This window comes from Gluconacetobacter entanii, from assembly GCF_013155425.1.
In the GTDB taxonomy this organism is placed as follows: Bacteria; Pseudomonadota; Alphaproteobacteria; order Acetobacterales; family Acetobacteraceae; genus Novacetimonas; species Novacetimonas entanii.
Map to the genome: position 1 here is coordinate 115343 of NZ_JABJWD010000011.1, position 57531 is coordinate 172873.

At 66.0% G+C, this 57531-nt stretch carries 48 protein-coding genes, 1 tRNA gene, 1 pseudogene and 1 riboswitch (2 of these 51 only partly in view); of the genes and pseudogenes, 20 read left to right on the forward strand and 30 right to left on the reverse strand.

Annotated features, from left to right (window positions below):
* Together gcvT and HNH97_RS03410 are read right to left on the reverse strand one after the other, a co-directional pair.
* Positions 1 to 32 carry the 5' portion of a glycine cleavage system aminomethyltransferase GcvT gene (gene gcvT / locus HNH97_RS03405; RefSeq protein ID WP_171789860.1) on the reverse strand. The gene continues 1102 nt to the left of window position 1, outside the view, so the window shows 32 of its 1134 coding nt (coding positions 1-32); it begins with the start codon at positions 30 to 32; its stop codon lies beyond the left edge, outside the window.
* Positions 29 to 214 carry a hypothetical protein gene (locus tag HNH97_RS03410; RefSeq protein ID WP_110912305.1) on the reverse strand — a complete coding sequence of 62 codons (186 nt, stop codon included), beginning with the start codon at positions 212 to 214 and terminating at the stop codon, positions 29 to 31. Before HNH97_RS03410 ends, gcvT begins: the two co-directional genes overlap by 4 nt.
* A gap of 116 nt (positions 215 to 330) precedes the next feature.
* Positions 331 to 418, reverse strand: a riboswitch (glycine riboswitch).
* A gap of 127 nt (positions 419 to 545) precedes the next feature.
* Here HNH97_RS03410 and HNH97_RS03415 point away from each other — a divergent pair.
* A complete protein-coding gene (locus tag HNH97_RS03415) occupies positions 546 to 854 on the forward strand; it encodes a putative quinol monooxygenase (RefSeq protein ID WP_171789861.1) in 309 nt (102 codons plus the stop codon).
* Between the two features lie 162 nt (positions 855 to 1016).
* Here HNH97_RS03415 and speE read toward each other — a convergent pair whose 3' ends face one another.
* From speE to uvrA, 3 genes are all read right to left on the reverse strand, one after another.
* Positions 1017 to 1892, reverse strand: coding sequence for a polyamine aminopropyltransferase (gene speE, locus HNH97_RS03420; protein WP_171789914.1), 876 nt, complete (start codon positions 1890 to 1892; stop codon positions 1017 to 1019).
* Between the two features lie 146 nt (positions 1893 to 2038).
* Positions 2039 to 2503 carry an adenosylmethionine decarboxylase gene (gene speD / locus HNH97_RS03425; RefSeq protein WP_110094539.1) on the reverse strand — a complete coding sequence of 155 codons (465 nt, stop codon included), beginning with the start codon at positions 2501 to 2503 and terminating at the stop codon, positions 2039 to 2041.
* A gap of 172 nt (positions 2504 to 2675) precedes the next feature.
* Positions 2676 to 5741: an excinuclease ABC subunit UvrA gene (gene uvrA, locus HNH97_RS03430; protein WP_171789862.1), complete on the reverse strand. Its 3066-nt coding sequence runs from the start codon at positions 5739 to 5741 to the stop codon at positions 2676 to 2678.
* A 321-nt stretch (positions 5742 to 6062) separates the two neighbouring features.
* On the opposite strand from uvrA, the gene ssb reads away from it, so the two are divergent.
* The 6 genes from ssb (at position 6063) to HNH97_RS03460 (ending at position 11880) form a co-directional block, all read left to right on the forward strand.
* Positions 6063 to 6602: a single-stranded DNA-binding protein gene (gene ssb, locus HNH97_RS03435; protein WP_110912304.1), complete on the forward strand. Its 540-nt coding sequence runs from the start codon at positions 6063 to 6065 to the stop codon at positions 6600 to 6602.
* A gap of 149 nt (positions 6603 to 6751) precedes the next feature.
* Positions 6752 to 7321, forward strand: coding sequence for an RNA 2'-phosphotransferase (locus HNH97_RS03440; RefSeq protein ID WP_171789863.1), 570 nt, complete (start codon positions 6752 to 6754; stop codon positions 7319 to 7321).
* A gap of 292 nt (positions 7322 to 7613) precedes the next feature.
* Positions 7614 to 10421 carry a DNA gyrase subunit A gene (gene gyrA / locus HNH97_RS03445; RefSeq protein WP_407716836.1) on the forward strand — a complete coding sequence of 936 codons (2808 nt, stop codon included), beginning with the start codon at positions 7614 to 7616 and terminating at the stop codon, positions 10419 to 10421.
* Complete coding sequence (gene coaD, locus HNH97_RS03450; RefSeq protein ID WP_171789865.1) at positions 10414 to 10926, forward strand: pantetheine-phosphate adenylyltransferase; 513 nt, start codon at positions 10414 to 10416, stop codon at positions 10924 to 10926. The genes gyrA and coaD overlap by 8 nt, the downstream gene beginning before the upstream one ends.
* 76 nt (positions 10927 to 11002) lie before the next feature.
* Positions 11003 to 11491, forward strand: a complete 489-nt coding sequence (locus HNH97_RS03455; protein ID WP_110094542.1) for a peptidylprolyl isomerase — start codon at positions 11003 to 11005, stop codon at positions 11489 to 11491.
* Between the two features lie 313 nt (positions 11492 to 11804).
* Positions 11805 to 11880, forward strand: a tRNA-Lys gene (locus HNH97_RS03460).
* A gap of 109 nt (positions 11881 to 11989) precedes the next feature.
* On the opposite strand, the gene HNH97_RS03465 is transcribed toward HNH97_RS03460, so the two are convergent.
* Complete coding sequence (locus HNH97_RS03465; protein ID WP_233045321.1) at positions 11990 to 12496, reverse strand: cupin domain-containing protein; 507 nt, start codon at positions 12494 to 12496, stop codon at positions 11990 to 11992.
* Positions 12497 to 12936: 440 nt separating this feature from the next.
* On the opposite strand from HNH97_RS03465, the gene edd reads away from it, so the two are divergent.
* Positions 12937 to 14778, forward strand: coding sequence for a phosphogluconate dehydratase (edd, locus tag HNH97_RS03470; RefSeq protein WP_171789866.1), 1842 nt, complete (start codon positions 12937 to 12939; stop codon positions 14776 to 14778).
* A 60-nt stretch (positions 14779 to 14838) separates the two neighbouring features.
* A complete protein-coding gene (gene eda / locus HNH97_RS03475) occupies positions 14839 to 15453 on the forward strand; it encodes a bifunctional 4-hydroxy-2-oxoglutarate aldolase/2-dehydro-3-deoxy-phosphogluconate aldolase (RefSeq protein WP_171789867.1) in 615 nt (204 codons plus the stop codon).
* 47 nt (positions 15454 to 15500) lie between these two features.
* Here the strand turns inward: eda and alkB are convergent, their stop codons facing one another.
* Positions 15501 to 16163 carry a DNA oxidative demethylase AlkB gene (gene alkB, locus HNH97_RS03480; RefSeq protein ID WP_171789868.1) on the reverse strand — a complete coding sequence of 221 codons (663 nt, stop codon included), beginning with the start codon at positions 16161 to 16163 and terminating at the stop codon, positions 15501 to 15503.
* A 223-nt stretch (positions 16164 to 16386) separates the two neighbouring features.
* Complete coding sequence (locus tag HNH97_RS03485; RefSeq protein ID WP_110912298.1) at positions 16387 to 17178, reverse strand: DUF2076 domain-containing protein; 792 nt, start codon at positions 17176 to 17178, stop codon at positions 16387 to 16389.
* 212 nt (positions 17179 to 17390) lie between these two features.
* Here HNH97_RS03485 and HNH97_RS03490 point away from each other — a divergent pair, with 212 nt between their 5' ends.
* Both HNH97_RS03490 and glyS read left to right on the forward strand, forming a co-directional pair.
* On the forward strand, positions 17391 to 18278 hold the full coding sequence (locus HNH97_RS03490) for a glycine--tRNA ligase subunit alpha (RefSeq protein WP_110912297.1): 888 nt from the start codon (positions 17391 to 17393) through the stop codon (positions 18276 to 18278).
* Positions 18279 to 18285: 7 nt separating this feature from the next.
* Positions 18286 to 20346, forward strand: a complete 2061-nt coding sequence (gene glyS, locus HNH97_RS03495; protein WP_171789869.1) for a glycine--tRNA ligase subunit beta — start codon at positions 18286 to 18288, stop codon at positions 20344 to 20346.
* 204 nt (positions 20347 to 20550) lie between these two features.
* Here glyS and HNH97_RS03500 read toward each other — a convergent pair whose 3' ends face one another.
* The 6 genes from HNH97_RS03500 to HNH97_RS03525 all read right to left on the reverse strand — a co-directional run bounded on the left by HNH97_RS03500 (position 20551) and on the right by HNH97_RS03525 (position 26806).
* Entirely contained in the window at positions 20551 to 20943 is a 393-nt protein-coding gene (locus HNH97_RS03500; RefSeq protein ID WP_171789870.1) for a DUF3293 domain-containing protein, read from the reverse strand.
* Positions 20940 to 22094, reverse strand: coding sequence for a rod shape-determining protein RodA (rodA, locus tag HNH97_RS03505; protein WP_171789871.1), 1155 nt, complete (start codon positions 22092 to 22094; stop codon positions 20940 to 20942). The genes HNH97_RS03500 and rodA overlap by 4 nt, the downstream gene beginning before the upstream one ends.
* A 78-nt stretch (positions 22095 to 22172) precedes the next feature.
* Positions 22173 to 24098: a penicillin-binding protein 2 gene (gene mrdA, locus HNH97_RS03510; RefSeq protein ID WP_171789872.1), complete on the reverse strand. Its 1926-nt coding sequence runs from the start codon at positions 24096 to 24098 to the stop codon at positions 22173 to 22175.
* Between the two features lie 46 nt (positions 24099 to 24144).
* Positions 24145 to 24711, reverse strand: coding sequence for a rod shape-determining protein (locus HNH97_RS03515; RefSeq protein WP_110912292.1), 567 nt, complete (start codon positions 24709 to 24711; stop codon positions 24145 to 24147).
* A gap of 12 nt (positions 24712 to 24723) precedes the next feature.
* Positions 24724 to 25629 carry a rod shape-determining protein MreC gene (gene mreC / locus HNH97_RS03520; RefSeq protein ID WP_390670883.1) on the reverse strand — a complete coding sequence of 302 codons (906 nt, stop codon included), beginning with the start codon at positions 25627 to 25629 and terminating at the stop codon, positions 24724 to 24726.
* A 130-nt stretch (positions 25630 to 25759) separates the two neighbouring features.
* Positions 25760 to 26806 carry a rod shape-determining protein gene (locus HNH97_RS03525; RefSeq protein ID WP_003617867.1) on the reverse strand — a complete coding sequence of 349 codons (1047 nt, stop codon included), beginning with the start codon at positions 26804 to 26806 and terminating at the stop codon, positions 25760 to 25762.
* Between the two features lie 302 nt (positions 26807 to 27108).
* Between HNH97_RS03525 and HNH97_RS03530 the strand changes: the two genes are divergently transcribed.
* Positions 27109 to 27660, forward strand: a complete 552-nt coding sequence (locus tag HNH97_RS03530) for a hypothetical protein (RefSeq protein WP_167400268.1) — start codon at positions 27109 to 27111, stop codon at positions 27658 to 27660.
* Between the two features lie 173 nt (positions 27661 to 27833).
* Here the strand turns inward: HNH97_RS03530 and HNH97_RS03535 are convergent, their stop codons facing one another.
* The 3 genes from HNH97_RS03535 to HNH97_RS03545 all read right to left on the reverse strand — a co-directional run bounded on the left by HNH97_RS03535 (position 27834) and on the right by HNH97_RS03545 (position 30994).
* Entirely contained in the window at positions 27834 to 29408 is a 1575-nt protein-coding gene (locus HNH97_RS03535) for a 2-isopropylmalate synthase (protein ID WP_171789873.1), read from the reverse strand.
* Between the two features lie 319 nt (positions 29409 to 29727).
* A complete protein-coding gene (locus tag HNH97_RS03540) occupies positions 29728 to 30561 on the reverse strand; it encodes an N-acetylmuramoyl-L-alanine amidase family protein (RefSeq protein WP_171789916.1) in 834 nt (277 codons plus the stop codon).
* A 223-nt stretch (positions 30562 to 30784) separates the two neighbouring features.
* Positions 30785 to 30994 (reverse strand): hypothetical protein, encoded by a 210-nt coding sequence (locus HNH97_RS03545; RefSeq protein WP_171789874.1) that lies wholly within the window; start codon positions 30992 to 30994, stop codon positions 30785 to 30787.
* A gap of 422 nt (positions 30995 to 31416) precedes the next feature.
* Between HNH97_RS03545 and HNH97_RS03550 the strand changes: the two genes are divergently transcribed.
* On the forward strand, positions 31417 to 34362 hold the full coding sequence (locus HNH97_RS03550) for an Rne/Rng family ribonuclease (RefSeq protein ID WP_171789875.1): 2946 nt from the start codon (positions 31417 to 31419) through the stop codon (positions 34360 to 34362).
* Between the two features lie 250 nt (positions 34363 to 34612).
* Positions 34613 to 35110 (forward strand): annotated as a pseudogene (locus HNH97_RS03555) (GNAT family N-acetyltransferase); the annotation flags it as partial.
* A 90-nt stretch (positions 35111 to 35200) separates the two neighbouring features.
* Here HNH97_RS03555 and bla read toward each other — a convergent pair.
* The 5 genes from bla to HNH97_RS03580 all read right to left on the reverse strand — a co-directional run bounded on the left by bla (position 35201) and on the right by HNH97_RS03580 (position 41155).
* Positions 35201 to 36043, reverse strand: a complete 843-nt coding sequence (gene bla, locus HNH97_RS03560) for a class A beta-lactamase (protein WP_244949270.1) — start codon at positions 36041 to 36043, stop codon at positions 35201 to 35203.
* Positions 36044 to 36234: 191 nt separating this feature from the next.
* Positions 36235 to 37734: an ATP-binding protein gene (locus HNH97_RS03565; RefSeq protein ID WP_110912287.1), complete on the reverse strand. Its 1500-nt coding sequence runs from the start codon at positions 37732 to 37734 to the stop codon at positions 36235 to 36237.
* Positions 37731 to 38999: a TIGR03862 family flavoprotein gene (locus tag HNH97_RS03570; RefSeq protein WP_171789877.1), complete on the reverse strand. Its 1269-nt coding sequence runs from the start codon at positions 38997 to 38999 to the stop codon at positions 37731 to 37733. The genes HNH97_RS03565 and HNH97_RS03570 overlap by 4 nt, the downstream gene beginning before the upstream one ends.
* Positions 38999 to 39835 (reverse strand): serine O-acetyltransferase, encoded by an 837-nt coding sequence (gene cysE / locus HNH97_RS03575; protein WP_227744588.1) that lies wholly within the window; start codon positions 39833 to 39835, stop codon positions 38999 to 39001. Before cysE ends, HNH97_RS03570 begins: the two co-directional genes overlap by 1 nt.
* Positions 39836 to 39919: 84 nt before the next feature.
* The gene (locus HNH97_RS03580; protein WP_171789879.1) at positions 39920 to 41155 is read right to left on the reverse strand and encodes a UbiH/UbiF/VisC/COQ6 family ubiquinone biosynthesis hydroxylase; all 1236 of its coding nucleotides are present in this window, start codon (positions 41153 to 41155) and stop codon (positions 39920 to 39922) included.
* Between the two features lie 251 nt (positions 41156 to 41406).
* Between HNH97_RS03580 and HNH97_RS03585 the strand changes: the two genes are divergently transcribed.
* Positions 41407 to 41745, forward strand: coding sequence for a P-II family nitrogen regulator (locus HNH97_RS03585; RefSeq protein WP_171789880.1), 339 nt, complete (start codon positions 41407 to 41409; stop codon positions 41743 to 41745).
* Positions 41746 to 41813: 68 nt separating this feature from the next.
* On the forward strand, positions 41814 to 42311 hold the full coding sequence (locus tag HNH97_RS03590) for a hypothetical protein (protein ID WP_171789881.1): 498 nt from the start codon (positions 41814 to 41816) through the stop codon (positions 42309 to 42311).
* 174 nt (positions 42312 to 42485) lie between these two features.
* Here the strand turns inward: HNH97_RS03590 and HNH97_RS03595 are convergent, their stop codons facing one another.
* The 3 genes from HNH97_RS03595 to HNH97_RS03605 are packed head-to-tail and all read right to left on the reverse strand — an operon-like array spanning position 42486 to position 45481.
* The gene (locus tag HNH97_RS03595) at positions 42486 to 43454 is read right to left on the reverse strand and encodes a retroviral-like aspartic protease family protein (protein WP_244949285.1); all 969 of its coding nucleotides are present in this window, start codon (positions 43452 to 43454) and stop codon (positions 42486 to 42488) included.
* Between the two features lie 56 nt (positions 43455 to 43510).
* Positions 43511 to 44470, reverse strand: coding sequence for a prolyl aminopeptidase (gene pip, locus HNH97_RS03600; RefSeq protein WP_171789882.1), 960 nt, complete (start codon positions 44468 to 44470; stop codon positions 43511 to 43513).
* 36 nt (positions 44471 to 44506) lie between these two features.
* Entirely contained in the window at positions 44507 to 45481 is a 975-nt protein-coding gene (locus HNH97_RS03605; protein WP_171789883.1) for a tyrosine recombinase XerC, read from the reverse strand.
* Between the two features lie 111 nt (positions 45482 to 45592).
* Between HNH97_RS03605 and HNH97_RS03610 the strand changes: the two genes are divergently transcribed.
* Positions 45593 to 47866, forward strand: a complete 2274-nt coding sequence (locus HNH97_RS03610) for a primosomal protein N' (protein WP_171789884.1) — start codon at positions 45593 to 45595, stop codon at positions 47864 to 47866.
* Between the two features lie 174 nt (positions 47867 to 48040).
* Here HNH97_RS03610 and HNH97_RS03615 read toward each other — a convergent pair whose 3' ends face one another.
* Complete coding sequence (locus HNH97_RS03615) at positions 48041 to 49726, reverse strand: NAD(P)/FAD-dependent oxidoreductase (RefSeq protein ID WP_171789885.1); 1686 nt, start codon at positions 49724 to 49726, stop codon at positions 48041 to 48043.
* Positions 49727 to 49977: 251 nt separating this feature from the next.
* Between HNH97_RS03615 and HNH97_RS03620 the strand changes: the two genes are divergently transcribed.
* From HNH97_RS03620 to HNH97_RS03630, 3 genes are all read left to right on the forward strand, one after another.
* On the forward strand, positions 49978 to 51030 hold the full coding sequence (locus tag HNH97_RS03620; protein ID WP_110912280.1) for a cation diffusion facilitator family transporter: 1053 nt from the start codon (positions 49978 to 49980) through the stop codon (positions 51028 to 51030).
* Positions 51031 to 51047: 17 nt separating this feature from the next.
* Positions 51048 to 51968 carry a cation diffusion facilitator family transporter gene (locus HNH97_RS03625; protein ID WP_110912379.1) on the forward strand — a complete coding sequence of 307 codons (921 nt, stop codon included), beginning with the start codon at positions 51048 to 51050 and terminating at the stop codon, positions 51966 to 51968.
* Positions 51969 to 52219: 251 nt separating this feature from the next.
* Positions 52220 to 53596, forward strand: coding sequence for a chloride channel protein (locus HNH97_RS03630; RefSeq protein WP_171789886.1), 1377 nt, complete (start codon positions 52220 to 52222; stop codon positions 53594 to 53596).
* A gap of 101 nt (positions 53597 to 53697) precedes the next feature.
* Here the strand turns inward: HNH97_RS03630 and HNH97_RS03635 are convergent, their stop codons facing one another.
* The 4 genes from HNH97_RS03635 to HNH97_RS03650 form a co-directional block, all read right to left on the reverse strand.
* Positions 53698 to 54741: a glycosyltransferase gene (locus HNH97_RS03635; RefSeq protein ID WP_171789917.1), complete on the reverse strand. Its 1044-nt coding sequence runs from the start codon at positions 54739 to 54741 to the stop codon at positions 53698 to 53700.
* Between the two features lie 44 nt (positions 54742 to 54785).
* Positions 54786 to 55859, reverse strand: a complete 1074-nt coding sequence (locus HNH97_RS03640; protein ID WP_171789887.1) for a WD40 repeat domain-containing protein — start codon at positions 55857 to 55859, stop codon at positions 54786 to 54788.
* Positions 55856 to 56848: a CobW family GTP-binding protein gene (locus HNH97_RS03645; protein WP_110912277.1), complete on the reverse strand. Its 993-nt coding sequence runs from the start codon at positions 56846 to 56848 to the stop codon at positions 55856 to 55858. Before HNH97_RS03645 ends, HNH97_RS03640 begins: the two co-directional genes overlap by 4 nt.
* A 99-nt stretch (positions 56849 to 56947) precedes the next feature.
* On the reverse strand, positions 56948 to 57531 hold the 3' portion of the coding sequence (locus tag HNH97_RS03650; protein WP_171789888.1) for a glycosyltransferase family 4 protein. 502 nt of this gene lie beyond the right edge of the window; only the last 584 of its 1086 coding nucleotides appear in the window; its start codon lies off the right edge, out of view — the gene reads right to left on this strand; its stop codon occupies positions 56948 to 56950.

Here is a 57531-nt window from a genome sequence, read left to right on the forward strand (position 1 = left end):
TGCAGCGGCGTGCGCAGAAGACCCTCGGTCATGCGAAGACTACCTCGTCATTGCGATATGTCCCCACGACGCGCGCGCCACGGCCCGCATCCCGCGACGCCAGCAGCGCATGCAGGAGGAAGATCGCGGCGTCGGGACACGCGCGGGGGGAACATGTGCGGGGGGATGCCAGAAATTGCGAAATCGTTACGATCTGTGCCGAAAGCATGGACATGAAAAGGGCTCCCGCGACTCCGTCATGGATATCACCTGCCCCTTCTGTCACCTGTGCCTGAGATCGCTATCCCGTCGGCGGGCGCCACGGAAGACCGCGCGCCTCTTTCCAGAAGTTATCACCGACCGGTCCTTTTGCCTGAGAGTTTCCGGGGCGGTTGCTCCTTCGGCGCCGGCATGGCCGGTCTCTCCCGTGTCGATATCCGACTGCTTGACATGACACGCGAACACAAGTCAATCCATGAAAACACCCGATGTCCCGCGTCCATGCGCCCGCGCCTGCACGCACCGGGGCGGGGCATCCATTCGCGCTGTCACAAAGGATGCCAGACATGACCGACACCCGCCTGATCATCATTGCGGAATTCGAAACCACGGCCGCCACGCGCAAGCCCTTCCTCGAGGCATGCCTTGAGGACAGCATCCGTTCGGTTGCGGACGAGGCGGGATGTTCGTGCTTTGACGTGCTGACCACGTCGGATGAACCCGACACCGTGATCCTGCACGAAGTCTATGACAGCCCGGCCGCGTTCGAGGCGCACCAGGCGACGCCGCATTTCAAGGCGTTCAGCGATGCGGTCAACACGCTGAAGGTGCGCACCGTGAGCGTGCGCAAGACGACGCGCAACGCGGCGGCATGATCCGTTACGGAATAAACCCTGAAAAGTCATGAAAGCTTCTGGGTGTCGCCTTTTGATTGAAAAAGGCGACGTCCTTTGAAGCTTTTTGAAAAAAGCTTCACCAAAAACTTTTATCATTTCAGGGCTGTGGGGCGGGGAATGACTTTCCCCGCCCACGACAGGTCAGGCTTCGGGGGTGTAGCCCGGCAGGTTGCGCGCGATATAGGGCGGCAGGACGAAGGACGCGACCTGCATTTCGGGCGTCCAGTACTGGCATGCCCCGATTCCCGCCTTGCGCGCGCGCTCGCGGATGGTTGCGACATCCTGCCTGCCCGGCGCCTCGCCCTTGGCCGCGATACCCAGCGTCATGAACCCGCCGACATAGGTCGGGACCGCCGCGACATAGGCCGAGACATGACGGAAGAACTGTGCCCGGCGCATGCTGGTGTCACGCAGTTCATCAGCCTGCATGAAGGGCACGCCGCACTGGTTCACGATCAGGCCGTTATCGGTCAGGACACGCGCACAGTGGCGATAGAACGAATCGGTAAACAGCACTTCCCCCACACCGATCGGATCGGTGCTGTCGACGATGATCACGTCAAAGGCGCCATCGGGTGCATTGGTGACATATTCGATGCCATCGCCCACGATCACTTCGGCACGCGGGTCGTTCCACGCATCGCCCGCGATGTCGGGCAGGAACTTCTTGGACAGGGAAATGACTTCGCCGTCGATTTCGACCATGACCGCGCGTTCGACCGTGCTGTGCTGCAGCACGCGGCGCAGCACGCCGCCATCACCCGCCCCGATGATCAGGACATTGCGCGCCGCCCCATGCGCCAGCAGCGGCACATGCGTCAGCATTTCCTGATACACGAACTCGTCACGCTCGGTAATCTGCACCACCCCGTCGAGCATCAGGACGCGGCCATAATCCTCGTTCTCGAATACCGCGATGTCCTGGAACGCGCTTTTGGTCTGGGCCAGCATCCTGTTGACGCGAAGCTGCTGGCGCCAGCCGCCATAAAGGGTTTCGCTGATCCAGACATCGGACATCATGGTACTCCTTGAAAATATCCATGCGAAAACGGGCCGGACATCTGGTCCGGCCTGTCATTCTTTCCCGTACGGGAGGTAATCGGGTGCGGGCGGGACGCCGAAAACCGGGACATGGGGCACGTGACGCACCCCATGCCGGCACGTTACAGCGCGACGCGACCGCGACGCTGTTCGTCCACCTCGATCCGGCCGGCCTGAAACAGGCGCTGCATGACCGGGATCGCCAGGTGCGGGTCACATGCGCCGCACATGAAGATGTCCACGGCGGCAAAATTGCGTTCCGGCCACGTATGGATGGAAATGTGGCTTTCCGCCAGCACGACCACGCCGGACACGCCGCCATTGGGCGTGAAATGGTGGAAGTGGCTGTGCAGGATTGTCGCCCCGGCCGTCACTGCGGCTTCGCACAGGGTGCGGTCGATCTTGTCCGGATCGTCAAGATTGTGCGCATCCCAAAGATCGACAAGAAGATGCGTTCCCGCAAACTTCATCCCGTCTTTTTCGACGAAATAATCTTTCCGGTCGTCGTCGGACGAAAACGGCGCTGAAGAGATCTGGTTATCGCTCGGGAGTTCCGAGACCATCCCCAGTTGAGCAAGTGCGTTCATCACGTACCCCCAAACCAGTAGACAGCCTGTTGGGCAGACATTGCCCCCTTGGGCCAAGAGCGCCGCTGATAGGGCTTCTGACGGGCAGGACGCAAGCATTTTCCGCATGATGGGGACAATATTTTTCGTATTTCCCCATCACGCCCGCAACTTCGCCCCGCCCTGCCGGTTTTTATTTGCCCTTCATCGGCTTTTTTCCGCCTTTTTTCGCCTTTGGCGCGGCCCTGGTCGCGGCGGCGCGCGATTTCGGCGCGGCGGGCGGTTTTTTGTCCCCCCTGCGGGCAGGAGCCTTCTTCGCGGGCTTCGCCGCGTCGGTGTGCGGGACCGCAACCAGCGGACGCTGCGCCAGGAGCGGGCGAAGGAATCGGCCGGTATGGCTTTCGGGATTGGCCGCGACCTCCTCCGGCGTGCCCTCGGCCACGATGCGGCCACCGCCGTCACCACCCTCCGGCCCCATGTCGATCACCCAGTCGGCGGTCTTGATGACCTCCAGGTTATGCTCGATCACCACCACCGTGTTGCCCTGCGCCACCAGCGCGTGCAGCACCTCGAGCAGCTTGCGCACGTCCTCGGTATGCAGCCCGGTCGTCGGCTCGTCGAGGATGTAGAGCGTCCGCCCCGTGGCGCGCCGGGCCAGTTCCTTCGACAGCTTCACGCGCTGCGCCTCGCCGCCTGAAAGGGTGGTCGCCTGCTGCCCCAGCGCGACATAGCCCAGCCCCACCTTCTGCAGGATCGCAAGCCGGTCGCGGATGCGCGGCACGGCGGAGAAGAAGGGCAGCGCCTCGTCCACCGACATCGCCAGCACGTCGGCAATCGACTTGCCCCGGAACTTCACCTCCAGCGTCTCGCGGTTGTAGCGCGCGCCCTTGCAGGTGTCGCAGGTGACGAACACGTCGGGCAGGAAGTGCATCTCGATCTTCAGCACGCCATCGCCCTGGCACGCCTCGCACCGCCCGCCCTTCACGTTGAAGGAGAAGCGCCCTGCCTTGTAGCCACGTGCCTTGCTTTCGGGCAGTTCGGAGAACCAGTCCCGAATCGGGGTGAACAGGTCGGTATAGGTCGCGGGGTTGGAGCGCGGGGTGCGCCCGATGGGCGACTGGTCGATGTCGATGATCTTGTCGAGCTGCTCGATCCCGTCGATCTCCCGGTACGGGGCCGGGTTCTGCCCCGATCCCATCAGGCGGCGCGACAGGGCCTTATACAGCGTGTCGATCACCAGCGTGGACTTGCCGCCGCCCGACACCCCGGTCACGCAGGTGAACGTGCCCAGCGGGAAGCGCGCGGTCACGTCCTTGAGGTTGTTGCCACTTGCCCCGCGCAGCACGAGTTCACGCGCCGGATCAACCGGACGGCGCCGGGCCGGGACCTCGATACGTTTGCGCCCCGACAGGTACGCGCCCGTCAGGCTGTCGGGATTCTGCGCGACCTGCAGCGGCGTGCCGCACGCAACAACATGCCCGCCATTGACGCCAGCCCCCGGCCCCATGTCGATCAGCCAGTCGGCGGCGCGGATCGCGTCCTCGTCATGTTCGACGACGATCAGCGTGTTGCCCAGCCGCTTGAGCCGTTCCAGCGTGCCGAGCAGGCGTTCATTGTCGCGCTGGTGCAGCCCGATGGAGGGTTCGTCGAGCACATAGAGCACCCCCGTCAGGCCCGACCCGATCTGGCTGGCAAGCCGGATGCGCTGGCTCTCCCCCCCCGACAGGGTGGCCGACCCGCGCGACAGCGTCAGGTAATCCAGCCCCACGTCATCAAGGAAGCGCAGCCGGTCAAGGATTTCACGCAGGATCCGCCGCGCGATTTCCGCGCGCTGCGGGTTCAGCGTCGCCTCCACGGTGGCGAACCATTCCAGCGCACGGCGGATGGGCATGTCCGACGCCTGCGCAATGTTCAGGCCCGCCACCTTCACCGAAAGCGCCTCCGGCCGCAGGCGCGCGCCATGGCAGACATGGCACGGCTTTTCGGACTGGTAGCGCGACAGTTCCTCACGCACCCAGACGCTGTCGGTTTCCGCCATGCGGCGGCGCAGGTTGGTGATGACCCCCTCGAACGGCTTGGTCAGGGTATAGCTGCGGCGGTCGTCGCTGTAGGTGAAGGCGATGGGGTCATGTCCGCCATCAAGGATGACATCGCGCACGCCTTCGGGCAGGTCGCGCCACGGCGTGTCCATGCTGACCCCGTAATGCGCGGCCACACCCGCCAGCGTCTGCTGGTAATACGGACTCTGGCTGTTGCGCCACGGCGCGATCGCCCCACCGGCAAGCGACAGCCCTTCGTCCGGCACCACGAGATGCGGGTCGAAGAACGTCTCCTGCCCGATGCCGTCACAGGCGGGACATGCCCCCTGCGGCGCGTTGAAGGAGAACAGCCGTGGCTCGATCTCCTCCAGCGTGAAGCCGCTGACGGGACAGGCGAAGCGGGAGGAGAAGACCGTGCGTTCGGCAGGCGTGTCGTCGGCCCCGTCCTTCCCGCGCGGCACTTCCTCGGCATAGACAAGGCCGTCGGACAGCGACAGCGCGGTCTCGAAACTGTCGGCAAGGCGGGATTCCAGCCCCTCGCGCACGACGATGCGGTCCACCACCGCCTCCACCGTATGGCGCAGGCGGCGGTTCAGGTCCGGCACGTCGGCGATTTCATACAGCGTGCCGTCCACCTTCACCCGGGTGAAGCCCTTGCGCTGCAGGTCGGCGAGTTCCTTGCGACATTCGCCCTTGCGGTCGCGGATGACCGGGGCCAGCAGCATCAGGCGCGTGCCGTCTGGCATGGCCATCACGCGATCAACCATCTGGCTGATGGTCTGCGCCTCGATCGGCAGGCCGGTCTCGGGCGAATAGGGAACACCCGCACGCGCCCACAAAAGGCGCATGTAGTCATAGATCTCGGTCACGGTGCCCACGGTGGAACGCGGGTTCTTCGACGTGGTCTTCTGCTCGATGGAGATGGCGGGCGACAGTCCCTCGATCGAATCCACGTCCGGCTTGCCCATCAGTTCAAGGAACTGCCGCGCATAGGCCGACAGGCTCTCGACATAGCGGCGCTGTCCCTCGGCATAGATGGTGTCGAACGCCAGCGACGACTTGCCCGACCCCGACAGGCCCGTCATGACCGTCAGCGCGTCGCGCGGGATATCGACGTCGATGTCCTTGAGGTTATGCGCACGCGCGCCCCGCACGCGAATCGCGGGGCCGGTCACCTGCTGCACACCGGCCCCCGCCCGTGCGGGAGAAGAATCGTCCATGTTATCCTCCTGCCCCACTGACGCCACGTGGGGACCGAATGTGATGTTGCCATGTTGTTCTGTCCCCATCCCGGCCGGAGGGCAAGGGGCCATGGCAAGGCGACCTGTTTTTTCCCGGCTGCTTTTCCGATGGGAATCCGCACCAAAAAACCCCGGGCAGGGCTTTGCCGTGCGCCCCCATTATGGTCTAGGATATGCGGCCTCACGACCGGCCGGTCCGCACCATGGCGGACATGGCGGTTCCCGACGGACCGGCCCCTGCCCCTGACACCGGGACGCAGGCAGGCCGCCCGCGAACCCGAACAGCAAGCAGGACATCAAATGGCGGGTAGCGTCAACAAGGTCATCCTTATTGGTAATCTGGGCAAGGACCCCGAGATCCGCAACAGCCAGAGCGGTGCAAAGATCGTCTCCCTGACGGTCGCGACCAGCGAATCATGGAACGACCGCGCCTCTGGCGAACGGCGCGAGCGCACGGAATGGCACCGCGTGGTCATCTTCAACGAACGCATCGGCGACGTGGCCGAACGCTTCCTGCGCAAGGGGCGCAAGGTCTATCTCGAAGGGACATTGCAGACCCGCAAGTGGACGGACCAGTCAGGGATGGAGCGCTACACCACCGAGGTGGTGATCGACCGCTTCCGCGGTGAACTCGTCCTGCTCGACAGCAACCGCGGCGGCGAAGGTGGCGAGGGCGGTGGTTACGGCGGCGGCAATGGTGGTGGCTATGGCGGCGGTGGTGGCGGCGGCGGTTCCTCCCGCCCGGCACAGCAGCCTCGCTCCGCCCCGCCCGCAGGCGGCGGTGGCGGATGGGATGCGCCGTCGGGTGGCAGCGACCTTGACGATGAAATCCCGTTCTGAGCACGGCGCCGACGCCGTCTGAAGGCATGTGACCGGCGAAGGGCGCAGGAAATGCGTCCTTTTCCACGGGCGGCGTCCGTGGGCGGGGTCCAATGGCAGGCATCGCCCCGGCATGATGCCGCCATGGTGCCAGGTGATGGTTGGACGACATGGATACACACGGCCCCCGCACGCAACGCCCCCTGACCGACAGGGAAATCGGCAGATTCCTCAGCCTTGTCCTGCGCCATGACCCCGGCCGGATCGACATCAGGCTCGACCCGCAGGGATGGGTGGACACCACCACCCTGATCCGCCAGGCCCGCAGGCATGGCAGGACGTTCGACCTGCCGACGCTGCGCCGCGTGGTGCGTGACAATGACAAGCAGCGTTTCACCCTGTCGCCCGATGGCGCGCGCATCCGCGCGGCACAGGGCCATTCCGTTGCCGTGGACCTCGCACTTACCCCTGCCATCCCGCCCGCGACCCTGTGGCATGGCACCGCGCGCGCCAGCCTGGATTCGATCTTTCGCGACGGACTGGTGCCCGGGCGCCGTCGGCACGTCCACCTCTCCACCGACGAGGCCACGGCCATGAAGGTCGGGACGCGCCATGGCCGGGCCGTGGTCCTGCGGGTCGCGGCGTGGCGGATGCAGGATGATGGCCTGATATTCTGGCGGGCGGATAACGGCGTATGGCTGAGCGGGCACGTGCCGCCACGCTATCTCTCCTTCGCCTGACATGGCCGTCCCGCGGGTCTGCCGCTGCGTCCTTTCCGTGACGGAAACAGGCGTATCCGCACCACGCCACGGGGCCGGACTTGCACGCCCGCGCACCCGCCCGTACGTTCCCATGCGCGACACGCTTCGCGCGTGGGCGCAATTCTGCTATTGAGAGGGCAACAAACCCGCACGCCACGCGCGATGCGAGTCCTGATGCCCGCCCCCGCCCGCTTCCCCCTGAATGCGTGCGAAAACCAGCCATGACGGAACTGCCTTGACCGAAATTCCCGAACAGACTCCGCCCTCCGACATGCTGCCGGTGACCATTGAGGAGGAGATGCGCTCCTCCTACCTGGCCTATGCAATGTCCGTCATCGTCAGCCGCGCGCTGCCTGATGTGCGCGACGGACTGAAACCGGTGCATCGCCGCATCCTGTATTCCATGCGCGAAAGCGGCTTCACCCATGACAAGCCGTACCGCAAGTCGGCCCGCGCGGTCGGTGACGTCATGGGTAAGTACCATCCGCATGGCGACTCCTCCATCTATGACGCCATGGTGCGCATGGCGCAGTCATGGTCGATGCGGGTCAAGCTGATCGACGGGCAGGGCAATTTCGGGTCGGTCGATGGCGATTCCCCCGCCGCCATGCGCTATACCGAGGCAAGGCTGGCGCGGGCCGCCTCCTTCCTGCTTGACGACATCGACCGCGACACCGTCGATTTCCAGCCCAACTATGACGAGAGCGAGCAGGAACCCCAGATCCTGCCCGCCGCCTTCCCCAACCTGCTGGTCAATGGCGCGTCGGGCATCGCGGTCGGCATGGCCACCAACATCCCGCCGCACAACCCGGGCGAGATCATCGACGCGACCCTTGCGATGATCGAACGCCCGGACATGACGCTCGACGACCTGCTGCAGTACGTCCCCGGCCCCGACTTCCCCACCGGCGGGACGATCCTGGGCCGTGCGGGCATCCGCAGCGCGTTCGAGACGGGACGCGGGTCGGTCATCATCCGCGCGCGTGCGGAGGTCGAGGACATCCGCCGCGACCGCAAGGCCATCATCGTCACCGAAATCCCCTATCAGGTGAACAAGGCCACCCTGCAGGAACGCATCGCCGACCTGGTCCGCACCAAGCAGGTGGAGGGCATTTCCGACATCCGCGACGAAAGCGACCGTTCGGGCATGCGCATCGTCATCGAGATCAAGCGCGACGCCACGCCCGAGGTGGTGCTGAACCAGCTTTATCGCTTCACGCAGTTGCAGACCTCCTTCGGGGTCAACATGCTGGCCCTTGATGGCGGGCAGCCGCGCCTGATGGGCCTGAAGGACGTGCTGCAGGCCTTCATCCGCTTCCGCGAGGAAGTGATCCTGCGCCGCGCGCGCTTTGACCTGAACAAGGCGCGCGACCGCGGGCACCTGCTGGTCGGCCTGGTCATCGCGGTGGCGAACATCGATGCGGTCATCGCCCTGATCCGCGCCGCGCCCGACGCCGCCACCGCGCGCACTGCCCTGATGGAACGTGCCTGGGACGCAGGCGACATCGCGCCGCTGCTCGCGCTGATCCATGACGAGGGCAATGTCGTCGTGGATGGGCGCGTCCACCTGACCGAGGCACAGGCGCGCGGCATCCTTGAACTGCGCCTGCAGCGCCTGACGGGGCTGGAGCGCGACAAGATCCAGCAGGAACTCTCCGAAGTCGCGACGCGCATCAACGAACTGCTGGAAATCATCGCCAGCCGCCCGCGCCGCATGGAGGTCATGCGCCACGAACTCGCCACCGTGCGCGCCGAAATCGCGACCCCGCGTGCAACCGACATCGCCGATTACGCGGGCGACCAGACGGATGAAAGCCTGATCGAACCGGGACAGATGGTCGTCACCATCACCCGCGACGGCTTCATCAAGCGCACGCCGCTTGACGTCTTCCGCGCGCAGAACCGTGGCGGGCGCGGCCGTACCGCCGCTGGCCGCCGGGGCGATGACATCATCATCCGTTCGTTCAACGCCCACACCCACCAGTGGGTGCTGTTCTTCTCCTCCGGCGGCAAGGCATACCGCGAAAAGGTCTGGCGCCTGCCCGAGGCCAGTCCCACGGCGAAGGGGCGTGCGCTGGTGAACCTGCTGCCCGACCTGGGCGAGGATTCGATCACCGCCGTCCTGCCGCTGCCGCAGGACGAGGACCTGTGGGAAAACCTCCACCTTGTCTTTGCCACGGCGTCGGGGAACGTGCGCCGCAACCGGCTGAGCGATTTCCGCAACATCCGCTCCTCCGGCCTGATCGCGATGAAGCTTGATGACGGCGACAGGCTGATCGGTGTCGCCACCTGCCGCGAGGGGCAGGACGTGTTCCTTGGCACCCGCAATGCGCGCTGCATCCGCTTCCAGATCACGGACGACACGCTGCGCGTGTTCGCCGGGCGCGGCAGTTCGGGCGTGCGCGGCATCCGCCTTGCCGAAGGGGACGAGGTCAACAGCCTGTGCGTGCTGGGGCATGTCGATGCCACGGTGGAGGAACGCGCCGCCTACCTGCGGATCGCCAACGCCCGCCGCCGCGCCGAAAATGCCGCCCAGAATGGCGAGGATACCGACACCACGCCTGAGGCCGCCACCAGCGAGGACGAGGAAACGGCCACCGACCTCGCCCTGTCGCCCGAACGCGTGGCGGAAATGGAGGCGGCGGAGGAAATCCTCCTGATCGTCAGCAATGCCGGGTTCGGCCGCCGCTCCTCCGCCTATGACTACCGCGTCAGCGGACGCGGCGGGCAGGGCATCAACAACATGTCCTTCCCCACCGCGCGGCGCGGCAACGCGGTGGTCGCCACCCTGCCGGTTCTGGCGGGCACGGATGTCATGCTTGTCACCGATGCGGGCCGCCTGATCCGCCTGCCGGTGGACCAGATCCGCATCATGTCGCGCCAGGCCAGCGGCGTGACGCTGTTCCGCCTGAACGATACGGAAGAAGTGACCAGCGTCTTCCCGGTCATGGATGACGGATCGGAAGGCGACGACACCGACGATACGGATACGGGCGATACGGGCGCGGGCGAAACCGGTGACGTGGCGGATGGCGATGCGACGCCGCCCGCCGCCGGGACGGACGCCAGCGATGACTGACACGGCCGTGCGCGCCGGCTTTTACCCCGGCACCTTCGATCCCGTCACCAACGGGCACCTCGACATCATCACGCGCGCCGCACGTCTGGTCGGCCGCCTGGTGATCGGGGTGGCGAAGGACACGACCAAGCAGCCCCTGCTGTCGCTGGATGAGCGGATCGCGTGCCTGCGCACCGATATCGCGGCCCTCGACATCCCCCCTGCCACCGTGATCGAGGTGGTGGGGTTCGAGGGCCTGCTGGTCAACGCGGCGCATGCGCATGGGGCACATGCAATATTTCGTGGCCTGCGGGCGGTTGCGGATTTCGATTACGAGAACCAGATGTCAGCTATGAACACGCATCTGGCCCCGGACATCGAGACCGTTTTCCTGATGGCGCGACAGGGGAACCAGTATATTTCCTCCCGCCTGGTCAAGGAGATCGCGCGGCTGGATGGTGACATCACGGATTTCGTCTCACCCTCCACCCGCCAGTGCGTTCTGGCGCGCCTGAAGGACCGCTGAAGGCGCCTTCCCCGACCCGGCAACGGATGCGCGCCGGTTTTTTTCACCCTTACAGATAAACAGGAAACGGACAGCCATGTCAGATACGAACAAGGCCGACCTCATCAACATGGACCTCAAGACCGGGCGCGTGGTCATCCGCCTGCGTCCCGACCTCGCCCCGCTGGCGGCGGAGCGCATCCGCACGCTGGCGGCCGAAGGGTTCTATGACAACACGCCGTTCCACCGCGTCATCCATGGTTTCATGGCGCAGGGTGGCGACCCGACCGGCACCGGCACGTCAGGCAGCAAGCTGCCGGACCTGAAGGCCGAATTCACCAACAAGGCGAAGTTCGAGCGCGGCACCGTCGGCATGGCCCGCACCATGAACCCCGACAGCGCCAACAGCCAGTTCTTCATCATGTTCGAGCCCTCCCCCCATCTGGATGGCCAGTACACGATCGTCGGGCAGGTGATCGAGGGCATGGACCATATCGACAAGGTCAAGCGCGGCGCGGGCCAGAGCGGCATGGTCCAGGATCCCGACCGCATCATCAAGATGCGTCCCGCCGACGCCGAGGCGTAAAGGACATGCCTGGGGACCGTGCACGCGCGCGGTCCCCATCCCCCTGCCGCCCCGTCACCATACGGCCAGCATGAAGACCGGGGCGGCAGGGCGGCATCAGGGCGTATTTGCGGCCCACCGCCATGAATTCGTGGCGTAATCGCCAACAACTGCCCTTAATATCAGCGATTTAGTCCGCAGATATATTTTCATCTTCTTCTTGACAGTCCGCATCAGGCCGCCTACACCCCCGCTTGAGCAGTTACGGGACGTCAAGGCACGTCGGGTCTTCCATGACCTGATCCCTGTTACGACAGGCCAGATCCCCATTCGTGAGCCGGTAGCTCAGTCGGTAGAGCATTCGACTTTTAATCGAATGGTCGTGGGTTCGAATCCCACCCGGCTCACCACACACTTTCATGAAAATCCAGAAGTTTTTGGTGAAGCTTTTTTCAAAAAGCTTCGAAAGAACGCCGCGTTTTAAAAAAGGCGACACCCAAAACTTTTATCCGTTTCAAATCAGCGGAAATGGCAGGGCCGGTCCACCGTGGGCGCGATATCCATCTGCACCACCATCAGGTCCACCGCACCATCGCCGACATTCCCGCCAAGATGCCCCTTGCGCCCCTGCATCGGGCCGGATGGCAGCGGACGGGTATTCTGGTCCTCGCCCAGCAGCACATCGCCCGGCCCCATCTCGACGCGCGTGCCATCCATCGCCTGCACGAACCAGCGCCCATGCAGGGGGACGATCCACTGCACCTTCGGGTCTTCGTGCCAGTCCCCGTCCCAATGCGGAGGCTGCACGGTCATCAGCACCGTCGCGCGCCCGTCAGGCTGGCGGTCCTGCCATTGCGGGCCTGCGGGGGGCGACATGCTTTTCAGCACGAACTGCGTCAGCGGACAGGTCGCGATATGGCTGACGCCCTGCCCGTCGGTCCAGACATGATGATAGGTCAGGCGCGGTGGCGTCTGTGGCGTCGCCTGCGCGGAGGCGGCCAGCGCCCCGGCCGGTGGCAGCACCATCGCCGCAACAGCCATGGCCCATCGCCCGGCGCGCCAGCACCTGATTGCATGTCCAAGGATCATGTCATGACACCTCCCGATGATACGAAATATCACGCGCCCGCCACAGCCACCAAGGCACGCGGCCATGCGCGATCATTTGTGAACCTGCATCGCCACCATGTCCCTGCTGAACGCGGAAATCCGCACAATCGGCGATGTATATTACGATTCAATAATTAAAATACCAAAACGAGACCTTAATTATAATTTTATGTCTTGTTTTTGTTTATATCATGCCATATGTAACCGCAGGTATAATATGCCACCGTTCCTTCTGGCGGCATCCATCCGGCCGAAATACCGCGTCCCATCCCGGCACCGCCTGCGGACGCACCGGAAAACCCATCATCGGGATTGCAGCGGCAACCCCGCGGCCACATGACATTCTGTGAGAACTGATGAGCCTTAATCCTGTCCTGTCTGCCGTAACGGATCGCGTGATCGCACGTTCTGCGCGTTCGCGCGGCCATTATCTCGACCTGATCGCCCGTGAAAAGGACGCAGGCATTTCACGTCCGCACCTGGCCTGCGGCAACCTTGCCCATGCCTTCGCCGCGGCGGGAGAGGACAAGGACAGCATCCGCGCACAGCGCGCGATGAATATCGGTATCATCACATCCTATAACGACATGCTTTCCGCGCACCAGCCCTATGGCCGGTATCCGGACCAGATCAAGGTCTTCGCGCGTGAAGTCGGGGCCACGGCGCAGGTGGCCGGCGCCACACCCGCGATGTGCGACGGCGTGACGCAGGGCCAGCCAGGGATGGAGCTGTCGCTGTTCAGCCGCGACGTGATCGCGATGTCCACGGCGATCGGACTGAGCCACGGGATGTACGAGGGCGTCGCGATGCTGGGCATCTGTGACAAGATCGTGCCCGGCCTGCTGATCGGCGCGCTGCGCTTCGGGCACCTACCCGCCCTCCTGATCCCGTCGGGGCCGATGCCCTCGGGCATTTCCAACAGCGAGAAGCAGCGCATCCGCCAGCTTTACGCCGAAGGGAAGGTGGACCGCGAACGCCTGATGGATTCAGAGGCCGCGTCCTACCACGCGCCGGGCACCTGCACCTTTTACGGCACGGCCAACACCAACCAGATGCTGATGGAGGTCATGGGCCTGCACCTGCCCGGTTCCTCCTTCGTGCCGCCCAACACGAAACTGCGCCAGGAACTGACACGTGCGGCCATCCACCGGCTGGCGCAGATCGGGCCGAACGGCAATGACTACCGCCCGCTTGGCCACTGTGTTGACGAACGCGCCATCGTCAACGCCGCCGTCGGGCTGCTGGCGACGGGCGGGTCCACCAACCTTGCCATCCACATCCCGGCAATGGCGCGCGCGGCGGGCATCATCATCGACTGGGAGGATCTGGACCGCCTCTCCGCCGTGGTGCCGCAACTCACCCGCGTCTATCCCAACGGTTCGACCGACGTGAACGGTTTTCACCAGGTGGGCGGCATGCCCAGCCTGATCGGGTCGCTGCTCGATGCGGGGCTGCTGCATCCCGACATCCTGACCGTGGCCGAGGGCGGCTTCACCTGCTACCGCACCACCCCGCACATGCGCGACGACCGCCTGGTGTGGGAAGAAGCCGGGCCGTCACGTGACGACACGGTCCTGCGCACGCCCGCCGACCCGTTCCGCAAGGATGGGGGCATGCGCCTGATGCAGGGCAACCTCGGGCGCGGGATCTACAAGACCAGCGCCGTCGCCCCCGAACGCTGGACGATCGAGGCACCGGCCCGGATATTCGAGGACCAGCAGGACGTGATCGACGCGTTCAAGGCGGGGGAGCTTGATCGTGACGTGATCGTGGTCGTGCGCTTCCAGGGACCGGCGGCGAACGGCATGCCCGAACTGCACCGCCTGACGCCGACGCTCAGCGTCCTGCAGGACCGCGGGCACAAGGTCGCGCTCGTCACCGATGGCCGCATGTCGGGCGCAAGCGGCAAGGTGCCCGCCGCCATCCATATCGGCCCCGAAGCCCATGCGGGTGGCCCGCTGTCGCGCCTGCGTGACGGGGACATCGTGCGGGTCTGCGCGCAGTCGGGGCGCATCGAGGCGCTGGTTGACGCGGCGGAATGGGAACAGCGCCAGCCCGCGACAGGGCCAAGGGCCGCCTTTGGCACGGGGCGCGAACTGTTCGCGCTGATGCGCGGCGGGGTGGACAGCCCCGAACGCGGGGCGTCGGCCATCCTTGCCGGGATGGACCATATGGCCGAAGCCGAGGGGCTGTCGTAAAAACCGGGCACACGCTCCCTGCCCCATCTCCGCACGGACCAGAACCAAGGAAAACCCATCGTGGCTACCATCGAAGACATCATGACGCTGTCACCGGTCATTCCGGTGCTTGTCATCCATGACCCCGCCCACGCCCGTCCCGTGGCCGAAGCCCTTGTCGCGGGGGGCCTGCGCACGCTGGAGGTCACGCTGCGCACCGAAAGCGCCCTCGACGTCATAGCGGAAATGGCGAAGGTCGAGGGCGCGGTCGTCGGCGCGGGCACGGTGCTGAACAGGGCCGACCTGGACGCCAGCGTGCGTGCGGGCGCGCGTTTCATCGTCAGCCCCGGCCTGACCAAGCCGCTGGCCCATGCGGCGCGGGACGCGGATGTGCCGCTGCTGCCGGGCATCGCCAATGCGGGCGACATCATGCGCGGGCTTGACCTTGGCCTGACGCGCTTCAAATTCTTCCCTGCCGAGGCCTCGGGCGGGATCGCGGCGCTCAAGGCGCTGTCGGCCCCGTTCGGGCAGGTGCGTTTCTGCCCCACCGGCGGCATCCGCCAGGACACGGCGGCGAACTGGCTGGCGCTGCCGTCCGTCCTGTGCGTGGGCGGGTCGTGGCTGGTGCCGTCGGGCATACCGGACCCTGCCGACATCACGGCACGCGCCCGCGCGGCGGCGGCACTGTCGGCCTGATCCCACACCTGCCGATTACATGACGGGCGGGGACACGGCCCCCACCGTCATGCGGTCCGGCGGAATGTCAGGTTGTAGCGCACATCCCCGCACAGCGGATGCTGCGCCTGTGGCACGGGTGCGATCCCGTGCCACGCCAGACGCGACGGGCCGCCCCACACCACCACATCGCCATTGCGCACCACGATGCGCCGCACGGGGTCCGATCGCGTCACACCACCCCACAGGAAGACCGCCGACACGCCCAGCGAGATGGAAACGATGGGCGCATCACACCGTTCATCCCGATCCTGATGCAGCCCCATCCGGTCCCCCGGCCCATAACGGTTGATCAGGCCCGAATCCGGCACAAACCCGTCATATCCCGCCTTTTGCGCACATTCGCCCGCGATGTCGCGCAACAGCGCGGGCATGGTCGGCCATGGCCGTCCCGTGCGGGGATCGTGCGTTTCATACCGGTATCCCGCCGCGTCACTGACCCATACACGCGCGCCACAGCCACTCATCCCCACCGACATGCGGCCGCCACCCGGCGTCGTCATGTGCCGCAGCGGGGCACGGCGCACGACCTCTCCGATGGCCGACAGCAGCGCAGGGGCGCGCGCATGGACAAGGCCGGGGAACAGCCACGCACCGGGGGCCAGCGCCTGCGCGGGGGCATCCCTGCGGCCCGGCGGCTCCTCCGTATTGAACAGCATGCCCTGCGTCATGGACCGCCTCGCCTGTTGATATGTGCGTCTGGGGGCTGTGATCTTTCAAAAGTTTTTTGGTGAAGCTTTTTTGCAAAAAATCTTCGAAAGACGTCACCTTTTTGAAAAAAGGCGACACCCAAAAACTCTTGTGATTTATCAATGCCCTACCTTCAGGCGCTGTCATAAAAAAGGCCACCCCGAGGGATGGCCTTTCAAGTGTCACGACGGAACGGACGGACACTCAGAAGCTGTTGTCGTCGCCCGCGTCGAACCCGCCGCCATCGTCAAAGCCGCCGCCACCCGCGTCACCACCAGCGTCAAAGCCCTGGTCGGCGGTCGTGCCGCTGCCCGCGAACGGGTCGGCACCGGCACCCGCGCCGGAATCGCCATAGTTGTTGTTGATGATGGTCTCGCCCCCACCCGCAGGCATGCCCGCGCCGAAGCCTCCACCCATGTCGTGATGGCCGCTGAACAGGCCCGTCAGGGCGTTGCCCATCATCATGCCACCGGCAACACCGGCCGCCGTCGTCAGGGCGGACCCGAGGAAGCCCGAACCGCGCTGCGGGAACATGCCCGGCTGCATCCCCGGCGGATAGACAGGCTGCGGCGGGGCGGACGGTGCGGCACCCGCACCCCAGCCCGGCGGCGGGGCGGCGGGGCGGGGTGCGGACTGCGCCGCGCCACCACCGAACATGCCGCTGAAGAACCCGCCCGAACGTGCGGGCTGCGGCGCGGCCTGCGGCTGTGCCTGCTGCGCCTGTGCCGCGGCAACCTGCTGCTGCGCCTGCTGCAGTTCCCACTGCAACTGGCGGATGCGGTTCTGCGCCTCCGCCAGGGCGGCTTCCTGCACCACGGCCATCTGCGTGATGCGGTAGCGTGCCTCGGGGTATTTCTGGAACATCTCCCCGATATACTGGTCGGCCTGGGGGTCGATCGGCGGCAGCGAGGATGCCGTCTGCGGCACGCTGCCCGTGCTCGCGCCGCCAACACGGGCGAAGAACTGTGCGATCAGATCGCGTTCCTGAGTATTCATCGTAATTCCATCCTGCTCCACACAAGGAAACTGACCCAGCCACCAATCATGTGGCGCGCGGTGCGCCAATGCGCAAGACCCCACGCCATGCAGGCAACGGACAGCCACACGGCACGCCCCGCCTTTCGGTCGGGGCGACATAACGGTATGCTGTTCGCAGCAATTGCGCCAGATGGCGCAGACCCGTCCCCGTTCAACGGAGCATCCTGTTCATGGACCCGGCCCCCGTGCCCCGATCATCCCGTACGCGCCCCCTGTCGTTCCAGGGGCTTATCCTGAAACTGCACCAGTTCTGGTCCGAACAGGGCTGCGCCATCCTCCAGCCCTATGATACCGAAGTCGGCGCTGGCACCCTGTCGCCGCATACCACGCTGCGCGCGCTGGGCCCGCGCCCGTGGAAGGCGGCGTATGTGCAGCCCTGCCGCCGCCCGTCGGACGGGCGTTACGGGGAAAACCCCAACCGGCTCCAGCATTATTACCAGTATCAGGTCCTGCTCAAGCCCACGCCCGAAGACAGCCAGAAGCTGCTGCTTGACAGTTATCGCGCCATCGGGATCGACCCGATGGAACATGACATCCGCTTTGTGGAGGATGACTGGGAAAACCCGACCATCGGGGCATGGGGACTGGGCTGGGAGGTCTGGTGCGACGGGATGGAGGTGACGCAGTTCACCTATTTCCAGCAGGTCGGCGGCATCCCCACCGTCATGCCGTCCACGGAACTGACCTACGGCCTCGAACGCCTTGCAATGTACGTGCAGGGGATCGAGAACGTCTATGACCTCGACTTCAACGGCCACGGCCTGACCTATGGCGATGTGTTCCTGCGCGCCGAACGCGATTATTCGCGCCATAATTTCGAGGCCGCGGACGTGGAGATGCTGCACCGCCATTTCATCGACGCGGAACGCGAATCCACGGCCCTTGCCGAACTTGGCCTGGCGCAGCCTGCCTATGACCAGTGCCTGAAGGCCAGCCACCTGTTCAACCTTCTTGATGCGCGCGGCGTCATCAGCGTCAGCGAACGCGCCTCCTATATCGGCCGCGTGCGCACGCTTGCAAAGCGATGCTGCGAAGCATGGCTGGCGGGCGAAGGATAACACGATCATGCCCGAACTCCTGCTTGAACTCTTTTCCGAGGAAATCCCCGCCCGCATGCAGCAGCGCGCGGCGGAAGACCTGCAGCGCCTGCTGACGGAGGCGCTGTCCCCGCTCAACCCGCGTGAGGCCCGTACCTTTGCCGGGCCACGCCGCATCGCCATCTCGCTACAGGTCGATGCGACCGTGCCGGGCAGCACCGTCAACGAACGCGGCCCGCGCGAAAACGCGCCGGACAAGGCGCTGGCCGGTTTCATGCGCAAGCATGGGGTCGAACGCGACGCGCTGGTGCTGGAAAACGGGTTCTGGATCCTGCGGCGCGAGGTTCCCGCCGTGCAGGCCGCAACCCACATCGCGGCCACCGTGCCCGCCCTGCTGCGCCGCTTCCCGTGGCCCAAGTCGATGCGCTGGGGCGTGGGCAGCAGCTTCACATGGGTGCGCCCGCTGCGCCGGATCGTCTGCCTGCTTGACGGGCAGGTCGTGCCGTTCTCCCTGGCCGAGGGCGAGGATAACGGCCACGGGCTTGTTGCCGCCAACCTGACCGAAGGCCACCGCTTTACCGCGCCAGGCGCGTTTGCCGTGACCGGCACGCAGGACTGGCTTTCGGGACTGCGCGCGCGCCAGGTCGAACCCTGCGCCGATGCCCGCCGCACCAGAATTGCCGAAGGTGTCGCCCGCCTTGCCGCCGAAGAGGGGCTGAGCGTCGTATCCGACCCCGCCCTGATTGACGAGGTCGCGGGCCTGACGGAATGGCCGGTGCCGTTCCTGGGGCAGATTGACGACGAATTCATGACCCTGCCGCCGGAGGTGATGCAGGTGTCGATGCGCGTCAACCAGCGTTATTTCGCGCTGCGCAACGCCGATGGCTCCGCCGCCCCGCGCTTTGCCTTCGTCGCGAACATGGAACCGTCGGATGGCGGCGCGCTGACGATCGCGGGCAACGAACGCGTGCTGCGCGCGCGCTTTGCCGATGCCCGGCATTTCTGGGACCTTGATCGCACCCACACGCTCGAAAGCCGCGTGGCGCAACTCGACCGCATCGTCTTCCACGCCGCCCTCGGCAGCCAGGGGGAACGGGTGCGGCGCATCGTGCGCCTTGCCGGGCTGATCGCGCCGATGGTGGGCGCGGACCCGAAGCAGGCCGAACGCGCCGCCCTGCTGTGCAAGGCGGACCTGACGACCGGCATGGTGGGTGAATTCCCCGAACTGCAGGGCACGATGGGGGCCTATTACGCCCGCCATGATGGGGAGGACAGCGTGGTCGCCGACGCGATTGGCGAACATTACATGCCGCGCGGGCAGCATGACGGCGTGCCCCATGCCCCCGTCTCCATCGCCGTGGCGCTGGCGGACAAGATCGACAGCCTTGTCGCGTTCTTCGCGGCGGGGGAAAAGCCGGGCGGGTCGGGCGATCCGTACGCCCTGCGCCGCGCGGCCCTTGGCCTGATCCGCATCATCCGCGAAAACCACCTGCGCCTCGACCTTGCGGAACTTTTCGTCATGGCGGCCCATGGCCTGCCTGAAAACCTGCGGCTGGCCCCGGACCTCGACCTGCTGCCGCAGTTCGTGGCCGAACGCCTGCGCGTGCAGTTGCGTAACGAGGGCGCGCGCCACGACATCCTGGCCGCCGTGTCGGTGGGCAATACCGACACCGACATCACCCGCCTGCTGGCGCGCAGTGACGCGCTGGCGGAAATGCTGGCGACGGAGGATGGGCGCAACCTGCTGGCGGCGACCCGGCGCGCGGCCAACATCCTGCGTATCGAGGACCGCAAGGACGGCCCCCACGAAGGTGCCCCCGACCCCGCCCTGTATGCGCAGGACGAGGAACGCGCCCTTGCCGATGCGCTGGCCCGCACGATCCCCGCCGTGGAAAGCGCCATCAGCGAGGAACGCTTCGCCGACGCCATGCGCGATGTCGCCCACCTGCGCCCCGTGCTGGACCGGTTTTTCGAGGACGTCACCGTGAACGCCGAAGACGCCGCCATACGTCGCAACCGCCTGCGCCTGCTGTCGGAACTGCGCCGCATGACCGTGCTGATCGCGGATTTCAGCCAGATCGAAGGCTGATCCCCCGCCCCCGTGGCTGCGTGCGCGGGGGCGGCTTTCCCAGGGGCGTTGCCCCTGAAACCCCACCAAAGGGTATTACCCTTTGGAAACCATGATTTTGGTAAACAGATCAGGGTGCAGGGAGCCGCGCTCCCTGCCGGGTCCGGGCAGAGCCCGGGTGTCCCATGCACGCGGCGACACCACGCGCCAGAAAACTGACGGCCCCTAAGCCAGATAGACAAGCCGTGCCGCCTGCCCCCGCCGCACGACCACCACCGCGTTCTGCCGATACCGCCGGGCAAGGCGCAGCGCCGGGGCGAGGTCCATTTCCACCGCATAAAGCGGTTCGGACCACCGGCCCAGCCGTCCTTCGCCCAGATGATGCGGCACATGGCGCAGGTCGCGGGCCAGACGCGCCATCATGCGCGCATTCCACCCATCCGGCCGCCGACGCCCGCCCGGATTGCACGCACTGAGCATCACGATTGTCCCCCGCCGGGGCAGGCCCGCATCATCGGGACGCTGCCCCACCCGGACAACCGGCAGGGTGGCGGCGTGATAGGTACTGAGGCGATAGGACCGTTGGGTGGCGGCAGACGGGGGCAGGATGCCGCTCATGCATCCTTGTCCGTCGTTTCGCCAAAGGTGGAGTTGCGATGCACCCATGCGGACAGCAGCAGGCCAAAACCGAACATCACCATCAGCATGGCCGACCCGCCATATGAAATCAGCGGCAGCGGCACGCCGCCCACCGGGATCGCCCCCATGACCATCGACAGGTTGACCGCGCAGTAGAGGAAGAAATTCATGCTGATCCCCAGCCCCAGCAGCCGCCCGAACTGGTTGCGGCTGCGTATCGCGATCAGCATGCCGCCCAGGATCATCACCAGCAGCAGCCCGATCACCGCCGCGCCCCCGACATACCCCCATTCCTCCGCGATCATGGTGAAGATGAAGTCGGTCTGCTTTTCGGGCAGGAAGTTAAGCTGCCCCTGCGTGCCGTGCAGGTAGCCCTGCCCCCACATCCCGCCAGATCCCAGCGCGATCTTGGACTGGATGATGTTGTAGCCCGCGCCCAGCGGGTCATTTTCAGGGTGCAGGAAGGTGATGACCCGCGCCTTCTGGTAATCATGGAGGTGGTTGTAGGCGATTTTGGTCAGAAACGGCAGCGGCGCCGCCAGCAGCGCGATCTGCCACAGGCGCATCCCGGCGGCAAAGAACAGGCTGGCCCCCACGGTCGCGATGATGACCGCAGTCCCCAGGTTCGGCTCCTTCAGCACCAGCCCCACCGGCACCAGCACCATCAGCGCGGGCGGGATCAGATAGAGCGGATTGCCCATGTCACGGTAACTGACCTTGTGAAACCAGCTTGCCAGCACCAGCACCAGCGCGATCTTCGCCAGTTCGGAGGGCTGGACCTGCAATCCGCCGATCATCAGCCATCGTTCCGCCCCCTTGCCGACATGCCCCATGCGCAGCACCGCCACAAGCAGCAGCAGCGACAGGCCATAAAGCGGCCATGCAAGGCGCACCAGCACCGTCGGACTCATCAGCGCGACGCCAAGCATCATCACAAGGCCGAAGCAGAAACGGATGGTCTGCGGTTCGGCGAACGGGCGTGACGTGCCACCGCCGGCGGAATACAGCGCCCCATATCCCACCGCCGCCAGCAGGCAGATCAGCACGACATAGATCCAGTTGATCTGCCACAGCTTGGCAAGGATCTGGAAATTGGGTTCCGCCCGCAGCAGGCGTTTCTGGAAGTTCATGTCAGTCCCCCGGCAGCAGCAGACACAGCCATCGCGACAGCCTATGCGACAGGCCATCGCACGCCAATGGCGCGGCCGTTATCCCTGATCCACGTCCGCCTGCGCCACTTCCTGGCCCGGCGATTCCTTGTGATTGACCGGATCGCGCATCAGCGTGTCGGTCATGATGTCACGCGCCAGCGGGGCCGCGACCTCCGCCCCGGCATTGCCGTGCTCCACCACCACCGCCGCCGCATAGCGTGGCGCGTCATAGGGGGCAAAGCAGATGAACAGCGCATGCGGGCGATATTCCCACGGCAGGTTGGCGGAATTGAAATGCCCGCTTTCACGCATGGCGCGCGACACGCGCCGCACCTGCGCCGAACCGGTCTTGCCCGCCATCTGCACGCCCGGAATGGCCAGGCGCGCCTTGGGCGCGGTGCCGCTTTCCTCGTTCACGACGGCATACATGCCCTCGCGGATCGCGTTGAAGAAATGATCGGGCATGTTTTCCATCGGCCCGGCATGGTCCAGCGCCGCCATATCCCCCAGTCGGCCGCCAACCGCACGCACAAGATGCGGCTGCACGTCGCGGCCGCTGGCAATGCGTGCGGCATAGGTCGCAAGCTGCAGCGGCGTGACCTGCATGAAGCCCTGCCCGATACCACTGACGATGGTGTCGCCCCCGTTCCAGTGATGCCCGTGCGCGCGCCGCCATTGCGGCGTGGGAATCAGGCCCTGACGCACATGCGGCAGTTCGATGTCCAGCGGCGCGCCAAGCCCGAACTGGTGCGAGGCCAGCGCGATCGGGTCCATGCCGGTACGCCGCGCGACCTCATAGAAAAACACGTCGCAGGAGAATTTCAGCCCCTGCCTGAGCGTCAGCGACCCGTGGCCATAGCGCGACCAGCAGTGAAAGCGCGTGCCGCCGACATCGATATAGCCGGGGCAGTTGATGCGGTCGTTCGGCGACAGGGTGCCCGCACGCAACGCCGCCATCGCCACCGCCGGCTTGAAGGTGGAGCCGGGCGGATACAGGCCCGACACCGCCTTGTTGATCAGGGGCGTCTGGCTGTTGTTCGTCCATTCGATCCACTGCGCCTGGCTGACGCCACTGTCGAACAGCGACGGGTCGAAGGAAGGATTGCTGACCATGGCCAGCACTTCGCCATTGCGGCAGTCCATGACCACCGCACTGGCGGACTGGTCCGCGATGCGGCCAAGCACCTGCTGCTGCAACCCGCTGTCGAGCGTCAGGGTGATCTCGTTCCCCGGCTGCCCCTCGTCACGGTCAAGCTCGGCCATGATGCGGCCGACGGCGTTGACCTCCATCTCCACCGACCCGACCTGCCCGCGCAGGCCCTGGTCCTGTGTCTGCTCGATCCCCGAACGGCCCACGCGCATCCCCGGCAGGGCCAGTTCCGCATCACGCGCCACGTCCTTTTCCGAAGGGGGCGCCACATACCCCACCACATGCGCCAGCAGCGGGCCAAAGGGATAGACCCGCGTCGTGCCCACATCGATCAGCACACCCGGAAGCGACGGCATGTTGAGTTCCAGCCGCGCCATGTCGTCCCACGACAGGAAATCACGCAGCATGATGGGGATGAAGCGCCGCTTGTGCCGCAGTTCACGCTCGACCCGCGCGGTGTCGCGTGGCTCCATCGGGACAAGCTGGGCGAAACGCTCCAGCGTGCCGGGCAGGTCGTTCGTCTCCTCCGCCAGCAGGAGCGCGCGCCAGTTCACCTTGTTCGCCGCGACCGCGATGCCGAACCGGTCGGTAATGCGCCCGCGCGGCGGCGCAAAAAAGCGTTTGCTTAACCGATTGTTTTCCGCAAGCCGTGCATAATGGCTGCCGTCACGAACCTGCAGGCCGTACAGGCGTTGCGCCAGCGTGCCGAGTACGGCCCCCTGCGCCGCCATCAGCAGCAATGCGCGACGTGTAAAAACGCCCCGGGAAGGATTCTTGCCTTCCTCCGGGCGGGTCATCAGCCGCGTACCTGTTTTCTTAGTGCGAAACTTCATTCACCCATCCGGGCAGATCGGAAGACGTCTGATCCATCAGCCCTGTTCAGGCGCGATTCGCGTCGTTGACGATAAAGCGGTAAGTCCAGACGAATATGACATAAAGCACCGGAAAGCTGCCGAATGCCAAGATGCTTTCGAACATGAATGGTATCGTTTCCACAAGATGCAGCGCCAGCGCCGAACACAGCACCCATTGCAGCGCCGTTGCAAACACCATGACGACCCCGAACACCAGCCACAGCACGAAGACATTCAGGCGCGCCAGCACGTAACGCCCCGAAAGCCCGATCCCATGCACCACCAGCATGATCAGCAGCAGGACGCCCGGTGGCTCGAAACTCAGCAGATCGACACACAATCCCAGCCCGAACACCGCAACCGACGGCATCAGCGCCGGGCGGAACACCGACCACAGGAAGACCGACACCTGCACGACGGCCGGCATCAGTTCCGCCTGCGCGGGGATATTGAGCGGCGCGGACAGCACCAGCGTCACCACCAGCACGAACAGGCACGGCAGGCAGTGCCGTACGAACAGGTCCGTGCCGTGGGCCAGACCGGCACGCGGCTGGATCTCGGGCTTCAGCGATGGCGGGGGAAGCGGTTTCATCCATGCACCCCTTCATCCCCGCTTCGGCTGGAACTGGGGCGGAAGGGTCATGGTCCGCCCGACGGAAGGCAGCGGTATGCGCCCCGGCGCATCAGGCGGGACGACCGCATCGGCATAGTTGAAGATCCGCAGGATATCGAGATGCTCCAGCGCGGCGGCCGGGATCACCACCGGCGTGCCGGGACGCAGGTAATGGACATGCCCCACCGGAAGGCCGGCCGGCAGGGATTCGATTTCGCCGTTGGTCACGACGCGCTCCCCCTCCACCGGCATGTTGTCCTGCGGGTAATAGATGATCTTCGGCGTGGCGGAATTGTCCCCCGCCATGATCGCCGCCGCATGGCTCGATTCCAGCGTCACGGGCAGCCTGCTGGAGGAATCGGTAATCAGCAGCACGCGCGCCGACCGCTTGCCCACCTCGGTCACGCGCCCCGCAAGCCCCGCACCGTCAAGGGCGATGCCATCCTTGCGCACGTTGGTGTCGGGATTGATCGACAGCAGCACCGCGCGCGCATACAGGCCGCTGGTGTCGCGCACCACGCGCCCGGTGACATAGGAAGGCGCATCGTCAGGGATCCAGTGCAGGTTGGCCTTCAGCGTCGCATTTTCATCCGCCAGCGCCGCCGCAACGTCATACCAGTGCTGCAGGTTGGCATTTTCGGTGCGCAGGCGGATATTTTCCGCCTCCAGGTTGCGGATGTCCTGAAGATTCCCCGAAAGTTCACGCAACCGCGCCTGTGGCCATGCCACAAGGCCATAGGCCGGGGCGAGCATGTCGGCCACCTGCATGCGCATATGTTCGATCAGGGGACGGTCCGCCTTGCCCAGCAGGATGATGCCGCAGGCGACAAGGATCAGGAACGGCAGCACAAGCTTGCCCATCGCCTGACGGGACTGGATGGAAACCGGCATTACCATGCCCCTTTCCCGTACCTGTCCACGCGCCGGCCGGACCTATCGAACGTGCCTGAGCGCCGGCCCCCCATAGTCCTGCATTCCCCTTGTCTTGTCCTGCGCCACGCTGGCCAGTGGCATGGCGTCGATACCGTCAGTACATGCTTGTCAGCACATTGCGCAACCGCTTCATTTCCTCAAGCGCGCGCCCGGTGCCCATCGCAACGCACGACAGCGCGTCCTCCGCCACCGTCACCGGCAGGCCCGTCGCACGGCGCAGCACCTCGTCCAGGCGATACAGCAGCGCACCGCCACCCGTAAGCACGATGCCCTTGTCCACGATGTCGGCGGCCAGTTCAGGCGGCGTGTTCTCCAGCGCGGTGGTCACCGCATCAAGGATCTGGCTGACGGGTTCGGCAAGGCTTTCGGCAATCTGCGCCTGCGACACCACCACTTCACGCGGCACGCCGTTGATCAGGTCGCGGCCCTTGACCTCCCGCCACGGGCCGGCATCATCCGGGTCATCGGGCGGGATGGCGGAACCGAGGCCGATCTTGATCTGCTCGGCAGAGCTTTCACCGATCAGCAGGTTATGGTTGCGCCGGATGTAGGAGATGATGGCCTCGTCCATCTTGTCGCCACCCACCCGGACGGAACGGGCATAGACGATACCGCCGAGGGAGATGACCGCCACTTCGGTCGTGCCGCCGCCGATATCGACGATCATGCTGCCGGACGGTTCTGTCACCGGCAGGCCCGCGCCGATCGCGGCCGCCATCGGCTCCTCGATCAGGAAGACCTTGCGCGCGCCGGCACTCTCGGCGCTTTCCTGGATGGCGCGCCGTTCGACTGCGGTTGACCCGGACGGGACACATACGATAATCAACGGGCTGGCAAACATGCGCCGATTATGCACCTTGCGGATGAAGTGCTTGATCATCTCCTCCGCAACTTCAAAATCGGCGATCACGCCATCGCGCAGCGGGCGAATGGCCGTGATATTGCCAGGGGTACGGCCAACCATCAGCTTGGCTTCCTCCCCAACGGCCAGAACCTGTTTCTTGCCCCGCACCTCGGCCAGGGCAACGACCGAAGGTTCATTCAGGACGACGCCGCGTCCCTTGACATAGACCAGTGTATTGGCCGTGCCGAGGTCAATCGCCATATCAGCGGACAGCAGACCCAGCACACGAGCAAACATCCAAAACTCCCGACAACAAACCAGCCATGACCCATTCCGCAGCTTCGACCCGATGACACGGCCATGCCGCGCCTGTTCGCCTGCCGAAAAATCTGGATCAGGTCGAGGGCTTACCGGTGCTGACGGATGGGAGCAAGAGGAGACATGGTTTTAATTCGTTAATTTATGGCCGCCAAGGCGCTTTGTTACAAAATGCCCAAATTTTATCACGCAGGATATCCTTTCCTGTGCGGCGCACACTACAATATGACCCTTTGCCGGTCGCGGCAGTTCCGCCGCCCCCGCACCAGAGATTGATGAGAATGATCCTTCACGATTTACTGCGCCGACCGCTCGCGGTTGCGACCCTTGCCGCCGCTTCCATGACGATGGTCGCCTGCACCGACAATTATGATCCGGGTCAGCGTGCGATCGCCGGTGGCCTGATCGGGGCGGGCGGCGGTGCCGCGATCGGCGCCCTTGCCGGTGGGGGCGAAGGGGCGGCCATCGGTGCGCTCGCAGGGGCCGGCGGCGGGGCCGCCGTGGGGGCCGCGACCACCCCGCGCAGGCGTTCCGATGGTGGCCCGCCAAGCTACATCTGCCCCAACGGCACGGCGCTGCCACCCGGATACCCGCCGCAAAGCTGCCCCGGCGCACGTCCCGGCGGTTACGCCACGCCGTCCTACCCGCAGGGCTATCCGCAACAGGGATATTCCCAGCAGGGGTATCCGCAGGGGGCCTACCCGCAGCAGCAGGGCTATTCGCAGCAGTCCTACCCGCAGCAGGAAACCTATCCCCCCGGGGCCTACCCGCAGGGCGCGGCCTATCCCCAGAGTGGATATTCGCAGGACCAGGGCGGTTACTACCCGCAGTAACGCATCCCAACGAAAAAGGGCTTCACCACCATGGCGAAGCCCTTTCCCATTTAAAACAGCCTGACGTCATCAAAAGTTTTTGGTAAAGCTTTTTTCAAAAAGCTTTAAGGAACGCCGTCTTTTTTAAAAAGACGCCCCTCGAAAACCTTGACTGTCCTTTCCATCAACGCACTTCACGCCGTCAGTTCGGCGGGCTCCGCACGGTCACGCTTGACCAGCAGCTTGTTCAGGGCATGGACATAGGCACGCACGGCGGACACCAGCGTATCGGCATCGGCCCCCTGCCCGTCCACCATCTTGCCGCCTTCCTCCAGACGCACGGTGGTGCGCGCCTGCGCATCGCTGCCTTCGGTCACGGCGCCAACGGAATAGAGTTGCAGCGTCGCATCATGGGCGACAATGGCGCGGATGGCGTTGAACGCCGCATCAACCGGCCCCTGCCCCGCGGCGGTGGCGTGTTCTTCCCTGCCATCGACCTCCAGCGTCAGTTCCGCCTGCGCCGGGCGGCGTGAACCTGCGGACACGTCCAGCGCAACGAAGCGGATGCGGGCATGGTCGCGCACCTCGTCATCGACCAGCGCGACCAGATCCTCGTCATAGATGACCTTCTTGCGGTCGGCGAGGTCCTTGAAACGGTTGAACGCATCGTTGAACTGCGCCTCGTCCAGCGCGTCGTAGCCCATGGCCTTGAGCTTGTCGCGGAAGGCCGCGCGGCCCGAATGCTTGCCCAGCACCAGCGAGGAGCGCGTCCAGCCGACACTTTCGGGCGTCATGATCTCATACGTCGCGGCGTTCTTGAGGATACCGTCCTGATGGATGCCGCTTTCATGGGCAAAGGCGTTGCGCCCGACGATCGCCTTGTTGGGCTGCACGTCAAAGCCGGTGATGGTCGAGAGCATGCGCGACATCTTCAGCAGCTTTTCGGTCTGGATGCCGGTGGTATAGGGCAGGACGTCATGGCGCGTGCGCAGGACCATGACGATTTCCTCCAGCGCGGCATTGCCCGCGCGCTCGCCAATGCCGTTGATCGTGCATTCGATCTGCCGCGCACCCGCGCGCAGGGCCGCAACCGTATTCGCCACCGCCAGGCCGAGGTCGTTGTGGTTGTGGGTGGAAAAAATCACCCCGTCCGCCCCCGGCACGCGCGCGCGCAGGTCGGCAAAGATGCGGGCCATGTCCTCCGGCGTGGAATAGCCGACCGTATCGGGGATGTTGATCGTCGTGGCCCCGGCCCTGATCGCCGCCTCCACGCAGCGGCACAGGAAATCGGGATCGGTGCGCGATCCGTCCTCGGCCGACCATTCGACGTCATCGGTGAACTGGCGCGCCGCCGTGTTGCCCGCCTTGATGACCTCCAGCACGGTCTCAGGCTCCATGCGCAGCTTGTATTTCATGTGCAGCGGCGAGGTGGAGATGAAGTTGTGGATGCGCCCGCGCTTCGCCTGGCGGATGGCCTCGCCCGCGCTGGCGATGTCGTTCTTGCCGCCGCTGCGCGCCAGCGCGCAGACCACGGCCGTCTTCACGGTCTGCGCGATCTGCGCCACGCTGTCGAAATCGCCCTTCGACGCGACGGGAAATCCCGCCTCGATCACATCGACGCCCAGATCGCCCAGCGCCTCGGCCATGCGCAGCTTTTCGGCCATGTTCATGGAAAAGCCGGGGGACTGCTCCCCGTCACGCAGGGTCGTGTCGAAAATGATGACACGGTTTTCGTCGATGCGCCCGAAGGACGGATGATTGATGGTCATGGAAATACCTCGGACATATCCGGATGTGGGACCGGCATTCCACACCGGGCCATGCCGAGCGGGAATGCGTCATTCGTTTCATGGTGGCCGCACGACGCGGCCCGACTTTCCCCTGGGCGTACCGGAACAGGCCGGCCCTGACCGCTCAGGGGCGGATAAGTCGTAGAAGACGAAGGAGTCCGGTGCGGTCGCATGCATGCAGGGACACGGACGCCTGCGCGCCTGTCAAACCTGCCTGAATGTGCCTGTCCGTTGCCATGTCGGGCACAATACAGCGCAGACCGCCGATTGCAACACATAATGCGCCCTTCCCCGCTTCCTATCCCGTCACCCGCGTCACCATCGAGGCGGAGGCGAAATACCTGTCGATCGCCTGCACCATGGCGCCCGCCACGACCATGCGGTGCGCGGACTGCCGCAGCGCGGCCTCGTCCAGATGGTTGGACATGAACCCCATCTCCACCAGGACGGAGGGGATGTCCGCGGATTTCAGCACGACAAAGGAGGCATGCCGCGCCGGATGCGTCAGCAGGCTGATGCGTGGGCGAAAGGAGGTGACAATACTGCTGGCCATATGCGCGGCCCCATGGCGCGTTTCCTCGGTCACGAGGCTGGCGAGGATTTCCTGCACCTCGGGCGAGGTCGCATGCACCTGCGGGCCGCCAAAGCGGTCCGCGCTGTTTTCCGAACGCGCGATGGCCGCCGCCTGCGCGTCGGATGCGTGCGATGACAGGGTATAGACACTCGCGCCGCGTACCATGCGGTCATGCAGGGCGTCGGCATGCATGGAAATGAACAGCGACGCCTTGTGGGTATGCGCAAGGTCCACCCGCCCTTCCAGCGGGATGAAACGGTCATCGGCGCGCGTCATCGCCACGCGGTAGCGCCCGCTGCCAATCAACTGGCGCTGCAGTTCGGCGGCCGCCGCTTCCGCCACGTGCTTTTCATAGGTGCCGGAAACGCCGATCGCCCCCGGATCCTTCCCGCCATGGCCGGGGTCGAGCATGATGAGCGGGCGCGGCGGTTCCGCCCGCCCCACGATGGCCGGACGATGCAGCGTCGTGTGCGTGGCGGCATGGGGGGGCGTGGTGTGGGTGGCGGCGGCATGGTGCGTCACCGCGCCGGATGCGCGCACCGGCGCGATGGCGGCCATGGCGATCCCGGCAAGCAGCGTGCGCCGGTGCACCGCCACGCGCAGGTCCAGCGGGCCGCCGCCCCGCGCCAGATGCGGTGGCGTCGGGCCTGCGGCGTCGGAGGGCGCGCCCGGCGTGGCGGCAGTGCCACGGGCGTGCTGCATATCGGCGGAAGATACGGTGCGCATGCTGCGATATGGCCTTCATGGGACAGGTCGGGTGTCGGGCCACGCCACGATACCATCACGCCGCGCCCGCGTCAGTGACATAAACATTCGCAAGGCTTGCAGGAAGCGCGCGGTTGCGCCATGGTGGCAGGTAGTGGTGGGCGTGCGACGTCCGAACGTCAGGCCGACGGGAGATTGCCCGTGCCCTGACACGCCGTTCGACGGCGCGAATCCATCCGGCAGCCAGCAGGCGCGCGCCCGCAAGCCTTTTCCGGACCGAATCCATGTCACGGGAATGCCGCTTTCGCGGACCATGCGCGCGACAAAGGCCACCGCACCGGCGCTCCCGATCGACAGGAGGCCGGGTGACACGGACCTGTCGATATTTTTTCACGAAGGCCCCTCCCGCCATGCGGGACCGGACCTTCCCCCAGATGGCCGAGGATGGAGTGATGACCACGGTGGACATATCCGCCGACGCGACAGGGACATGCATGTCATGGCACGGCACGACGCCGGGCCACGATGCCACGCATGCCGTCGCCGTCGCGCGTGACGCCTGCCATGGGATCAGTGCCGGATCCGGTCACCCTTTTTCAATTGATGTTGCTGTCCGTTCCCATTCCCGTTCCCGCCGCCCCCGGAACATTCCGTGGGGCATTGCGCGGGACGGACGCACGAACCGGACATACCGGAGTTCCCGTTTTAATGACCAAACGCATGCTGATCGACACGACACACGCGGAAGAAACCCGCGTGGTCGTGATGGATGGTAACAGGCTTGAAGACTACGATGTCGAGGCCGCGGCGAAGAAGCAGCTCAAGGGCAATATCTACCTTGCCAAGGTAATCCGGGTCGAACCCAGCCTGCAGGCCGCCTTTGTCGATTATGGCGGCAACCGCCACGGCTTCCTCGCCTTCAGCGAAATCCACCCCGACTACTACCAGATCCCCGTCGCCGACCGCGAAAAGCTGCTGGCGCTGCAGGAAGAAGAGCGCTGCGCCGAAGAAGCCCGCAACGCGCGCGAGGATGACGAGAAGGCCGAAGGCGACGAAGACGCCACGGAAGAAACCGCCGCACGCGATGGCGAGGCGGAAGAAGCCGAGCCCGAGACCGTCGGTGGCGAGAACGATACCGGCGACGAGCCGGAGGCCCAGCGCCGCATCGCGCGTTTCCTGCGCAATTACAAGATCCAGGAAGTCATCCGCCGCCGCCAGATCCTGCTGGTGCAGGTGGTCAAGGAAGAGCGCGGCAACAAGGGTGCTGCGCTGACGACCTATGTCTCGCTCGCGGGGCGTTACTGCGTGCTGATGCCCAACTCGCTGCGCGGCGGGGGTGTTTCGCGCAAGATCACGTCCGTGGCCGACCGCCGCCGCCTGCGTGAAATCATCGCCGAACTGCAGATCCCGCACGGCATGGCCATGATCGTGCGCACCGCCGGCGCACAGCGCCCGCGCGCGGAGATCATGCGCGACTGCGAATACCTGCTGCGCCTGTGGGACGACATCCGCGAACATACCCTCAAATCCGTGGCCCCGGCCCTGATCTATGAGGAAGCGAGCCTGATCAAGCGCGCCATCCGCGACATCTATACCCGCGAGGTGGGCGAGATCCTGATCGATGGCGAGGCCGGGTGGAAATCCGCGCGCGAGTTCATGCGCATGCTCATGCCCCAGAACGCGCAGAAGGTGCGGCTGTGGCAGGATCACGGGCAGACGCTGTTCTCCCACTACCGAGTGGAGGGGCTGCTGGATTCCATGCTGTCGCCATCGGTGCAGCTTCGTTCGGGCGGCTACCTCGTCATCAACCAGACCGAGGCGCTGGTCGCGATCGACGTGAACTCCGGCCGCGCGACGAAGGAACGCAACATCGAGGAAACGGCCCTGCGCACGAACCTCGAGGCGGCGGACGAAGTGGCGCGGCAGTTGCGCCTGCGTGACCTTGCGGGCCTGATCGTGATCGATTTCATCGACATGGAAAGCCGCAAGCACAACGGCATGGTGGAGCGTCGCCTGAAGGAAGCGCTGCGCAATGACCGCGCGCGCATCCAGGTGGGCCATATCTCGCATTTCGGCCTGCTGGAGATGTCGCGCCAGCGGCTGCGTCCCTCCATCGCGGAATCGACGTTCACCCCCTGCCCGCACTGCGAGGGGACGGGCATCATCCGCGGGGTCGAAAGTTCCGCCCTGCACGTCCTGCGCGCCATCGAGGACGAAGGCATGCAGCGCCGCGCCGCCGCGGTCACGGTGCATGTCGCCCCCGAAATCGCGCTCTACATCCTCAACAACAAGCGCGCATGGCTGCATGAGATCGAGGAACGTCACAAGATGCATGTGACGTTCGCCGCCGACTCCACGCTGCATGCGGCGGAATCGCGCATCGAACGCACCCGTCCGCAGACGGCGCAGTTCGAAGCGTCCGCCCCGGCCATCACGGCCGAGCCAGAGGCCCCGCACACCGAAACGGCAGGCGTGCGTGAAATCCCGATCCACAGCGAACCGCCCGCCACCACGGCGGAAGGCGGGACTGCAGCCCCGGACGCCACCCCCCTGACGGACGAGGACGCGGCCTCGGGCACGGACCATCGCCGCCGCCGCCGCCGCCGTCGCCGTCGCAGCAGCGCGAACCGCGAGGTCGAGACGCAGGGCACCGAGACGGTGGAGGCGGAAGTTGTCGCCGTCCCCGAACCGGTGGTCGAGGTCGGCTACAAGGGCCCGACGCCTGCCGATCCGTTTGGCGATGCGATCATCGACATCTTCGACGTGATCGAACAGACGACGACGCCTGCGGCGACCCCGGTCATCGAACCGGAAGGCCCGGTCGTGGTGGTCGAGGAGGAAGCGCCCGAAGCCCCCGCCGCCGAGGAGGAAAAGCCCCGTCGCGCACCGCGTCGGCGCACCCGCCGCACGAACCGTCCCATCACGACGACGGAAACGGTCGTGACCGCAGAACCCGCCACGCCTGAAGCCGAAGCGCCTGTGGAAACGCCCGTCGAAGCCCCTGTGGAGGTGGAGACGGTGGAGGTCGAGACGCCGGAACCAGTGGCCGAAGTGCAGCCGGAAGTGGCGGTCGAGGCAGAGGCCGAGGCAAAGGAAAAGCCGCGCCGCCGCCGCACGACCACGCGCAAGGCCACCACGACGACCACCCGTAGCCGTGCGAAGAAGGCCGAAGCCGAGGAACCGGCGGAAACCGTCGCCCCTGCCGCCGACACGGCAGCAGAGGAGAAGGCCGAAGAAACCGTGACGGAGGCAAAACCCCGCCGCCGGCGCGCCACCACGACGCGCACCACCGCCACGGCCGCCAAGACCCCGACCCGCCGTCGCACCAGCACGGCCAAGGCCGCCAAGGAGGCATCGGACACGGCTGCTGACGCCGCCCCCGAAGCTGCTGCCCCGGTCGCGGCGGAAAAGGCCGAGGAAAAGCCCAAGGCCCGTCGCGTGACACGTCGCAAGAAGGTGGAGGCTGAACCTGCGGCACCCCCGGCCCCCGAGGCCGAGCCCGCAGCGGAAGAAAAGGCCCCGGCCCGCAAGGCGACCCGGACCCGCCGCAAGAAGGTGGAAACGACGGCTGTGTCAGAGGCCACACCGGCGGAACCGGCAACCGCCGAAGCCGCCCCTGCCCCGAAACGGCGCACGGGTTGGTGGAAACGCTGATCCAGCCCGCCTTTTCATGGCGTGACTGACAGGACAGGCCCTGCTCCCTCCCCGGGTGCAGGGCCTGTTTTTTTTTGGGAAGGCATTTCCGGATGCTGGATTTTTCAGAAATTTTTTCTTTCGAAGCTTTTTGAAAAAAGCTTCACCAAAAACTTTTTGATATTTCATGATGAAGACAGGAGGGGGCACCATGGAACTCCATTCGCACCGCCTTGTCCTGCGACCATGAGAAGACAGGCACCGGCAGCCATTCGCGGACATGTCGGCGGACCCGGCGATCATGGAATACATGATGCCGCTGACACCCCACGGCGCCCATACGATGTGGATCGATAACCAGCGCGCACATCAGCAGGAGCATGGTTTCTGTTTCTGGGCCGTGGAAGATCGCACGGATGGCACGTTCATGGGCACGGTCGGGCTGTACCGGATAGGATATGATGCGCACTTCACCCCGGCGGTGGAAATCGGCTGGCGCGTGGCACGCCCTTTCTGGGGACGCGGTTACGCGCCTGAGGCCGCAGCCACCTGCCTGCGCTTCGGGTTTGAAACACTGGGCCTGCCGGAAATCGTCGCGAACACGGCACCAGACAACCTGCGGTCCCGTCGCGTCATGGAAAAACTGAGCATGATGCGTGATCCCCGGGACGATTTCGACCATCCGCGCGTCCCGTCCGGCCATCCGCTACGCCGCCAGATCCTTTACCGCCTGACACGGGAGCACTGGTTGGCGCAGAACGCCGCGTAAATCATTCAGAAGTTTTTGGTGAAGCTTTTTATAAAAAGCTTTGAAAGAACGCTGCCTTTTCAAAGACAGGACGGCACCAGAAACCTTTGTTCACAAGGTCTGCGCCACCAGCCGCCCAATACCGGAAAAGACTGCGGCGAACTGCTGTTCCGTGGGTGTCCCACCGCGCGTATAGACGCACATGACAATGGGCGTATCGGGCCGGGGCCATGCCACCGCGATATCACCTGCGGCGTCACGGGCATTGTTGCCGGTCTTGTCCCCCACCACCCAGTTCGCCGGCAATCCTGCACGCAACCGGTTCTTCCCCGTCTGGCATCCGACCAGCCAGCGGGTCAGGAGTGCGCGTGACGGCGCCGACAGGACCGTGCCCAGCACCAGTTTCTGGACGATCGCCGCCATGGACGCAGGCGTCGTGGTATCGCGCACCCCACCGGCAGACGTGCGGTTCAGGTACGGTTCGGGATCATCCAGACGTGTCGTGGTGTCCCCCATCGCGCGCCAGAACGCCGTTAGCGCGGATGGCCCGCCAATGCGCGACAGCAGCAACGTGGCGCAGCTATTGTCACTCTGCTCCACGGCGCCCTCGCACATGTCCCCCACCGACAGGCCCGCGCGTCCCTGCGCCAGTGCGACCTTTGCCACGGGGGCGTACCAGTCCTGAATGTCGGCAGCGGTCAGGGGAATGATATGGTCCAGCCCGTCGCGCCCCTGATCGACATGCGACAGCACGCAGGCCGCCAGCGACGCCTTGAAGGTGGAACACATGACAAAGCGTTCGTTCGCGCGCCACAGCAGCCTGCGCCCGGTTGCGATATTGTGGGCATAGACGCCGACATGCCCGCCCGTGGCGTGTTCATAATCGGAAAGGATGGAAGGCACCGCCGCACGGGCAAAGGCCGGGAACAGCATGGCGGCAGATCCGCATGACATGAAATCGCGACGCCGCATATGTTCCCCGATTCATTTCGGTACAGGTTTCAGGATATGATCTGAAAATATCCGTGAACCCTGAAAAGTCAAAAAAAGTTCTTGGGGTCCATCTTTTTCAAAAAGGCGGCGTCTTTCGAAGCTTTTTGGAAAAAGCTTCACCAAAAACTTCTGAATGTTTTCAGGACATTCCCTTACGCGGGTGCGTCGGGCAGGGCCGGTGCGGTTTCCCAGCCAAGGCCGACGATAACGGCACTGCGTCGGCCCATCCCGTCCATGCGCAGGACGATGACGTTCTGTTCCTCCAGATACGCCAGTTGCCGCCGCGCCCGGCCCAGCGAATGGGTGCCATAGGCACGCGCGATCGTCGCATCCGACGGGCACGGCAGCTTTTCCAGCGCACTGCGGGCAATCAGCAGGAAGATCCCCTGCACGTCTTCGGGCAGGGCGGAGGCCATCTGTTCGGCCTGCTGCCACACATCGGTCTGCGCCGTGCGGGCATCCACGCCGGCCCGCGCGGTCGCCAGCGCGCGACGGAAACGCGGCATGTCCAGCGCCTGGCGTCCCATCCCCTCGATCCGGCAGCGCACAAGGAAATCCTGGTACAGCACATGGACCGGACGGAATCCTGCCTCCTCGTCTTGCAATATGTCGGCAAGGATCGCGGCGAAACGCTGCTTCTGTTCTGCGGGGTCGATCTCGGGCGTGGCCTGTGCCTCCACCTCGGCTTCCGCGCGGGCGACATCCGCATGGGCCGCCAGTTGCGCGAGGATGTCGGGCGGCGGGGCCACGGGACGCGGCGTGCGCGCGGGCAGTTCACGCTCCGGCACGGGGGTAAGGATCAGTTCGCGGATTTCCTCGGTCGGGGCGGTGGGTTCGAACGGCATCAGGGCAGGCCCGGCCGAGCGGCTTTCGGTTTCCACCGGGCCGATCCGCACCGCCAGCGGACGGCGGCTGATGGCGGGGCCGAGGGCGACGAAACAGCCACGTTCAAGGTCGCGGAAGCTTTCGGCCTGCCTGCGCTCCATGCCCAGCAGGTCGGCGGCGCGCATCATGTCGATATCGAGGAAGGTGCGCCCCATCAGGAAATTGGAGGCCTCCGCCGCGACATTCTTCGCCAGTTTCGCCAGCCGCTGCGTCGCGATGATGCCCGCAAGCCCGCGCTTGCGCCCGCGGCACATCAGGTTGGTCATCGCGCCAAGGGAGGCGCGCCGGGCCTCGTCCGAGACCTCGCCCGCCGCCGCAGGGGCGAACATCTGCGCCTCATCGACCACGACGACCACGGGATACCAGTATTCGCGCGGCACCTCGAACATGCCGCCAAGGAAGGCGGCGGCCCGGCGCATCTGCACCTCAGCATCCACGCCTTCGAGGTTCAGCACGACGGAGGCGCGATGCACGCGCATGCGCTCGCCCGCCGCCTGCAGCGCGGCCTCGGTATGTTCGGCGGCGTCGATGACCAGATGGCCGTAACGGTCCGCAAGGCTGACGAAATCGCCTTCGGGGTCGATGATCGCCTGCTGCACCAGACGCGCGGACTGTTCCAGCAGGCGACGCAGCAGGTGCGACTTGCCCGACCCGGAATTGCCCTGCACCAGCAGGCGGGTGGACAGCAGTTCCGCAAGGTCCATCGTGACGGGGCCATCGCCTGCGGTGGCCCCGCGTCTCTCCCCAATCGTGATCGCTACCGTCATGGCGCTGACGGATACAGCCCCTTGGGGGTGTCATGCAACCATTGCACCACGCCATCCGCCGCCCAGCGCCCCATCGCAATGCAGGCCTGCAGCAGGTAGCCGCCGGTGGGTGCTTCCCAATCCACCATTTCCCCCGCGACGAACACGCCGGGCAGCGCGCGCAGCATCAGGTGCGCGTCCACATCGTCCCAGCGCACGCCACCGGCCACCGAAATCGCCCGGTCGAGGTCATCCGTCCCCTCCACCACCAGCGGCACGTCCTTGATCAGGGTCGCCAGCGCCCCCGGTTCACGCGGCAGGCTGACGCCCACCCCCTCGCGCAGGAGGGCAAGCATGACGGGCGACAGGCGCAGCGCCTTGCGCAGCAGGTTCGACACGCTTTCGCGTCCCCGCACGCGCGCCAGACGCTGCGTCACCTGCGCGATGTCCATGTCGGGACGCAGGTCGATATGGATGCGCGCCTGCCCCTGTCGTGCAATCGCATCGCGGATGGGCGCGGACAGGGCATAGACCACGCCGCCCTCGATCCCGTTGCGGGTGACCACGGCCTCCCCGCGTGCGCAGAGATCGCCGATCCGCAGGGCGATCCCGTGCAGGGGCGCGCCCTCGAAGCGGGTGCGCATCAGGTCGGACCAGAGAATGCGAAAGCCGCAGTTGGCGGGCCGGAACGGGGCAACGCCCACGCCACGCGCCGCCACGATGTCGCGCCATGCACCGTCCGCACCCAGCCGCGCCCAGCTTGCCCCACCCGTCGCCAGCACCAGCGCATCGGCGTGCAGGCTGGCCTCCGTCCCGTCCGGCCCCGCGACATGGACATGCCCCGCCGCGTCCCAGCCAAGCCAGCGATGCCGCGTCATGATCCGCACGCCCGCCCCCTCCAGCCGCGCAATCCATGCCCGCAGCAGGGGGGAGGCCTTCATCGCGACGGGAAAGACCCGGCCGCTGCTGCCGACATAGCAGGGCTGTCCCAGTCCCGCCGCCCATGCGCGCATGTCATCGGGGCCAAAGGCCGCAAGGGCGGCATCAAGGTGGGGCCGCGCCGCGCCGTAACGCGCCATGAAACGCGCCATCGGTTCGGAATGTGTCAGGTTCAGCCCGCCGCGCCCGGCCATCATGAACTTCCGCCCCACGGTGGGGCGCTGTTCCAGCACACACACGCGGCATCCGGCGGCGGACAGGACCTCCGCCGCCGACAGGCCCGCCGGGCCGCCACCCACGACGACGACATCCGCCCCGCCAGTATCGCGCGCGCCGGGCCCCGCCATCAGATGATGTAGTCGAGCGGCGGAAGCATCTGGTCCATGGTAAAGGCCGGAAGCGAGGAATGGCGCGTGCCCACCGCGCGCGCGGGATTGCCGACGACGGTGGTATAGGGTGCGACCGATTCAAGGACGATCGACCCCGCGCCGATCTTCGCCCCCTCCCCGATCTCGATATTGCCCAGGATCTTGGCCCCCGCCCCGATCAGCACGCCGCGCCGCACCTTGGGGTGGCGGTCGCCCACGTTCTTGCCCGTGCCGCCCAACGTCACCCCCTGCAGGAGGGAGACATCGTCCTCCAGCACCGAGGTCTCACCAATCACGATGCCCGTGCCATGATCGAACAGGATGCGCCGCCCAAGGCGCGCGGCCGGGTGGATGTCCACCGCAAACAGTTCCGAAGACCGGCTTTGCAGGTGCAGCGCAAGATATTCGCGCCCGTTGTTCCATAGCCAGTGCGCAACGCGATAGCTCTGCACCGCGTGGTATCCCTTGAAGAACAGGAAGGGCGTCGCGTAATTGCCCGTCGCGGGATCGCGTTCGCGGATGGCGACAAGGTCGGCGGCGGCGGCGGCAACGATATCGGGATCAGCGGCGAACACCTCCGTCACCAGTTCGGACAGCGCATCGTCCGCGACGGCGCGATCGCCCAGCTTGCGCCCGATCAGCGCCGCAAGGGCCGCGCCAAAGGTCGCATGGTTGCGGATCCCGGTGGCCAGCAGGCCCTTGACCAGCGGGTCGCAGCACCCGCACGCCCCCTCGACGATCTCATGCCACAGGGCGTCGATATCGATGCCCGACAGCGTGGGCGGCAGGACCGGCGGGCGGCTGTGGTTGGTCATGGGAGGGGTGGATTGACGTTCAGACATGTCGGAGCGTCCGTTCAGGAAAGACGAAAGGATAACACGAAACGCGCAGGCGGCCCGTTACAGCCCCATGGCGTGGCGCGCGAACGCCCGGCGCAGCGGCGTGATGCGGTTCACCCCCGCCAGCCCGATATCGCGTGCCAGGCGCAGCACGGGATTGTCGTTGCCGAACAGCCGTTCGAGCGCATCCGTCGCCGCGAGCATCAGCATGTTGGCCGGGCGGCAGCGCGCCTGGTAATCGCGCAGGACATCGGGCGCGCCCACATCGCCACCACGCGCATGCACGCCCGCCAGGATGTCCGACAGCGCGATCACGTCGCGGAAGCCAAGGTTGAGCCCCTGTCCGGCAATGGGATGGATCCCGTGGGCCGAATCCCCCACCAGCACGAGGCGCGTGTCGATGTAGCGCTGCGCATACTGCGCCGACAGCGGATAGACCCAGCGCCGTCCCACCGGGGTTACGGCCCCCAGCCAGTCGCCCATGCGCCGGTGGATTTCGTGGGTAAAGGCCTCGGCCGGCAGTTCCGCAAGGCGATGGGCCAGCTTTTCTTCGTCCGTCCAGACCAGCGCGGACAGGTTGGGATGTTCCGCCGTTCCCGCCATCGGCAGTTGCGCGAACGGGCCGGCGGGCAGGAAATGTTCCAGCGCGCGGCCTTCATGCGGGCGTTCATGGGCCACGGCGCACACGATCCCGCACTGATGGTACGGCAGGCGCGTCACCACGATCCCGGCCTGCATGCGCAGGGGGCTGCGCCGTCCCTCCGCCGCGACGACAAGGCGCGCGGAGATGGTGCGCCCGCTGCGTGTCGTCACCAGCGCGCCTTCGGCCCGGCGCACGACCGTGGCCTCGTCCGGGGCAAGGACGGTGACACCGGGCGTTGCGTGCAGCGTGGCGTTCAGCGCGACACGCAGGGCACGCGCCTCGATCATGGAACCGAACGGCTCGGTCGCGTCCTCGCGCCCGAATTCGAGGAACAGCGGCGAAGGCGGCTGTCCCGGACGGCCATCGGTGACACGGATTTCGCGGATGTCGCATGACGGCATCGGCAGGTTCCGCCACACGCCCGCCGCCTCCAGCAGGCGGCGCGACCCGGCCGCGATGGCATAGGCGCGACCGTCAAAGGCAGGATGTTCCATCGGCGGCAGGGCGGCGCGGTCGATGATGACCACGCGCATCCCCTCCACCGTCAGGCGGCATGCAAGGGTCGCGCCCACCGGGCCTGCCCCCACGATGCAGACATCGACCTCCATCGCGTCCGCCGGGGTGGGCGGGGGGGGTGTCATGTGTTCGCTCATGGTCTTCGTCTCTGTCCTGATCAGTGGCCGCCGCGGGGGAACCGCAGGCCCCGCCGGGGTGTTCACGCGCAATGCAACGCAGATATGGCATGCAACGCATCCGCTGTCCAAACGCTGCGCACCGATGCCAACCGACGCACAGGCGATGCAAGACGGATGACATATCTCTCACACTCGCGGTATAGGAGGAATGCGGATGCACAACGACACACTGGCCCCACCCGCAAAGACAGGAATGGAGACATGGTGAGATGAAGCTTGTCACAGCCATCATCAAGCCTTTCAAGCTCGACGACGTGCGCGAGGCGCTGACCCCGCTGGGAATCCAGGGCCTGACGGTGTCGGAGGTCAAGGGATTCGGACGCCAGAAGGGACAGACCGAAATCTATCGCGGCGCGGAATACCATGTCAGCTTCCTGCCCAAGATCAAGATCGAGGTCGCCGTGCCCGACGACCTGGTCGAACAGACGGTCGAGACCATCGTGCAGGCCGCCCACACCGGCAAGATCGGTGATGGCAAGATTTTCATCACCCCCCTTGAAAGCGTGGTGCGCATCCGCACCCGTGAAACCGGCGACAGCGCGCTTTAGGCACATCCCGCGCGGCGCCCAATCCTTTTCATCACAGCCTGCCCCATCATACCGGAGGACCATTTTTCATGATTTTTTCCCGCCGCGCCTGCCTGACCGCCGTCATGGCCCTTGGCCTTCCGGCCGCACTGAGCCTGTCGCCCGTCACCGGACATGCCCGTGAAACGTCGAAATCCTGCCACCAGAAATTCGTGACCGCCCGCACCGCCGGCACCCTGAACGGACAGACCTACAAGGCGTTCAAGGCCGCGCAGTGCGATGACGCCGCCACCCCGGCCACGGCGGCGACACCGGCCACGGCCCCTGCGGCCGCACCCGCCGAAGCCCCCAAGCCCGCCGCCGCACCCGCCGCCGCGGCAAGCACTGCGGCACCGGCCGCGACGAACGCCACCCTGCCGAGCGCGGTTTCACCCAAATACGCCAAGGAAGCGACAGGCAAGGCCCGCCTGCACACCTGCCTTGACCAGTACAACGCGAACAAGGCGACCAACGCCAATGGCGGCCTGCGCTGGATCCAGCGCGGCGGCGGGTATTACAGCGTGTGCAACGCCCACCTGAAGGGCTGATTTCCCTTCATCCCGTCCTCCTCCCATGCGGGGACGGGATGAACTCCCGCAGCAAACCTGCGTGCAATCGTTCAAAAGTTTTTGGTGAAGCTTTTTTCAAAAAGCTTCAAAGAACGCTGCCCTTTTCAAAAAAAGGCCGCACCCGAAAACTTTCATTCCGCCTTCACATACCCCTCATGGCTGCGGGTGCCTTACCACCGGCGCCGCCGCAGGATACTTTACGGCAGGTGCCGCCGTGCCGGCCGCGGGCCTGACGAATGCCTGCCCGGTCGCATACGAAATCCAGACCCGGTGCGCCGCGAACCAGTCCGAACCCAGCAGCATCTCCAGCCCTTCACGCAAGGGGGCGACCGTCATGACGGGATTGCGTTCGAGTTCATGTCCGATCTGCAGGCTGTCGAAACGGTGCCAGTGATAGACGTCCTCATGTCCGTCGATCCCGCTGGTGACCCCGCCCGGATCGGTCTCGAGCTTCTGCGCGGGCACGCCAAGGCGCGCGGCCAGCCGGGGCGAGACAATGCGGGAGCGCGCGCCACTGTCGAGCAGCGCCATCACCTGCTGCCCGTTGATGCGCACGCTCAGCATGAATCGGTTTTCCTGCCGTTGCAGCGGCAGCGTGTCATACCATCCCGTCCATGCCGGGGGCTGCGCGCAGGCGATGGAATCCGCATGCACCTCCCACAGGCCCAGTTGCCCGTTGGGCACATCCATGTCGAGGTCGAAGCGTGAGAGGATATCCCCGCCGATCAACCCCCCGATCGGCGGCGTGATCATGGGCTGTCCCGGCAGCACGCCTACCGGCGCGGACATGACGCCGAAATCGATCCCGCCGATGCGCAGGTCGGGCACGATGGCGTTGGGCGTGGCATGCGCCGTGCCCCCCGTCCCATGGACCACCGTCTGCTGGTCCGGGTCGAGGCCGAGGCGCAGGCGATGCACCATTTCGGGCGTCAGCAGGCCGCCATCCGATCCCGTATCCACCAGCAGGCTGAGGTCACGCCCGGCCACCTGCGCGACAATCGACAGGTATCCGCCATCATTGCGCAGCGGCACCTGCGCGACATGGCGGCGCGAACACAGCCGTGCCCCGTCGTCCTGCGCATGGGCAGGCCACGCCTGCAGGCAGCACGGCAGCACGAACATGCAGGCCACGACGCGCCATGAGGACAGGTGACGGCCGGGAGGAAGCACCGCCATCCCTACAGCCGGTCGGCAAACGAATCCGTCGCGTCCAGCAGGGCCGACATGATCCCCGGTTCCGACATGGCGTGCCCCGCCGCGTCAATTAGCTGGAACGTCGCCTCCGGCCAGGCACGGTGCAGGTCCCATGCCGTGCGCATGGGGGTGGCGGTGTCATAACGCCCCTGCACGATCACGGCCGGGATATCGCGGATCAGGCCGACATCGCGGATCAACTGCCCTTCCTCCAGCCAGCCGCCATGGACGAAATAATGGTTCTCGATCCGTGAAAATGCGGTGGCATAGCGGATGTCGGCATGCTGCGTCGCAATGTCGGGCATCGGCAGCAGCGTCAGCGTCTCCCCTTCCCACAGGCTCCACGCCAGTGCGGCGCGGTTGCGTTCCTCTTCATCCGGCCCCGTCAGGCGCCGGTGATAGGCCCCGATCAGGTCATTACGCTCCTCCGGCGGGATCGGGGCGATGAAGCGTTCCCACTTGTCGGGGAACAGCCATGACGCGCCTTCCTGATAATACCACAGCACCTCCGCCCGCCGCAGGGTGAAGATCCCGCGCAGCACCAGTGCCGTGACCCGGTCGGGGTGCGTCTGGGCATAGGCCAGCGCCAGCGTCGATCCCCATGACCCGCCGAACACCATCCATGCGCTCACGCCCGTCATCTCGCGCAGGCGTTCGATATCGCCGACAAGGTGCCATGTCGTGTTGTGCTCCAGCGAGGCATGCGGCTTTGACCGGCCGCATCCGCGCTGGTCAAACAGCAGGATGCGATAGCGTGTCGGGTCGAACATCCGCCGTTGCAGCGCGGAACACCCGCCCCCCGGCCCGCCATGGAGGAACACGACGGGAATCCCGTCGGGATTGCCACACAGTTCCCAATAGACCCGGTGCCCGTCCCCGGTATCGAGGTATCCGTGGTCATAGGGGTCGATGGGGGGATAGGGCTGGCGGGGGAACTGGTTCATGGCTGGGGGAAACTCCGGGTTCCTGCTGGGATACTTCTACACCTGCGCGCGGGGATGGGCACGGCTCCATACGTCAAGCAGCCGTGATTCGTCGGCAAGGGTATAACGCTGCGTCGTGGACAGGCTGGCATGGCCCAGCAGTTCCTGGATCACGCGCAGGTCCGCGCCGCCCTCCATCAGGTGCGTTGCAAATGAATGACGCAGCGCGTGCGGGGTTGCATGTTCCGGCAGGCCCGCCATGTGCCGCCATGTCCGCATCGCGCGCTGTGCCACGGCGGGTTGCAGGCGGCCACCGCGCACGCCGGGGAACAGCGGGGCCCCGGCAAAGGGGGCGGGATGGTGGCGTCGCCATTCGCGTAAGGTACGCCCCACCACCGGCAGGATGGGCACCATGCGTTCCTTGCCGCCCTTGCCTTTGATGCGCAGCACGCCTTCATCCGCCCCACCGCCCAGCGCCATGGCACGGTCAAGGTCGGCAATGTCGAGCGACAGCGCCTCCGAAATGCGCAGGCCACAGCCATACAGCAGCAGGAACAGCGCCCCATCGCGCATGCGCGCCATGGGCGTATGCGCGATTTCCGCAACACCCTGCGGCACTTCGAGCGCATCCTCATGGTTCAGCGGGCGCGGCAGGGTCTTCTTCACCCGTGGGGCCGCCAGCAGCGCCGGCGCGGGATTGTCCACCCCATGATGCCGCGCGAGGTAGCGGAACAAGGAACGCAGCGCCGAAACCCGCCGTGCGCGCGTGCGCGCCGCGCGGTCGCGGGTGGTGACACGGTGGCCCGGACGCGGGCGCAGCGCCTGGTCATGTTCGAACGCAAGCCACGCCCGCAGGTCCGCAAGGCCGAGCGTATCGAGCGCCGCCACATCGACCTCTCCCCCGATATGGGTGCCAAGGAATTCGATGAAGCGGTGCAGGTCCCCGCGATAGGCCTCCACCGTGCGGGGGGAGGCACGGCGTTCATCCGCCATCCAGTCCAGAAAACATGCGCATGCCTGCATGGCCATCATGGCGTGTCGTCCCCCTTGCGCCGGATGCTGCAACATCCGTTCATGATCCCATGTGCCCCCCCATGCAACAGCAGGCAAGACATCCGCCCGCCACGACGCTAGAAAACCCGCATGCCGCGTCGCAACCACACGCCTGACCTGCTGGAGTCGCAACCGGGCGCGTCCCGTATTACGCCCCCCGATACACCACAACGGGTACGGGTCATGCTGCCCCTGCCCTTCGCGGGTGCGCTGGATTACCGCATGCCGCCCGCAGGTGGCCTGCAACCCGGCGATATCGTCACCGTGCCGCTGGGCCGGCGCACCGAAACCGGCGTGGTGTGGGACGCGCAACTGCGCCTGCCGCCCGAATTCATGCCGCCCCCCATGCCCACTGTCGCGTCCGGCCGCCTGCGCACGGTCAGCGCGCGTCTGGACCTGCCGCCCATCCCCGCCGCGCTGCGCCGGTTCATCGACTGGGTCGCGGCCTATACCCTGTCGCCACCGGGCATGGTGCTGGCCATGGCGCTGCGGGCCAATGCGATGGCCGCCGCCCCGCGTCCCGCCGCCGGGTGGCAGGTGACGGGCGATATCCCTGCCGACCTGCGCCTGACGCCCGCGCGGCAGAAGGTCCTGGATGTCGCGGGGACGGGCACGCCGCTTTCGACCACCGAACTGGCGAAGCAGGCGGGGGTCGGCGCCAGTGTCGTGCGCGGGCTGGCGCAGGCAGGCTGCCTGCGCGAGGTCGTGCTGCCGACACCGCCCGCGTTTGGCACGCCCGACCCCACACACGCGCCCCCCGTGCTGGAAGGCGAGCAGGCCGACGTGGCCCGCGCCCTGCGCGACACGGTGGCGGAGGACCAGTTCTCGATCACGCTGCTTGAGGGGGTGACGGGATCGGGCAAGACCGAAATCTATATGGAGGCCATCGCCGCGTGCCTTGAAAAAGGGCAGCAGGTGCTGGTGCTGCTGCCCGAAATCGCGCTGTCCTCGCAATGGACCGGGCGTTTCGCGCGGCGTTTCGGCACGCAGCCCGCATTGTGGCATTCCGACCTTGGCGCGCGGTTGCGGCGCGTGACATGGCGGGCCGTGGCCGACGGCACGGCGCGCGTGGTGGTCGGTGCGCGCTCGGCGCTGTTCCTGCCGTTCGCGCGCCTTGGCCTCATCATCGTGGACGAGGAACACGAGACCTCCTTCAAGCAGGAGGAGGGCGTGACCTACAACGCGCGCGACATGGCCGTGGTGCGCGCGCGCATGGATGCCGCCCCCATCATGCTGGTCTCCGCCACGCCAAGCCTGGAGACACTGGCCAATGTCGGCGCGGGGCGTTACCGCCACCTGCGGCTTGGCGCACGCCACGGCAATGCGTCCATGCCGCAGGTGCGCGCACTCGACATGCGCGCCGACCCGCCCGAACGCGGGCTGTTCCTCTCCCCCGTGCTGGTCAGCGCGATCGAGGACGCGATCGGGCGGCAGGAACAGGCGATGCTGTTCCTCAACCGCCGGGGCTATGCGCCGCTGACGCTGTGCCGGACCTGCGGGCACCGGATGCAGTGCCCCAACTGCACCGCGTGGCTGGTGGAACACCGCGCGCGCCGCATCCTGACGTGCCACCATTGCGGGCATAACGAACCGATGCCCCCCGCCTGCCCCTCATGCAACGCCGAGGACAGCCTGACCCCCATCGGCCCCGGCGTCGAACGCATTACCGAGGAAGCACGCGCCACCTTCCCCGACGCGCGTATCCTTGTGATGGCGAGCGATACGCTCCACGGTCCCGCCGCCACGGCGGATGCGGTCGAACGCATCGCCCGGCGCGAGATCGACCTGGTGATCGGCACGCAGATCGTCGCCAAGGGATGGCATTTCCCGCACCTGACGGTGGTGGGCATCGTCGATGCGGACCTCGGCCTTGGCGGGGGGGACCTGCGCGCGGCCGAACGCACGGTGCAGCTTCTGCATCAGGTGGCGGGCCGCGCGGGCCGGGCGGAGGCGCAGGGGCATGTCCTGCTGCAGAGCTACGTCCCCGAACATCCGGTTATGGAGGCGCTCGTCTCCGGCGATTTCGCAAGCTTCATGGAGCAGGAGGCCGAACAGCGCCGTCCCGGCTTCTGGCCGCCCTTCGGTCGCCTCGTCGCCCTGATCGTCAGCGCGGACACACCCGAAGCCGCCGACGCGACCGCCCGCGCACTGGGGCAGGAGGCACCACGTCTGGAGGGCGTGCAGGTGCTGGGACCGGCGCCAGCACCGCTTGCCATCCTGCGCGGCCGCCACCGGCAGCGCCTGCTGCTGCGCGCGCGGCGCAACATCCCGGTCCAGCCGATCATGCGCGAATGGCTGTCGCGCGTGAAACCCGAACGCGGGGCGCGGGTGGATGTGGATATTGATCCGATTTCGTTTCTGTAGAGTGGGGCAAAGGTCTTCTTTTTCTGAAGAAAAAGAAGCAAAAAGACTTTGATTCCTCAAAGGGCTTACGGGCTGGCAGGGACATTGTTCCCGGAACACCTGCCCGCACGATGCCGCACGAAGCACTGATAAAAGTTTTTGATGAAGCTTTTTTCCAAAAAGCTTCGAAAACCCCTACCGCGCCTCCGACGCCTGCATCATCCCCTTGCGCACCAGTCCGTCCACCGGACGCCCCGCCAGCGACAGGGCCACGGCTTCCGCCACGCGAATGCCATCGATCCCCGCCGACAGGATGCCACCGGCGTACCCCGCCCCCTCGCCCGCGGGATAGAGGCCGCGTGTATTGACGCTCTGCCCGTCCGCGCCGCGCGGGATGCGCAGGGGGGAGGAGGTACGCGTTTCCACCCCCGTCATGACCGCGTCATTCATGGAAAACCCGTCAAGCTTCCGGTCAAAGGACGGCAGCGCCTCACGCAATGCCGTGACCACGAAATCCGGCAGGCAGGTGGCGAGGTCGGTCGGCGTCACGCCGGGACGGTAGGAGGGCGTGACCGCCCCCAGCGCGGTCGAGGGACGACCGGCCAGGAAATCGCCCACCGTCTGCGCCGGGGCGAAATAGCGCCCGCCACCGGCAAGGAACGCCTGGCGTTCCCAATGGCGCTGGAACGCGATTCCCGCCAGCGGCCCGCCGGGATAGTCCACCTCCGGCGACACACCCACCACGATGCCGGCATTGGCGTTGCGTTCGGCGCGGGAATACTGGCTCATGCCATTGGTGACGACCTGCCCCTCTTCCGACGTGGCGGCGACGACCGTGCCGCCGGGACACATGCAGAAGGAATAGACCGAACGGCCATTGGAGGCCTGATAGGACAGGGAATAATCCGCCGCCCCCAGCGCCGGGTCCGGCGTACGGGTGCCATAGCGCGCGACGTCGATGACCGATTGCGGATGTTCGATGCGCACGCCGATGGAAAAGGGCTTGGCCTGCATCTCCACCCCACTGGCATGCAGGCTGGCGAAGGTGTCACGCGCGCTATGCCCGATGGCGAGGATGACATGCCCGGCCGCGATGACCTCCCCATCGCCCAGACGCACGCCCACGACCTGCCGCGCGCCGTCTGCCCCCTGCTCCACCAGCAGTTCGTCCACATGCGCGCCAAAACGGTATTCCCCGCCCAGCGCCTCGATCTCCGCACGGATATGCTCCACCATGGAGACAAGGCGAAACGTGCCGACATGCGGGTGGGAGAGGTAGAGGATTTCCTCCGGCGCGCCGGCACGCACGAACTCTTCCAGCACCTTGCGCCCGTAATGGCGCGGGTCGCTGACACGGCTATAGAGCTTCCCGTCGGAAAACGTGCCCGCGCCGCCTTCGCCGAACTGCACGTTGCTTTCGGGATCGAGGATGGACTTGCGCCACAGTGCGAACGTATCGACGGTGCGTTCGCGCACCACCTTGCCCCGTTCGAGGATGATCGGACGCAGGCCCATCTGCGCCAGCACCAGCGCCGCCATGAAGCCGCACGGCCCGGCCCCAATCACGACGGGACGGCTGTAGTCCGGCCGCGAGGCAATCTGCGGCCCGTCCTCGATACAGAAGCGATAGCGCGTATCGGGCGTGGGGGCGACATTGCGGTCACCCGCATGCGCCGCCAGCACCGCATCCGCGTCACGCACCCGGCAGTCAAGGGTATAGACCAGCATGATCCGCCCGCGCCGGCGCGCGTCATGGCCACGGCGGAAGACCCCGAACCCCTCCAGCGCGTCCGGGGCGATGCCAAGGCGTTCGACGATGGCCTTCTCCAGCGTCTCGCGGTCATGACCAAGGGGCAGGCGCAGTTCGGTAAGTCTGATCATCGGGAAAGGGTCCATCGACACGATGACGCTCCGGCAGGGGACATGACATGAATGGGCAGGTGACGTGCAATCACCCATTGCCCGTGTGCAGCGCGCCTGCCATATCATGCCGACCCGGATGGGGCGAGGGCACCGTGGCGCATTCCGTGGCATGGCATGCGCGACCCACGCGCGCCACACGTCCCCCTGTTGCGAGTTCCCGTTCCGTGGCGTACCGCCACCGGGGCAGAAACTGAGGAAAGAGCGCGCCAATGGGCGACGAGCATCACGACGATTCCTGCCACGGGCACGACCATGACCACGCCGGGCATGACGGGCATGGGGACCATGGACATGATGGCCATGACCATGACGACCATGGCCATGACGGGCACGACCACGCCCATCACGGCGGGTTCGGCCATCACCACGTCCATGCCCCGGCGTCCTATGGCCGGGCCTTTGCCTTCGGGATCGCGCTGAACCTGTTTTATGTCATCGCCGAAGCCATATGGGGCGTCGCCTCGCACGCGCTCGCGCTGCTGGCGGATGCGGGGCACAACCTGTCGGACGTGCTCGCCCTTGGGGCGGCGTGGCTTGCGGAAATCCTGTCGCGGCGTTCGCCCACCGCCAATTTCACCTACGGCCTGCGCCGTTCCTCCATCCTCGCGGCACTTGGCAACGCGGTGGCGCTGCTGCTGGTCACGGGGGGGATCATCTGGGAATCGGTGCTGCGCCTTGCCCATCCACATCCGGTCGCGGGCATGACGGTCATGGTCGTCGCCGCCATCGGCATTGTCGTCAACGGGGTGACGGCCATGCTGTTCGCAAGCGGCGGCAAGGGGGACCTGAACCTGCGCGGCGCATTCGTGCACATGGCGTCGGATGCGCTGATGGCGCTGGCGGTGGTGATATCGGGCGGCATCATCCTGATGACGGGATGGCTGTGGGTGGACCCGGTGGTCAGCCTGCTGGTCTCCGTCTCCATCGTGATCGGCACATGGTCGCTGCTGCGCGATTCGCTGGACATGGCGCTGGACCGGGTGCCGCGTTCGGTCGATCGCATGAAGGTGGAGGACTACCTGCGTGCCCTGCCCGATATCGTGGACCTGCATGACCTGCATATCTGGCCCATCAGCACGACGGAAACCGCGCTGACGGTCCACCTTGTCCGCGACGAGCATGCCCCCGCAATGGACAGCAGGACGCTGCATGACATCGCGCGCGAACTGAAGGCGCGTTTCCAGATCGTCCACCCCACCCTGCAGATGGAAACGCGCCACGACGCCACCCTGTGCGTCCTTGCCGCGGCACACAGCGTATGAACAGCGTCTCCCCCGACATGGGCACATCGGCCGCCGCCCCGGCTTCGGGCGCGTCGCGCAACCTGATCGCCTGGGTGACGCTTGGCGTCAGCATCCTCGCACTGGCGATGAAATACGCGGCGTGGCGCGCAACCGGCAGTGTCGCGCTGTATTCCGACACGCTGGAGACGATCATCAACGTCGTCGCCGCCATCGCCGGCCTGTGGGCGCTGCATGTCGCAAGCCTGCCACCGGACGAGAACCATACCTATGGCCATTACAAGGCCGAATACCTGTCCGCCGTGGCCGAAGGGGTGCTGGTGGTCATGACCGCCATCACCATCGGGCATGAAGCGTGGAAGGGATGGTTTTCGCCGCACCTGCCGACCAATTCGATGATGGGCGTGATCCTCAATGGCGGGGCGGGTGTCCTCAACCTTGTCTGGGGATCGGTCATGATGGCGGCGGGGCGGCGTCACCAGTCGCCCACCCTGATCGCGGGGGGGCAGCATGTGCTGTCGGACGTGTGGGCGTCGGCGGCACTGGTGGCGGGATTCGTGCTGATCCCACTGACGGGGTGGGAACAGCTTGACAGCATCCTTGCCGGCCTGATCGCGCTCAATGTCCTGCGCACCGGGTGGGACATGATGCGCACGTCGATTTCCGGCCTGATGGATGCCGCCCCCGACCCGGCCACGCTGGCGCAGATCCGCAGGATCATTTCCGCCAACGCCACGGGCGCGATCGAGGCGCATGACATCCGCGCGCGCATTGTCGGTGCGATGACCTTCATCGAATTCCACCTTGTCGTCGCAGGCGACATGAGCGTGGAGACCGCGCACCAGATCTGCGACCATATCGAGGAGGCCCTGCGCCAGGACCTGGGCAGCGCGCTGATCAACATTCATGTTGAACCCGAACGCAAGGCCAAGCATAACGGCGTCATCGTCCTGCCCTGATGCTTCGTCCCCGTGGGGATGGCAGCCATGCGGCGGCATGACGGCATGAGACCGCAACCCTGCGCCCACGCGTGGGTTTGGGGTCATGGTGGGGGTCCGCACATGTGGCCGTCCCCACCGGATCGATCCATTGGACCCGCAGGGGACGCCCCCGGCCGGAACCTGCATGCCGGGACGGGATGTTGACGGCCCGTCGTGCATGGCAACAGGCCGGTCCCGGTTCCACGCATTACTGAAAGCCACGTCCGGCGATGAAACCTGACCTTACCCCGGCCCGCAGGCGTCACCTGCGGCGTTCCGCCCGGATCACCACGGAACAGTGGCGGCGCAAGCTTGCCTGCTGGACGGCGGCCGTCGCCGTGGGAATCGTGGCTGTCGGCTTCGCCCTTGCCGCGGACAGGGCGGCGGCCATCCGCACGCACCTGATTACATGGAACCCGTGGATCATGCTGGTGGTGACGCCCGGTGGCCTTGCCCTGTCGTCATGGCTGACGCGGACATGGTTCCGTGGCGCGCAGGGCAGCGGCATCCCGCAGACCATCGCCACGCTGAACCTGACCAATTTCGCGGTGGTGGACCGCCTGCTGACGCTGCGGGTGGCGTTTGGCAAGATCGCGCTGACGACGCTGGGCCTGCTGGCGGGGGCGTCGATCGGGCGCGAGGGGCCGACGGTGCAGGTGGGCGCCGCCATCATGCATACCTGCGGGCGGTGGCTGAACCTGTCCACCGTCAGCATGCGTCGCGGCCTGATCCTGGCGGGCGGTGCCTCCGGGGTGGCGGCGGCCTTCAACACGCCACTGGCCGGGATCGTCTTCGCCATCGAGGAACTCAGCCATTCGTTCGAGCAGCGCACCAGCGGCACCATGCTGACGGGGGTGATCCTGTCGGGTGTGACCGCCATCGCGCTGGTGGGTAACTACACCTATTTCGGCCACACCGATGTCAGCGTGCCCATCGGCATAAGCTGGATCGCGGTGCTGACGTGCGGCATCCTTGGCGGTGTGGGCGGCGGCGTGTTTTCCGCCATCCTGATCCGTGCGACGGCGGGCCTGCCCGGTGCGCTCGGCCGTTTCGCCAAGGGACACCCGGTCGCCTTCGCCGCCGCCTGCGGGCTGGTGCTGGCGCTGCTGGGCATTGCGTCGGACGGCATCACCTATGGCACGGGGTATTACCAGGCACGCTCCGTCATCGACGGGCAGGCGCATTATCCCGCGTCGTTCTTCATCCTGAAATTCATCGCCACCATCATCTCCTACTGCTCCGGCATTCCCGGCGGGCTGTTTGCGCCGTCGCTTGCGATCGGGGCGGGGTTTGGCGGATGGGTGGCGCAGTTCCTGCCCCACACCACGCCGGGGGCGGTCGTCCTGCTGGGGATGGTGGGATATTTTTCCGCCGTGGTGCAGTCGCCGCTGACGGCATCGGTCATCGTCATGGAAATGTGCGACAATCAGGAGGTCACGCTGGCGCTGCTGGCGACCGCGTTCCTTGCCTATGGCGTCTCACGCATGATCTGCCACCATTCGCTGTACAGCGCGCTGGCGGAATCGTTCCTCGGCGGGGTGGCGAAACAGCAGCCTCCCGCCCCCATGGCACCGATCGCGCCAAAGCAGGCCGCCCCCACACGGTAAAGGATTATTCTTAAAAGTTTTTGGTGAAGCTTTTTTCAAAAAGCTTCGAAAGACACCGCCTTTTTGAAAAAAGGCGGCACCCAAAAACTTTTATTACTTTGTCAATCCTGTCCCGGCGCGCAGATGCGGCGGTAATAATCCAGCCACTGTTGCGTCACCGCTTCACGCGTGTAGCGCGCACGGTACTGCGCATATCCCTCCGCCACGATCCGCGCGCGCAGGGCCGGGTCGTCCAGCACGGCACGCAGGGCATGCGTCAGGGCGGGCACATCGTCAATCGGCACCAGCATGCCGTTTTCCCCATCGCGCACATGCGCGCGTGGCCCGGCACTGGCACAGGCGACAAGTGGTGCACGCGCCGACCATGCATCGAGGATGACGGTCCCGAACGGTTCGTAACGTGACGGCAGCACGCAGATATCCGCCGCCGCCAGCAGCGCACCCCGATCCGTCCGCCAGCCAAGGAACCTTACACGTGACGCCACCCCCAGCATGGCGGCCAGATCCCCCAGCGCATCGCGCAGCGGCCCGTCACCCGCCATCCACAGGTAACAGTCCGGCAGGTCACGCAAGGCGTGCAGCAATGTTTCCAGCCCCTTGGCCTCATGCAGGCGCGACAGCGTCAGCAGCACGCGCGCATTGTCGGGCGTGTGCAAGGACTGGCGTGATACGGGGGGCGCATCCTCCACGGACGGGAAGGTCGGGATATAGGCGACATGGTCGGCGGCAACCCCGCGCGCGCGCATCGAGTCCGCCATGTCGGGCGTGCAGCCAACGAACCAGCGGCAGTGCGCGAATGCACGCAGGTCCTTGTAATTGCCGAACCAGCCAATGACCTGCGCCGCACGCCCCGCATCACGCGGCGTCAGTTCGGCGGCGCGCCGCAGCCAGCAATGCACGATATCGGGTCGGTAGCGCGCGATCTCGCGCCCCATGCGCCAGCGCTGCATCGTGGCAAAGGGGGCATGCAGGGGGGCGGTCACGACATCCACCCCCGCCGCACGCAGTTCGGCCGTGCGCGGCGCATCGGGGCGCATCACCGCGCGCTGCGCCAGGCCTGCGCGCTGGAGGCTGAGGATCACATCGGTGGAGTAGAGTTCCGCCCCGCCATTGCCCCGCCCCGCCATGATGTGCAGCACGCGCACGGGGGGCACGTCCGGCATGGACATGCCCGCGTGCGATGGCGCGCTCAACGCGCGGACAGGTCCACGACCGCGATGCGTCCTTCCTCCGTCCCGAAGGCAAGGGCGCACCCGTCCTCGCTGAACGCCAGGGCGGAGACCGGACCACCCCCCGCCGTACACACCGGCAGGAGTTTCTGCGCCGCCGTATCGGCCAGCAGCACCGTGCCATCGGCAAAGCCCGCGGCCACGATGTCATGCAGCGGATGGACCGCAACACGGGTGCAGACCACGCCCGGAATACCGCCCAGTTCCGCCGGCGCCTTGCCCATCGGCCCGCCGCCAAAGAACGGCCACATCACCACGACATCCGCGCCACTGGTCACCAACCATTTGCCGTTGCGGGTAAAGGCCATCGACTGCACCTTGGAGGGATAGCCGCTCATGCGCATGTTGTGCCCGTCCGACAGCCGCCAGCCATGCAGTTCGGATTCCTGCATCGATGTCACCAGCGCCTCGCCCTCGGGGTGGATGGCGATGCCGATATGACTGCCCTTCCATTCCAGCAGGCGCGGCGTATCTACCTTCGCCTGCACGAACCACATCGTCGCCCCGTTATAGTGCGAGGCTGCGATCCGCTTGCCCTTGGCGTCGAAGGTGATGCCGCTGACGGTGGAGGGATGCTCCAGCGTCTTGAGCGTATTCGCCCCGGACGCATCGCGCAGTTCCACGTTCTTGCCCGCGACAAAGGCGATCACGCCGCCCTTTGTCGCGTCCTTCGGGTTGGTCCAGGTCGTGACATGCTCGATCCAGCGGCGGCCCTTCACCAGGTCGCTGACGGTGCCATCGGCGGCCACGCGGCGCAGGGCGTTGTCGTCCCCACCCGTCAGGAAGCCACCGGGTGCTGCATCGGGTGCGACCGACAGAATCGCGCCGTCATGGATGGTCATCACCTGCCACGCATCGGCCTGCCCCCAGTCGGTGCGCGGGGCGATGACGATATCGCCCTCCCCCGTCGTGAAGGCGACCTGCTGGCTGTCGCGCGAAATGGCGCAACCGGTCACGTGGGCCTCCAGCGTGCGGGTGGCGCCCCGGCGTTCCAGCAGGGTTTCGGGCATGGGTGCGTTCATCTGATCGCTCATTTCGCACGACAGCTTTCAAAGCCGCGACGCAGTTGCGGGCGGTTGAGGTTGCGACCAATGAACACAAGGCGGGATTCCGGCGTCTCGTCCTTCTTCCACGGACCGATGAAGCCGCCATCGGCCATCATGTGCACCGCCTGGAACGCGAAACGCTGTGGCTCCCCCTTGTAATTCAGGATGCCCTTGGCGCGCAGGATATCCGCGCCCTTTTCCTGCAGCAGCGCGCCGATCCATGCCTGGAACTTCGCCGCGTCCAGCGGTTCCTCCACCACGAAGGACATCGAGGTCACGTCCTCCTCGTGGTGGTGTTCGGTTTCCTCCAGGAAACGCGGCGCCTGCTGGAGCGCGCGCTGCAGGTCGAAGCCGCCCTGGTCGAGCACATCGCTCAGCGGCACATCGCCGCGCTGCGCACGGTGCAGGCGGGCTACCGCGTTGATCGCACGGATGCGCGATTCGATGGTCGCCAGCGCCACTTCGTCCACAAGGTCGGTCTTGTTGAGGATGATGACATCGGCAAAGGCGATCTGGTTCACCGCCTCCGTGCTTTCATCAAGCGTCTGCAGCACGTTGTAGGCGTCCACCACGGTCACGACCGCATCCAGCCGTGTCTTGCCACGCACGTCCTCGTCCACGAAGAAGGTCTGCGCGACGGGGGCGGGATCGGCAAGGCCGGTCGTCTCCACGATGATGCCGTCGAATTTGCCACGCCGCTTCATCAGGTTGCCAAGGATGCGGATCAGGTCGCCGCGCACGGTGCAGCAGATGCACCCATTGTTCATTTCGAACACTTCCTCGTCCGCGTCCACGACGAGGTCGTTATCCACGCCCAGTTCGCCGAATTCGTTGACCACGACCGCATATTTGCGGCCATGTTCGGCGGTCAGGATGTGGTTGAGCAGCGTCGTCTTTCCCGCGCCCAGAAATCCGGTCAGGACCGTGACCGGGACAAGCCGGTCGGTATCCGGCGATGCCTGCGTGGCGTCCGACATGGTGTTACTCCATCACTCTGCGAATTACGTTTCCTGCATATAGGCATACAGGTGCGCCTGTCACATACCCCTGCCCCATGCCGTCGGCATGCACCACGGTCATGCGCCGATGCATGCGGCACGGACCCGGTGACGGATGGCGCGGGCCTGTGGCAGGTCGAAACGCAGCGCCTGCGCACGCCCGCGCGCCGACAGGGCGGCACGTTCTTCGGGTGCCGCCATCAGGCCCGACAGGGCGGCGGCCAGTCCCTCCACCGGCATCGGCGGCACCAGCAGGCCGCCATCGCCCACCACCCGCGACAGCGCGCCATAGGGCGCGGACACCAGCGCGGCCCCCGCCGCCATGGCCTCCAGCGCGCTGAGGCCAAAGGGTTCGGGCCAGCGGCCGGGCATGACCACGATCGCCGCCCGTCCCATCGCCGCCAGCACGTCCGCATGGGGGCGGTATCCCACCATCTTCACCCCCGCTGCCTTCGCCTGCGGGCGCAGGGCGGCGATGAAGGGCGTTTCCGGGGCCTCGGCAAAGAAACGGTCCGCGCCATACATCACCGCGCGCCACCCGGGATGGGCGGCGCGGATCGTCGCCCATGCCTGCACGAACAGGTCCGCGCCCTTGTCGGCCACCACCCGCCCGGCGAACATCACCATCTGTTCACGCGCGGCGGGGGGCGTGCAGGTCGCAG

What these genes read in the sequence shown, in the direction of transcription:
- HNH97_RS03410 (WP_110912305.1), bottom strand. Translation starts at nt 214, where the DNA reads ATGTCCATGCTTTCGGCACAGATCGTAACGATTTCGCAATTTCTGGCA.
- HNH97_RS03415 (WP_171789861.1), top strand. Translation starts at nt 546, where the DNA reads ATGACCGACACCCGCCTGATCATCATTGCGGAATTCGAAACCACGGCC.
- speE (WP_171789914.1), bottom strand. Translation starts at nt 1,892, where the DNA reads ATGTCCGATGTCTGGATCAGCGAAACCCTTTATGGCGGCTGGCGCCAG.
- speD (WP_110094539.1), bottom strand. Translation starts at nt 2,503, where the DNA reads ATGAACGCACTTGCTCAACTGGGGATGGTCTCGGAACTCCCGAGCGAT.
- uvrA (WP_171789862.1), bottom strand. Translation starts at nt 5,741, where the DNA reads ATGGACGATTCTTCTCCCGCACGGGCGGGGGCCGGTGTGCAGCAGGTG.
- ssb (WP_110912304.1), top strand. Translation starts at nt 6,063, where the DNA reads ATGGCGGGTAGCGTCAACAAGGTCATCCTTATTGGTAATCTGGGCAAG.
- HNH97_RS03440 (WP_171789863.1), top strand. Translation starts at nt 6,752, where the DNA reads ATGGATACACACGGCCCCCGCACGCAACGCCCCCTGACCGACAGGGAA.
- gyrA (WP_407716836.1), top strand. Translation starts at nt 7,614, where the DNA reads ATGCTGCCGGTGACCATTGAGGAGGAGATGCGCTCCTCCTACCTGGCC.
- coaD (WP_171789865.1), top strand. Translation starts at nt 10,414, where the DNA reads ATGACTGACACGGCCGTGCGCGCCGGCTTTTACCCCGGCACCTTCGAT.
- HNH97_RS03455 (WP_110094542.1), top strand. Translation starts at nt 11,003, where the DNA reads ATGTCAGATACGAACAAGGCCGACCTCATCAACATGGACCTCAAGACC.
- HNH97_RS03465 (WP_233045321.1), bottom strand. Translation starts at nt 12,496, where the DNA reads ATGGTGCTGCCACCGGCCGGGGCGCTGGCCGCCTCCGCGCAGGCGACG.
- edd (WP_171789866.1), top strand. Translation starts at nt 12,937, where the DNA reads ATGAGCCTTAATCCTGTCCTGTCTGCCGTAACGGATCGCGTGATCGCA.
- alkB (WP_171789868.1), bottom strand. Translation starts at nt 16,163, where the DNA reads ATGACGCAGGGCATGCTGTTCAATACGGAGGAGCCGCCGGGCCGCAGG.
- HNH97_RS03485 (WP_110912298.1), bottom strand. Translation starts at nt 17,178, where the DNA reads ATGAATACTCAGGAACGCGATCTGATCGCACAGTTCTTCGCCCGTGTT.
- HNH97_RS03490 (WP_110912297.1), top strand. Translation starts at nt 17,391, where the DNA reads ATGGACCCGGCCCCCGTGCCCCGATCATCCCGTACGCGCCCCCTGTCG.
- glyS (WP_171789869.1), top strand. Translation starts at nt 18,286, where the DNA reads ATGCCCGAACTCCTGCTTGAACTCTTTTCCGAGGAAATCCCCGCCCGC.
- HNH97_RS03500 (WP_171789870.1), bottom strand. Translation starts at nt 20,943, where the DNA reads ATGAGCGGCATCCTGCCCCCGTCTGCCGCCACCCAACGGTCCTATCGC.
- rodA (WP_171789871.1), bottom strand. Translation starts at nt 22,094, where the DNA reads ATGAACTTCCAGAAACGCCTGCTGCGGGCGGAACCCAATTTCCAGATC.
- mrdA (WP_171789872.1), bottom strand. Translation starts at nt 24,098, where the DNA reads ATGAAGTTTCGCACTAAGAAAACAGGTACGCGGCTGATGACCCGCCCG.
- HNH97_RS03515 (WP_110912292.1), bottom strand. Translation starts at nt 24,711, where the DNA reads ATGAAACCGCTTCCCCCGCCATCGCTGAAGCCCGAGATCCAGCCGCGT.
- mreC (WP_390670883.1), bottom strand. Translation starts at nt 25,629, where the DNA reads ATGGTAATGCCGGTTTCCATCCAGTCCCGTCAGGCGATGGGCAAGCTT.
- HNH97_RS03525 (WP_003617867.1), bottom strand. Translation starts at nt 26,806, where the DNA reads ATGTTTGCTCGTGTGCTGGGTCTGCTGTCCGCTGATATGGCGATTGAC.
- HNH97_RS03530 (WP_167400268.1), top strand. Translation starts at nt 27,109, where the DNA reads ATGATCCTTCACGATTTACTGCGCCGACCGCTCGCGGTTGCGACCCTT.
- HNH97_RS03535 (WP_171789873.1), bottom strand. Translation starts at nt 29,408, where the DNA reads ATGACCATCAATCATCCGTCCTTCGGGCGCATCGACGAAAACCGTGTC.
- HNH97_RS03540 (WP_171789916.1), bottom strand. Translation starts at nt 30,561, where the DNA reads ATGGCCGCCATCGCGCCGGTGCGCGCATCCGGCGCGGTGACGCACCAT.
- HNH97_RS03545 (WP_171789874.1), bottom strand. Translation starts at nt 30,994, where the DNA reads ATGGATTCGGTCCGGAAAAGGCTTGCGGGCGCGCGCCTGCTGGCTGCC.
- HNH97_RS03550 (WP_171789875.1), top strand. Translation starts at nt 31,417, where the DNA reads ATGACCAAACGCATGCTGATCGACACGACACACGCGGAAGAAACCCGC.
- bla (WP_244949270.1), bottom strand. Translation starts at nt 36,043, where the DNA reads ATGTCATGCGGATCTGCCGCCATGCTGTTCCCGGCCTTTGCCCGTGCG.
- HNH97_RS03565 (WP_110912287.1), bottom strand. Translation starts at nt 37,734, where the DNA reads ATGACGGTAGCGATCACGATTGGGGAGAGACGCGGGGCCACCGCAGGC.
- HNH97_RS03570 (WP_171789877.1), bottom strand. Translation starts at nt 38,999, where the DNA reads ATGGCGGGGCCCGGCGCGCGCGATACTGGCGGGGCGGATGTCGTCGTC.
- cysE (WP_227744588.1), bottom strand. Translation starts at nt 39,835, where the DNA reads ATGACCAACCACAGCCGCCCGCCGGTCCTGCCGCCCACGCTGTCGGGC.
- HNH97_RS03580 (WP_171789879.1), bottom strand. Translation starts at nt 41,155, where the DNA reads ATGAGCGAACACATGACACCCCCCCCGCCCACCCCGGCGGACGCGATG.
- HNH97_RS03585 (WP_171789880.1), top strand. Translation starts at nt 41,407, where the DNA reads ATGAAGCTTGTCACAGCCATCATCAAGCCTTTCAAGCTCGACGACGTG.
- HNH97_RS03590 (WP_171789881.1), top strand. Translation starts at nt 41,814, where the DNA reads ATGATTTTTTCCCGCCGCGCCTGCCTGACCGCCGTCATGGCCCTTGGC.
- HNH97_RS03595 (WP_244949285.1), bottom strand. Translation starts at nt 43,454, where the DNA reads ATGTTCGTGCTGCCGTGCTGCCTGCAGGCGTGGCCTGCCCATGCGCAG.
- pip (WP_171789882.1), bottom strand. Translation starts at nt 44,470, where the DNA reads ATGAACCAGTTCCCCCGCCAGCCCTATCCCCCCATCGACCCCTATGAC.
- HNH97_RS03605 (WP_171789883.1), bottom strand. Translation starts at nt 45,481, where the DNA reads ATGATGGCCATGCAGGCATGCGCATGTTTTCTGGACTGGATGGCGGAT.
- HNH97_RS03610 (WP_171789884.1), top strand. Translation starts at nt 45,593, where the DNA reads ATGCCGCGTCGCAACCACACGCCTGACCTGCTGGAGTCGCAACCGGGC.
- HNH97_RS03615 (WP_171789885.1), bottom strand. Translation starts at nt 49,726, where the DNA reads ATGATCAGACTTACCGAACTGCGCCTGCCCCTTGGTCATGACCGCGAG.
- HNH97_RS03620 (WP_110912280.1), top strand. Translation starts at nt 49,978, where the DNA reads ATGGGCGACGAGCATCACGACGATTCCTGCCACGGGCACGACCATGAC.
- HNH97_RS03625 (WP_110912379.1), top strand. Translation starts at nt 51,048, where the DNA reads ATGGGCACATCGGCCGCCGCCCCGGCTTCGGGCGCGTCGCGCAACCTG.
- HNH97_RS03630 (WP_171789886.1), top strand. Translation starts at nt 52,220, where the DNA reads ATGAAACCTGACCTTACCCCGGCCCGCAGGCGTCACCTGCGGCGTTCC.
- HNH97_RS03640 (WP_171789887.1), bottom strand. Translation starts at nt 55,859, where the DNA reads ATGAGCGATCAGATGAACGCACCCATGCCCGAAACCCTGCTGGAACGC.
- HNH97_RS03645 (WP_110912277.1), bottom strand. Translation starts at nt 56,848, where the DNA reads ATGTCGGACGCCACGCAGGCATCGCCGGATACCGACCGGCTTGTCCCG.